This is a genomic window from Streptomyces sp. 796.1 (genome assembly GCF_047525675.1).
In the GTDB taxonomy this organism is placed as follows: domain Bacteria; phylum Actinomycetota; class Actinomycetes; order Streptomycetales; family Streptomycetaceae; genus Streptomyces.
In genome coordinates this window covers 122278-179755 of the sequence record NZ_JBLIWA010000006.1, presented here as the reverse complement: position 1 = coordinate 179755, position 57478 = coordinate 122278, and the positions used below count along the sequence as shown (strand labels likewise).

Here is a 57478-nt window from a genome sequence, read left to right as displayed (position 1 = left end):
CCCCCAACCGGCAGCCGCGGAACGCGGCGGGACGGGATCACCCTTCCCCGTCCCTCTGGTGCGGCTCTCGATCTACCGAGTGGCTGCCAGGTTCTCGTGCCACCAGTGGTCCCGACCCGCAACCCAGCGGATCGGAAGCCCCAGCCGGTGCACCACCAGCACAGCTTCTACCTCGGAACATCCCGCCAGCGCCCGGTCGAGCGCAGTCTTCAACCCGTACGCCCGCCCGCCCCGCAGCACCCCATCTACGGTCACGAGCACACGTGCACCGGACTCCCTGATCCGCTCGCGCAGTGCCCCCACTGGTTCCCCCATGGGCAGCGAGACACGGGACGCGTCGAGACGGCCGCAGGCGAGCGTGGTGACCACCGACTCCGGCACCAGCGGCAACATGACCGCCACCTGGTCGCCGGAGCCCACGCCAAGCTTGGTCAGCATGCTTGACGCGCGGGTCGCCTGGTCGAGGAGTTGCGTATGGGTGAACTCCTCGGCCCGCCCCTGTTCGCCGACCCAACGCAGCGCCACCGGCTCACTCGGGCCACCTGATACGGTCCCCGGCGCAGTCGCGGCGACGGAGCGGGTAGCGGCGGCCAGTGCGATGGTGTCAGATACGGCGAACATGAGAAGAGCGTCGCCGACTTGCGTTGACGTCCCATCAACGAACGCTAGACGCGCACGTCAAGCGGGTCGCAGACGTTCGTCACAGCGCGGTCGACACGGAGTTCTGCCCTCCGCCGGGCCGGTACGAAGGGGACTCGCCGCGCCGCCGGAACGCTGCGCTCCGGGTCGGGGCGGCCCCTGCTCGCCCCCGTTCGCCCCGCACGCACCCGCACCCCTCGCCATCGGCGCTGCGGGCGCGGGCACCACCCGGCACCGTACGCGGCAACCGCCCCCGGGCGACCGACCGCTCCGCAAGAGACTGCCACAGCATCGAGTCCCGACCACGCTCAACACGGCGCATCCGCAAGACCGTTGGACCGCAGCACGGCCAAGGGAGCGCGCTCCGCCTACGCGGACGGGTACGGCTCCCGCGTACCCGCGGCCCACCGATCGACGCGTGATACGCATGGCCCCATGGCTGACGCAGACGAGGCAACCGGACAAAAGGGCCGCTATGCGCTGGCCCCGGCCCCGCGGCCCGGCCCGCGGAACGCCCTGACGGACGTGGCGGGCCTGCGCGTCGGGCACGCACAGCGGTGCGGATCGGGCTGGCTGACCGGCACCACCGTGGTGCTCGCGCCCGAGGGTGGCGCAGTGGCCGCGGTCGACGTACGGGGCGGCGGCCCCGGCACGCGGGAAACCGATGCGCTCGACCCGCGGAACCTGGTGCAGCGCGTCGAGGCCGTCGTACTGACCGGCGGCAGCGCCTTCGGCCTGGACGCGGCCTCCGGGGTGCTGGCGTGGCTCGAAGACCAGGGCCGCGGCTTCCGGGTCGGGCCCGACCCGCGTCAGGTCGTACCGGTCGTCCCGGCCGCCGCCCTGTTCGACCTGGGGCGCGGCGGCGACTGGCGGGCCAGGCCGGACGCGGCGCTCGGCAGGGAGGCAGCCGCTGTCGCGGCCGACGACGGGGCCGGTGGCGCGGCGCGCGGCAACGTTGGGGCCGGCGCGGGAGCCGTCGCCGGCGGGGTGAAGGGCGGCGTGGGCACCGCGAGCAGCGTGCTCCCCTCGGGCATCACGGTCGCCGCCCTCGCCATCGTCAACGCAGCCGGCTCCACGATCGACCCGCACACCGGCCGCCTGTACGGCACGCTCTACGGCCGGCCGTACGAGGACCATCACCGACCGTACGAGGAACACCAGGTACGAGCGGAGCAGCAGGAGCGACACGGGCCGCAAGGGCCGCGGGATACGGGCGCGGGTGTGGGTTCGGCTGTGGGCGTGGGTGTGGGTGTGGGTTCGGGGGAGGCAGGGTCGGGTGGAGTGGGATCAGGCAGCCGGCAGGGCGCGAGTCATGAGCAGGGCCGGGCGGTGGAGGCAGGAGGAGAGGAGGCAGGGAGGGAGCGCGCGGAGAGAGGGAGGTTCTACGAGCCGGTGTCGCCGGGCCGGCACGACGAGGCGCAGCGGCGACTACGGCTCGCACGGGAGGAGTCCGAACGACGCCAGGCGACCTCCGTAGCCCCGCCGCTCAACACGACGCTGGCCATCGTCGCCACGGACGCCGACCTGACCCGCGCCCAGGCCCAGAAGCTGGCGGGCACCGCCCACGACGGGTTGGCCCGTGCCATACGACCGGTCCACCTGCTCTCTGACGGGGACACCGTCTTCGCGCTGGCCACCGGCGGACACTCGCTGGACGCAGCCGCCGCGCCAGCCACGGCGGGCCTGCCGAACACGGCGGCCTTCGGGGTGCACCGGGCAGCGGGAGCGCTCAACGAGGTACTGGCAGCCGGCGCCGACGTCCTCATGCAGGCAGTGGTGGACGCGATGCTCTCCGCCGAGAGCATCGACGGGCCCGGCGGCGTCTTCCCGTCATACCGGGAGCTGTACGAGCCCGGCAGGCAGACGGAGCGCTGAGACGGAGCCGGCAGGCGGCAGGCGGCAGGCGGCAGGCGGCAGGCGGCAGGCGGCAGGCGGCAGGGCCAGCGGATTTGGTTGGGCGGCTGCCCGCAGACGCCAGGGACGGGACTGGGCTGGGGCGGTGCCGGGACCGGGGTCACGCCGGGCCGGGGTCACGCCGGCTGGGGCCGGAGGAGAGTTCGGGGTGGGGTGGGGCGGGGTGGGTGGGGGGGGAGGGGATGGGGGGGAGGGGAGGAGGGAGGGGGAGCCCCCCAGAGAGCAAGCTCCACCCCACCCCACCCAACAAACCCCAAGCCCGCCAAGGCCCCCAAGCCCCCCAACCCCAAAACCCCCGCCCCCGCCCCCGCCCCCGCCCCCGCGGCAAGAAACCGCGGATAGCAGGGGTTCGGGTGGCGTCAGGCGGCGGCGTCGAAGCCCGTGTCGCGGGCCATCTTCTTCAGTTCCAGCAGGGCGTGCTTCTCGATCTGCCGAATCCGTTCCCGGGTGAGGCCGTGCTGCTTGCCGACCTCGGTCAGGGTGCGTTCGCGGCCGTCTTCCATGCCGTACCGCGCCTTGATGATCGAGGCAGTGCGCTCGTCCAGGCGCCCGATCAGGTCGTCGAGGCCCTCACGGCGCAGCATCACCAGGACGGACTGCTCGGGGGACTCCGCCGAGGTGTCCTCCAGCAGGTCGCCGAACTGGGTCTCGCCCTCGTCGTCGACGGACATGTTGAGGCTGACCGGATCGCGGGCCCAGTCGAGTACGTCCGAGACGCGCTCCGGCGTGGAGCCGAGCTCGGCAGCGATCTCGGTGTGCTCCGGGTCGCGGCCGTTCTCCCGGTTGAACTCGCGCTGCACCCGACGGATGCGGCCGAGCTCCTCCACCAGGTGGACGGGGAGCCGAATGGTGCGCGACTGATCGGCGATGGAGCGCGTGATGGCCTGACGTATCCACCAGGTCGCATACGTGGAGAACTTGAAGCCCTTGGCGTAGTCGAACTTCTCCACCGCGCGGACCAGGCCCGCGTTGCCCTCCTGGATCAGGTCGAGGAGGGGCAGGCCGCTGCGCGGATAGCGGCGCGCCACCGCCACCACCAGGCGCAGGTTGGAACGGATGAAGACGTCCTTCGCCCGGAGCCCTTCGGCGGCCAGCGCCTCCAGCTCCTCGCGGGTCGCGCCCGCCGCTGCGGCTTCTTCCACTTCACCGTCGAGGATCTGCTGGGCGTACACACCCGCCTCGATGGTCTGCGATAGCTCGACTTCCTTGGCCGCGTCGAGCAACGGCGTACGTGCGATTTCGTCGAGGTACATGCCGACCAGGTCGCGGTCGGCGATCTCCCCGCCTACGGCGCGAACACTGCTTGCCCTGCCAGTGGCGGTACTACCGGTAGCACCGGAATCACCAGCCTGACGACGGGCGACGGCACGGGTTGCCATGCGTGCTCCCTTGCGATGAGTCGGTCGCGGGATCGTGCTGGTCGAGGTAGTGGGCATTGGACCCTGCAAGTACCCCGTCCGATGGAAACAACGAGTGGAAACCGGACAGAATTCCCCTGCGGTCCCGCTATTTTCGTGATCATGCAGTACCCTGTCCCGCCGCAAGGGAGGCCACATGTCAGTGGATCATCGGGAAGCGCAGGTCACGGCGGGTACTGAAGGCGCCGTCGACGCTGGTACGAACCATCGTCACCGCGGCCCCCGTGAGACGGCCGTCACGTCACTCGTCGGGTGCTCCAACCTCGAACGACGTCGTCCGAGGCTGTGTTCCCACCCTGTAGACGACATGAGCCCGCTTCTGGTTGCTCGGCCCGCCGCCGGTCGCCCCGTCGCGGGCCCCGACGGCGGCTCCGGGCCCGAGCCTGCGCCCCGCGGCCCGGCCGGACCACGCCCCGCCGGCCCACCCCGCCCCTCCGGCCCCGGCCGCCACGAGTCATAACCCAGCCACCACTGCGGGTATCACCAGCACCACACCACCACAGGTGACCCGTCCCGCCCCATCAAAACTCCACTCCACCCCACTCCCGTAAGCGGCCCCCCTCCGCCCACCGCGGCCCACGTCCATGTACACGAGTACGAGTACGAGTACGCCGACAGGCGGCGTCGAGGAAGGCTCCCGCCTCTCTGTATCGGGAGAGGGGACGGTTCCCGCCGCAGCCACACGTCCGTGACGGGCCCGCCCAGATTTCGCCACGGGATATCGCGTCCGGCGATGCGGGACATCCCAGGAGCTGGGCTTGACCTTGACGCCTACGTCAAGGCCGACGATCGGCGCATGGCTTTCGACTCGCGCGAGGTTCGCCTCGACACCCACGTTCCCCTCGGCCAGCCGCTCACGCACGGCCTCTTTCAACAGACCCGGTCCCTGATCAGCGGACCAGTGGTCGTGCGCAACCGATGGATGTCCCTGACCGCCGCCATGCGCACCCTCATCAGCGGTACCGCGGCGCCCATGCCCGCCTACCAGGTGGGCGAGGTCATGCACGGACCTGCGGTGGGAGAGGTGGTGGCCTCCACCGATCCCGAGCTGGCTCCCGGCACCTGGGTACGGCACAGCCGCGGCTGGCGTGAATACGCCGTCGTCGACACCTACGAGAAGATCGATCCGGTCTCCTCCGCCGAGGAGGCGATGCGCCACCTGGGACAGGGCTTGACCACCTACGTGGGCCTGCGGGCCGCGGCCCAGGTACAGCCCGGCGACACGGTCCTGGTGACCGGGGCGACAGGCGCGGTCGGCAGCATTGCCGCTCCGATCGCCCGCCTGCTGGGCGCAGCCCGCGTGGTGGGCAGCACCGGCTCCCCCGGCCGTGCCGCCGGCCTCGGCTACGACGCCGTGTACGACCGGCACACGGGCAGCATGGCCGACGCGGCGCCGGCCGGCGTCGACGCAGTGCTCGACACCGTCGGCGGCCAACAGTTGCGCGAGGCCGTCCAGCTCGCACGGCCCGGGGCAAGGATCGCGCTCTGCGGAGCCCTCGCCCACCAGCTCGGCGGCGACCCGCCCGCCGTGGAACTCGACCTGATGACGCTGATCGGCAAGCGCATCACCCTGCGTGGGTTCACCGCGTCCGACCACCCCCACTTGCACGAGGAGTGGCACCGGCTGGGGCTGCGCGAGCCATTCACGGTCGTCGACGGCCTGGACCGCGCGCCGCAGGCCCTCATCGACCTCCTGGCCGGCCGCTATGCCGGCGGTCTCGTCGTCCGCGTGTGACCATGGCAGGCATGCAGATCGCAGAAGCCGCCCGCGCCGCAGGTACGACGCCTCGGGCACTGCGTTGGTACCAGCAGCACGGGCTGCTGGCGCCGCGGCGGTCCCCGGCGGGGTACCGCGACTACGACGAGAGCGCCGTGCGGCGCGTGCGCCACATCCGGGAGCTGCTCAGCCTCGGCTTCACTCTCGCCGACGTACAGGCCTTCGTCGATGTCCTGGACCGTGAGATCCCCGCCGACTTCACCCAGCCCGGCAGCCCGGTCTGCCACCTCGCACTGGAAAAGGCGCGCGCCCGGCTGGCCGCCCTCGACGAGCGCATTGCTGCCGCTACGCACATCCGCGACCGGCTAGCAGAGCGACTCAAAGACTGATCTGCCGGTGGGCGAGGAGCGATTACAGGAGCCTATGAGCCCACCGCGCCCGCGTCAACGAAGGCCACATCACCGACGTCAAACTACAGAAACACCTGATGGCCGGCCGCGCAGACGTCTCACTCCTCCGCCACCGCGTCGTTCTGATCGCCCACCTACGCCGCCGCTACGTGGAGCTGTAGTCCGTGTCACCGAAGTGATCTCCGCCTACGGAATTCTTGCCAGAGCCGTACACGTACACGTACACACATACCCCCAGGTCAGCGCCCCACCCACCACCAAGCACCGGGTGACGCTCCGCTGATCGAGTTGCCGAGTGCTGCGGGCGGGTGTGCCGTGGAAGGTGCGCCCCGGCTCTCGATCGGGGGTGGCGAGGGAAGAGGGACCCGTCATGACGCAGACCCACACGCATCCGCAGCCCCGTTCGCACGGCCCCCGGCACGCGCGCCCGCGCAAGCCGGGTGCGACCGCGCGGTACGTCGAGCACCACACCTACGCCTGGTCGGTTCCGCTCGTACTGGGGCTGGTCTTCGGCGCGTACGTAGGCTTCCTGGAACACGACGGCGGCTCGTCCCCCGGCAAGTCCACGATCGTCGGGCTGATCGGGATGGCCGTCTGCATCGGCGTCTGCTTCCTCATCGGCCGCGCGCAGAGTTCGATGATCACCGAGGCGAAGGCGCTCGCGTACGGGGCGGCCTTCGGTTGCGCCTTCGGCTTCCTGTACGCGCTCAGCGGCGCCACGGTCTTCAAGTCGGCCATGATGGGCCTGCTCCTCGGCGTGATCATGGGCGTCTGCGCGCTGTACGTGTTCCGTACGCGGTTGCAGTCGCGTTGACGCGGCGCAGCCGGTACGAACCGGCGGAACCTGCCGATCCGGAAGACCCAAAGGGACCCGGCAGATCCGGACAGCTCGGACAGTACGAATAGCCCAGACGGCCCCACCTGCCCGACGCCCCCCGGCCGGCCCGGAAAGCACGGCAGCGCGAGGCCGAGGACTTCGGGCGTCGGTCTCGCGGACCAGTCCCATGGACCGGCGGAAGTCGGTCCTCGCGACCGTTCCGAGCGGGCCCGCAGCTCCCTAGCGTCGGCATATGGACGACACGAGCGGCACCCTCGACGAAGCCCTTGAGCGCCTCCACAGCACTGGCCCTGAGCGGGCGGGCTGGCTGTCCAACCATGCACCGATGGCGGTCGAAGCCCTGGTCAAGCACGGTCAGGCGGCCACCGTACACGGCTGGCTCGACTACTACCGGAGCAAGCTGGAAGACCGACCGCAACCGGTCTCCACGATCACCGAAGCCACCTGGCACCAGGCGCTCGGCGACCCGCGACACCTCACCGACTGGGCCGACTTCTTCGGCCGCCAGATGGACGAGCGGCCGTGGCGGGAGGTGCTGGTCGAGTGGTGGCCCCGGCTGCTGCCCGGCCTCCTCGCCTCCGCGACGCACCCGCTGATCCGGGTCGGCCACGCCGTACGCACCCTGCTCGACGACGAACGGGCCGCCGCCCGCGCCCGCCGCCCCGCTGCCCACCCCGGCGCCAGGAGTCCGGCCCCGGCGGCGTTGGTCACGGCCACCCCGCCCACCGCGGGCGGCCCGCGGCTGGCCGAACTCGCCGAGGCCCTCGGCTACTGGGCGGCCCGGTACCAGCCCCTACCCGTCCCGGTCGTCCCCGCCGGCACGGCCGACCCCGAGCACGCGCTCGCCGCGCTCCCACGGCTGACCGACCCGCAGGGCGGCATCCTCGACCGGATCGCCCGGCTCCCCCGCCTTCCCCGCTGGCCGGAAGCGACCGCCGCACTGTACGCACCGGAGGCTCCCGACCTGGCGTACGCGCAGCTCAGCCGGCTGGTCAGGAGCAGTGCCCAACGCTATGCGACGCACGGTCACGGTGACCCGATCATGCTGGTGCACGCGGCCACCGCACCCAATGCCGTTCTCCGTACGCTGCCCGCCCTGCCGCAGGAACTGTGGGCACCCTCGCTCCGCGCGGTGTGGCCGGCGGTGGCCGCGATCATGTCCATCTACCAGCCCGCGGCCCCCGCGCCGGCGGGGCGCGAGACGACGGAGCGGGCCGCCTCGATGACCCCGGAAGAGGTCTTCGCGCACGCGGCGGCACACGGCGACGAGCATGTGATCAAGTTCGCGGACACCGTGCTGGACGTCGTCTCCGGCGTCGTGACGGATGGCGTCGTGACAGATGGCCTCGTGACAGATGGCGTCGTGACGGACGACGTCACGGAGAACACCACGGGCGCGATCGCACGTACGGCGCACGGTGCGGTTGCGGGCGCAGCCGCGGGTACGGGTACGGGTACGCGCGCGGATACGGGTGGGGGTACGCGCATGGCTAGGGGTGCGGATAGCCGTAGGGGCGCAGGTGCGCACCCGGAGCCGAGTGACGATCAGGCCCTGGTCGCGGCGCTGCGGGCGCAATCCTTGATCGAGTCGCCGCTGTAGGGCGCCGACGGGCCCGGCGGGCCTCCCCTCTCGGGCCGCGCACCGCCGGATACGGACACCGCGCACCGCCGTATCGGGCACCCCGGGCCCGCACGACGCCTTTCGGACAGCTTTGACGAGCACATGCCGCACCGGTCGCGGCGCTTTTCAGCCCGTTGCGCAACCGAGCGCCACGCCCCAAGTGGTCCCCAAGCGATAGCCATCGGTCGTTTGACGCCATGCCATGTTAAGTAAACGAACGATCTCGGACAGGTTGAGCCCCCGGAGAGCCCTGCCCGTACGTGCAGAGATGATCAAAAAGCCCTGCGCGGCCAGTGGATTGGTGGACCATGCAACTGAGCCGACCCGGCGCCCCACCGCACGTCGATGGGCGTCGGGCCGCCCCCTGCGCGCGCACCCGCGGGGGAAGACCGGCGTGACTCCCCGTAAGGAAAACGGGGGGTTCGTCACGCCAGGGGAATGGCTGCATCTCGCACTTGTTTAAACTTCAAGAAGAGCTTTCCGAGTGAAACAGTGGATGTCATGACGAGTGGACCCCAGTCCGAGCCGCGCTGGCTCACCGATGAGGAGCAGCAGACCTGGCAGGCGTACATGCACGCCTCCACGCTTCTTGAGGACCATCTCGACCGCCAGTTGCAGCGCGATGCCGGCATGCCGCACACCTACTACGTACTCCTGGTGCTCCTGGAGCGCGCGCCGCGTCGGCAGATGCGCATGACCGAACTGGCGCGGAGCGCGAAGATCACCCGGTCCCGACTCTCGCACGCCGTGTCCCGACTGGAGAAGCACGGCTGGGTGCAGCGCGAGGACTGCGCGTCGGACAAGCGCGGTCAGAACGCGGTGCTTACCGACGAGGGGTACAAGGTGCTGAGCCAATCCGCACCCGGTCACGTCGACGCGGTCCGCAACGCCATCTTCGATCGGCTCTCGGACGAGCAGGTGCGCCAACTCGGCGAGATCTGCCGCGTCATCGCCAACGGCCTCCAGCCGGAGCGCGGCGGCGCCGACCTCCCCTGGCAGCGCTGACCCTTCCCGACGGCTCCGCCCCCCCAGCGGCGCTGCCATCGACGGCAGCGCCGGCTCGCTGGTCGTACGGGCTAGCGCAGGCAGCACCAGCCCCGCGCCGGCGGTACGGGCTTCCGCCGGCCGCTCGCTCCGCGTACCCCGAACACGGCGGGCGGCGCCCGCCCCCGCACTCGGAGATCCCCCGTACGGAGACCCCACGCACGGGGCCCCCGCCATCGGACGCTGTCGCCATGCGCGTCCAACGGCGGGGGCCCCTCGCTAGCTGCCGCTACGTATCGAACTACGTACCGAACGCGGCAGCAGGCCAGTCCTCCCGTACTCCCCGCGGCGCACCGGGCGCCGCGGGGACTCGTCCGAGGTCAGTGCGCCATCACCGGCACCGGAACGTCGTCTTCCGAGCCGTCCCCGGAGGACGCGGCGGCCGGGCCGCTCTGCGGGCCGGTGTTGATCAGCGTGAAGGCGATCGCCGAGGCCACCACGAGGATGACCACGGCCCAGGTGATCGCGGTCGTGTACCCCTCGACCAGGGCCGTCATCTTCAGCCCCGCGGACGGGCCCTCGCTCTTCACGTGGTCCTTGAAGTACTCCGTGGTGGCGCTGGCCGCGATCGTGTTGAGCAGCGCGGTGCCGATGGCGCCGCCGACCTGCTGCGAGGTGTTGACCATCGCGGAGGCGACACCCGCGTCACGCGGCTGCACGCCGTGCGTCGACAGGCTCATGGCCGGCATGAACGCGGTGCCCATGCCCAGGCCGAGCAGCAGCAGCGCCGGCAGGATCAGCCCGGCGTACGAGCTCTCGGTGTCGAGCTGGGTCAGCAGCAGCATGCCGATCGCGGCGACCAGGAAGCCGGGGCCCATGAGCAGCCGCGGCGGGACCCGGGTCATCAGACGCGCGCCGATCTGGGTCGAACCGGTGATCATCGTGGCGATCATCGGCAGGAACGCGAGGCCGGTGGTGACCGGGCTGAAGTCCTTCACGACCTGGAGGTAGTAGGTCAGGAAGAGGAACAGGCCGAACATGCCGATGACCGCGAGGCCCAGCGACATGTACACGCCGGCGCGGTTGCGGTCGGTGAGGACGCGCAGCGGCAGCAGCGGGTTCTTGACCTTGCCCTCGACGACCACGAAGGCGGCGAGCAGCACCGCGGCGGCGATGAAGAGGCCGATGGTGGCGCCCGCGGTCCAGCCGTCCTCCTCGGCCCGGGTGAAGCCGTACACCAGCGAGACCAGACCGGTGGTGGCCAGGATGACGCCGGGTATGTCGAGCTTGGAGGGGTTACGGCTGTCGCTGGGCTCGCTGATCACCATGATCGCGCCGGCGACGGCGACGACGGCGAACGGGATGTTCACGTAGAACGTCCAGCGCCAGTCCATGTACTCGGTGAGCACACCACCCAGGATCAGACCGACGGCGCCACCACCACCGGCGATCGCACCGAAGACGCCGAACGCCTTGGCGCGCTCCTTCGGGTCGGTGAAGGTGACCGCGAGCAGCGACAGCGCGGCGGGCGCGAGCAGCGCGCCGAAGACGCCCTGGAGGGCGCGGGCGCCGAGCAGCATGCCGGTGTTGACCGCGGCGCCGCCGATCGCGGAGGCGGCGGCGAAGCCGAGCAGCCCGATGATGAACGTCTGGCGGCGTCCCCACAGGTCAGCGAGGCGACCGCCGAAGAGCAGGAGTCCACCGAAGGCGAGGGCGTAGGCCGTGATGACCCACTGCTTGTTGCCCTCGGATATGTGGAGCGACTCCTGTGCCGAGGGGAGTGCGATGTTCACGATGGTCGCGTCGAGCACGACCATGAGTTGCGCGAGGGCGATGAAGAGCAGCGCTTTCCAGCGCCTGGGGTCAGCTTGCTTGGCCATTTCTGGCATGAGGGGGCCTACCTAGCGAGACGGGAGTGAAAGTGCAGGACTCGGCGGGCCGGTGACGCGGGAGGCATGCAGGGGCCCGAGGGTGACAGGGGGCGCCGACGATGACGGTCGGCGGCGCGAGTGCGGATCGGCGACGCGATCCGGGGCTCAGGTCGTGGGGCGCAGGTCCTCCAAGGTTGCGGCCGTTCCGGGGAGTTCCGAACGGGCCGGTGTGGCCAGCCCGTCCAGGAACAGTTGGAGATGCCGGTGAACGAAGCGGTCGAAGTCCATACAGACGCTTCCGCACCCGGAATCGTGCGCCCGAGGCGATGACCCCAGGCCGGGCAGCGGTCGAGTGAGCTGGGTGACCGCGACCATCAGGTCACCGACGGCTATGTCGGTACGCAGTTGACCGCTCTCCCGCGCGTCGCTCATGACTGCCTCGATGCTTGCGTTGAGGCGATCACGTGCGGCCATCAGGTCAGGGTGTCCCCTGTCCGGACTGTGCGATATGAGCGGGCACAGCGCGCCGATCCGCTCGTCAGCCGCCTGGTGCACGAAGCGCCGAAGGGCCTGGAAGGCATCCGACTCCTGCGCCCTGGCCTCGTCCGCCCGATCCGCTATGCGGTCCATGACGGAGAGGGCGACGTGGTGAACCAGCTCACTACGATCCGCGAAGTGCCGATAGAGCGTGGCATTTCCTACCCCAGCCCGTCGAGCGATTTCATCGAGCGGGACCTCGGCCCCGTGCTCGACGAACATCTCGCGCGCCGCCGCGACGATCCGCTCCCGGTTGCGCAGCGCGTCCGCGCGCAGCCGGGGCTGCGAGACCTTCGCCGGGCTGGTGGCGGTCACATCCACTCTCCAATCTCACCTGCCGGGGCCGTGGCCCCGGCTCGCTCACCTGCCGTGTTCGGCAGCGTTGACGTGCTGTTCCTTCGCCGCCGGCGCACGGTCCCGCCCGTCGTGACGGGTCTGGCTGTGACGTCTGCGGCTGCCGACGACTTCCGCGGTTTCCGGGCGATCCGTCGCACGATGCGGTATCGGCGCGCCGCACGTCCCCCGTGCTGCGCCGCCGCCCCGTCTCGCTCCACTTCCCCACCCCGGAGCGATTCCCCTGACCTAGGTCTCGGGTCCTCGTTCCGGGGACCTAGTCCCCGTTTCTGAAGTCACCCGGTTAAACGGGGAGCCCCTCCCCGGATATTTCGCGAACCAATGTGAACTGGAACACACTCTCGAAGGGTGGGGCCGGCAGCCCCGGGGAACGGCCCCCGCGACGCCCTCCCCCCGCTCCCCCGCCCTCCATCTCCGCAGGTCAGAGGCGCCGCACTGATCGCATACGGGCCTACCCGGCCGCCCGCGGCGTGCATCGCTACGAACCCGAGGGGCCATCCGTGCCCCGCCGGCTGTGCCTCCGCAAAGCGGTTCCGCCCGCCCGGGCCGCTTCCACAACCGGCCGAGCGCCTTCCGGTCGCGCGGCACGGCGCCCGGGGCCTCCGCCATTCCGCCACGGGCCCGCTGGACGGTTCCGCCTCACCCACCGACCGCCCCAGCAGCCCCACTCACCCCGCAGCAGCGCCCCGGGCCGCCCCCAGAAGACCCCGTAAGCCCCCCGCAAGCCTCACCGACCAGGCACCCCAACCCCACCCGCCACATAGCGCACCCGTAACCCCAACCCACGCCCAAGCCAACCCACGTACCACCCACCCGTGCATCACCCACCCCGCACATCACACCCCTGCACGCAGCCGCTTCCCACCCTTCCGCCCCGTTCCCCCACCTCCCGCGCTTCCCGCCACGCCCGCACTCCGCGCACCACAGCACCCAACCGGCGCACCGATTACGCGCGGACGGGCGCACTCGGCGCGCGTAGCGCCCCTGCGCTCGGGAGGGTGGGTCGCACAGCGCAGCCATCAGCACCCGCCCCGGCTGCCTCGGCCACGAAGGCGGGACCGGCATGCGACACCGCGACCCCGGCGACAACGCCGCCCGCGAACCCGACGGGCCCCCCTACGACGCAGACGAACACACAACACCCCCGGCGCCGCCCCGTACCAGCCGTGCAACGCCCTCGGCCCGCCCCCTGCGCGCCCCCGAGAGCCATCCCCCTATACCCCCTAAATCCGCCACCTCCCGAATATCCCCACCCCCTTCCCCCCACGCCTCACCACCCCCCAAGCCCCCAGCAACCCGCCACTCACCCGCCCCGGCGCCACCCGCCTCGGCAACGGGTCGTCACGGCCGCGCCATCGCCGGCCACGAGCGAATACGCGCAGGTCGTACGCCCCGTGTCGTCCTGCTGGCCGCCGCGGCGGTCGCCGCGCTGATGCCGGCGGCCCCCACCGCTCCGGAGGTCACGACCGCGACTCCGCCAGGCCGCCCCCCGCTCCCCACCGAGTGGGAAACCACCGAGCCGGGCCCCACGGACGACCAGTCGCAGTCGCACCAGACCCACGCCGACGACGGGACGGCCACCCGGCGCGACGAGGCCGCGGGCAGGTCCGCAGACGAAGCCGACGGCACGGCGGACCGCCCCGACTCCGACCCAGCCCAGACCGGCCGAACCGGACGCCCCCCCGCACCGCCCCACGCCCATGACGCCGAAGACACAAAAGACGCCGGAACCACCCAGACCACCGGTGACACCGAGACCACCCGGGGCGCAGCCGACCTCCCCTGCGCCCTCCCCACCCACGGCGGCGCCCAACTGGCCGAGGGCATACCGACCGAGGGCAACTACAGCCGCAGCACCGGCACGGTGCGCGCGCTCACCCTCATGATCGACTTCCCGGGCACCCCGGGCGAGGGGACCGCACGGCAACGTTTCGCGGAGTTCTTCCCACAAACCTCACAGTGGTTCGCGCGCAGTTCGTACGGGCGCCTCGACTACCGCCCGGACACGCCGATCCGCCGCTGGCTGCGCATGCCGCACCCCTTCGCCTCGTACGGGATCGAGCGCGGCAGCCCGTACGAGCCCGGCTACCGGCGGCTGCTGGACGACCTGGTGGCCGCGGCCGACGAGCGGGTGGACTTCAGCCGGTACGACTTGGTCAACGTGCTGGTCACGCCGAACGCCGGGCCACCGGCCGCGCAGACCGTGCTGTCGGTGACCTTCGCGGGCAACGACAGTGCCCCGCGCGCCGACGGCGTACGCCTGGCCAATGTCTCGTTCGTCTACAGCCGTCAGGACGACGGCACGGGCACCCTGCACGAGACCGGGTACCGGGTGCTCCCGCACGAGAACAACCACTCCTTCGGCCTTCCCGACCTCTACACCGCAGCCGGCGCGCAACACGCGGGCCACTGGGATCTGATGTCCGAGGACTGGGGCGCCAACAACGATGTCATCGGCTGGCACAAGTGGAAACTGGGCTGGTTGAGTGCGCGGCAAGTCGCCTGCGCCACCAAGAGCCCCCGTGCAACCGCCCGCCCGGGAACTTCCCGACACACCCTCAGCCCCCTCGCCCGCCCCGGCGGCACCAAGGTGGTCTTCCTCCCCGTGTCACCCCGTGGCGGGTACGCCATGGAGGCCCGTACGCGGGAGGGCAACGACGCAGCCGTCTGCCAACCCGGCGTCCTCATCTACTGGGTGGACGTCCACAAGGAGTCGGGGCAAGGTCCCGTAACGGTCATGGACGCCCGGCGCGCAGCCCCCCTCCCCCGCCCCGGCGCCCCCACGCGCCCATCCGCCCCCACCACACGAACCACGACCGGCAACACGCCGGCCAACCGCCTGAGCCGTCTCGCCCCGTACCGCAGCGGCCTCCGCCCGTGGAGCGCGCCGATCAGCGAACCCCAGAGCTGTCCCCAACTGCCCAACGTCCACGCGGACCTCAGCGACGCGACGTTCACCCCCGGCCAGACGTTTCACGACAACCGACACGGCGTACGCGTGAGCATCGCCGTCACCGGTCACACCCGAAACGGCGACTACACCATCAAAATCACCCGCCGCGGCAGCTCAAACTGACCCCACCCGACGCACCCCTACGGAATTCCGCACCCCACAGGGCCCGGAGCCGGCCGGTTCACGGGGCTCGCCAGTGCTGTCGACCGAGGCTGATCAGACGCAGTTGGCTACGGGCCGTCGCGGCGATCCGAGCCTCCGCGGCCTCCGCCGCACGCACCGCTTCCGCCGTCGCCACCTCCCGCGCGGGACCGCCGGCCGCCCCGCCGCCGTCGGCGGCATCGTCCGACGCTACGGCCGTACGGTCCTGATGCGCAGGGTCTGGGTGCGCAGGGTCTGGGTGCGCAGGGACCTGATGCGTACGGCCCGGGTGCGTGAGATCCGCAGCCGGGCCATCCGGAGCGGTACGGTCCGGAGCCGCCTCCAGGAACGCGGCGGCGGTCATCACCATGTGATCCACGTACAGCTCCGCCAACATCCGCACGTCCTCGGCGCTCCACCCCTCCGCCTCCAACGGCACGGCGAACGCGGCGGCCACCTCGTCCACGAAGCGCCCCAACTGCGCGGCGATGGCCTCCCGCACGGGGCGTACGCCGCCGTGTCGTTCACGGGCGATGAACCTCACGTGCGCCGGATGCGCACGGACGTGGCGGGCCACCGCGTCGACGGTGCCCTCGATCCGTTCCTCGTCGCCGTCCTGTTCGGCGAGTACGTCCCGGATCATCCCGTGCAGACTGCCCAGCGCCTCCTCGACCAGCGCCACCCCCAGATCGGCCATGTCCCGAAAGTGCCGGTAGAACGCGGCGGGCGCCACTCCCACCACACGGGTCACCTCGCGCAGGCCGAGGCTGCTCAGGCTCTGCTCCGCGAGCAGCCGCAGCCCCGCGTCCAGGAGCGCCTGCCGGGTCTTCTGCTTCTGGGCCTGCCTGACCCCGACCGTGTGACTCATGTCATTCAGTAAACAACCGTTCTCCGACTTTGGCCACCGTAGACTGAACTGAGTGAACAGTCGTCACCCCAACTGTTCACCGAAAACCCGTGCACCCGCCGTACGCCACCACCCCACACGCCGTCCGATCGCTCCTCACCGAGAAAGGACCGCCATGCTCTTCCTCGTCGCTGTCTTCCTCCTGATGAGCCTCCTGATCGGAGCCGCGGCCCATACGTCGCTGCCGGTCTTCCTCATCGCGGCCACGGTCATTGCCAGTTGGCTCCTCGTCTTCACCCTCCGCGAGCGCCGGGCGCGCACCAGGCACTGACCCACCCCCACAGCGAAAGGAGCCGCCATGAGCGCCCTCACCGCCCCGCATCACACCACCGCGCCCCCAAAGTCCCCCACCGCCCCTCCCGCCACCGGAACCAGCGCCGTCCACCACCCGACCGGCCCCCGCGACGCCGACGGCATGGCCGTGGCCTCCTTCGTACTCGGCCTCATCGGCCTCCTGCTCTTCAACCTCGTCTTCGGCCCCTGCGCCATAGCCCTGGCCACCCTCGCCCTCCTCCGCAACACCCAACGCAAGGGCCGCGCCCTCCTCGGCCTCACCCTGGGCGTGGCCGACCTGGCCGTCCTCATCACCCTCGTCACCACGAACAACACGGTGACGTGGCACTTCGGCGGCTAACCCCACCCCAGCCCCCACCCAACCCCGGCCCACCCCACCCGAACACACCCCCATCCGCTACCCTGTCCTGGGCCGCCCTCAACGACGGCCCAGTCCCCCAGGAACCCAAGCGGTCCCACCACGACCGCCACCCACCCGAGGGACACGCCCCGCCTCCGTAGCTCAGGGGATAGAGCACCGCTCTCCTAAAGCGGGTGTCGCAGGTTCGAATCCTGCCGGGGGCACAGAGAAAGACCTGGTCAGAGGCCCTTTCGTCCGGCGGACGGGAGGGCCTTCTTGCTGCGGTGCAGATCCGGTGCAGGGCGAGCCTGCGGTATTGGCCTGGCAGGCGATCGGTCACCGCCGCTGCGCAACCTGTGGGCGCAGCGGTGCCGTTGCCAACAAACAGCAACCAGCAAACGCGCAACCGCGGGGCGGTAGGGGCAGCGGGTGCCTGCCAGTGCTCAGGCCCCGGCCTCCGGTCGCTTCGTAGGGTCGGTGCCGGGGGGCGGTGGGGGTGGTGGCTCGTCGTGTTGTCGGGCCAGCCCTGCCTGCACGGCGCCCGCCAGTACCCGGACGGCGACGCCGACGAGCAGCAGGCCACCCGCCATCTGCACCATCGTGAGCGCCCGCGCGGCCTCGGAGCGTGCCGAGATGTCGCCGTAGCCGACCGTGGTGAATGTGGTCAGGGTGAAGTACAGCGCGTCCGTCCTGGTCAGCGGCTCGCTGAAGGAGTCGGGCGCGGAGCGGGCCAGCAGGTAGTAGGAGGCGGCGAAGAGGACCAGGAAGAGCAGCAGCGTGGCGGTCAGCCCCTCGATGGCGCGCAGCCGCGGATGGGGGGAACGTGCGATGGTCCGTACCTCCCAGCAGAACACGAGCACCACCGCGAGCAGGCCGCACACCAGCAGCACGCCCGTGCCCGCCGTGCGCCGGTCGTCCATGGGGAGCAGGTAGTAGCCGGTGACGAGACCGACGGCGACGCACCAGGCACGCACGACGGCGACCCGGACGACGCGGCGGGGTGGGCGGGAACGGTCGCCGGGCAGGGCCGGGTCGGAGGGGGCCCGGCCGCTGCCGCCTGAGGTCGTACCGCTCATCTCGCCCCTTCGTCCCGTCCCGTCCGGTCCCCGCGGCCCGATCGTTCCCGCATCCCGGTCCGCTGCCCAGGCGGCGAGCCGGGTGCACTCCTGACGGGTGAACCGACCTGATGGGTGAAACGGCCCCTACCCGGCGACCCGGCGCACGCCCAGTGGCGCGGCCCGGCGCACGCCCGGCGGCCCGGCCCGTAGCGCCAACCGGCCTCGGGAGCGGGCGGGGCGGGCGGTGGGAGCGCCGTACCGAGTACGTACGGGCGAGACGCCGCGCCCGGGCGGCATCACCGCCGCCCGGCTCGGCGCCAAGGGGCGCCCCCCGCGTCAGTCGACGACGCCGAGGTCCTCCCGCACTTCACCGCCGGGCCGGGGCATCGGCGGACCCTTGCGGCCCGCCCTATCCGGCCCGCCCGTCGATCAGCACCGCCACCCCGTCCAGCACGGAGCCGAGGCCGAGTTCGAAGAGGCGGCTCAGGTCCAGGTCGTAGCCGGTGGTGCCGATGGAATCCATGACGCGGTTGAAGGTGGGGTAGTCGCCGGAGTCGGTGAGGGCGGCCAGGGCGGGTTCCTGGTGGTCGAGCCACTGGTCGTCGGAGAGGCCGGTGGCGCTCGCGGCCTGGGCCTCGCGTTCCAACTGGACGGCGATGCCCTGCACATGGCTGTAGAGCAGCACGTTCAGGTCGATCATCGTCGTGGGGGGCAGGCCCTGGCCGTCCAGGGCCGCCAGCATCCACTCCGAGTAGACCATCAGGTGCGGCAGCAGGAGGGGACGGGTGAGCGGGCCGATCTGGGCCAGCCAGGGGTGCTTCTGGTGCAGGGCCCACAGGGAGCGGGCCCCGAGCTCCAGTCGGGTCCGCCAGTGGGTGGGGGCAGGTTGGGGCAGGCGCAGTTCGCCAAAGGCCGCGTCGGCCATCAGCAACACCAACTCGTCCTTGCTGTGCACGTGCCGGTAGGGCGACATGGTGGCGGCGTTCAGCCGGGCCGCGATGCTGCGCATGGAGACCGCCGCCAAACCCTCGCCGTCCGCGACCTCGATGGCGGTGCGCACGATGCGTTCACGCGTCAGTTCGCGCGTCAGTTCGCGGGCTGGTGCGTGTGGCGGTTCGCGCCTCGGTTCGTGTGCCGGTTCGCGCTCCGGGGCGGGCGTGGGGTGCGTACGGGGCGCTGCGCCGCGCCTGCGCGCCCCGACCGGCCCCTGCACTCCGCCCGATCCGCGCGTCTCGCCCGATCCCCGCATCTCGACCGGACCTTGCGCGTTGGCCGGCCCCGGCGCCCCGGCCGGACCCCGCACCACAGGCCCCCGCACCCCGGCCGGACCCCGCGCCTCCACCGGCCCGCGGGCCCCAGCCGAGCCACGCGCCGCAGCTCTCCCGTGCCCCTCGGTCGACCCGGCCGCCGCCCCGCCCCCCTCAACCACCACGGTCCCCACCCGCGGCTCCGCCCGTACCAGACCTTCCTGGCGCAGGGCCGTGAGCGCCTTTGCGGCCGTGGCCAGGGCTACGCCCCACTCCCGGGCGACCTGGCGGGTCGAGGGGACCCGGTCGCCCGGTGCGAGTTCGCCCTCGGTGATGCGGCGCCTGATCTCGGCGGCCACCCGCTGATACGGCGGAATTTTCGCGGCACTCATACACGCCCCTCCCTCTGTACTAGCACAGAGGCTACCAGCGGAGACCCCAAACATCACCCTCAGCACCTAGTACAGAGACCCAGTGCAGCCTGGAAAATAGGGGCTTTGCAGTGTGCTGCGTACGCCGTACATTTCAGTGCGTACACCGTACGAAACCGTCGTACGAACCCCTGCGGAGGGACCGCCATGAAGGGCACTGAGGGCATGAACGCCACACGGACCGTGTTGATCTCCGGGGCCAGCGCCGCCGGGCTCGCCGCCGCGCACTGGCTGCGGCGGCGGGGCTATGCGCCGACGGTCGTCGAGCGGGCGCCCGGGTTGCGGCCCGGTGGGCACGCGATCGACGTACGGGGCGTCGCGCTCGACGTGCTGGACCGGATGGACCTGCTGGCTCCGGCGCGGGAGTTGCGCACCCGGATGCGCGGCATGACGATGTTCAACGCGGCGGGCGAGGAGCTGTGGCACTCGTACGAGGAGGCGTTCAGCAGCGGGCGGCTCGACAGCGCGGACATCGAGGTGTTGCGGGAGGACCTGAACCGGCTGCTGTACGAGCGGACGCGGGGCGAGGTGGAGTTCCTCTTCGGGGATTCACTGGTGGCCGTCGATGAGGGGCCGCACGGGGTGACCGCGCGTTTCGAGCGGGCCGCCGACCGGAGGTTCGACCTGGTGGTGGGGGCCGACGGGCTGCATTCGAAGGTGCGGCAGTTGGCCTTCGGGCCGGAGCGGGAGTTCCTGCGGCCGACCGGCGCGCACGTGGCCGTCTTCAGTACGGACAACTTCCTGCACCTGGAGGACTGGCAGCAGTGGCTCCAGGACGAGACCGGCAGCTACTGCGTCTACCCGGTGCGCGGCAACACCGAGTTGCGGGCCACGCTCGGCTTCGTCGGCGGTCCTGTCGACTGTGACCACCACGCCGTCGAGCAGCAGAAGGCGCTGGTCACCGCCCAGATGTCGCATCTGGGCGGGGACACCCCGCGGCTGCTGCGGGCGATGTGGTCCGCGCCCGACTTCTACTTCGACTCCATGGCCCAGGTGCACATGGACCGCTGGTCGACGGGTCGGATCGTGCTCATCGGCGACGCCGGCTACTGCCCGTCGCCGCTCAGCGGGCAGGGCACCAGCCTGGCGCTGGTCGGCGCGTACGTACTGGCCGACGAGCTCGGCAAGGCGGCCGGCGACCACCGCACCGCCTTCGCCGCCTACGAACGGCGCATGCGCCCGTACGTCGCGCTCAACCAGGCCCTGGCCACGGAGAACGCGGGCGGGATGGCCAGCGAGGAGTCCATCACGCGCGCGAAGAACGCCCTGGTGCTGGATGAGGGCGCGGGTGGGGGTGCGGACGGGGACCCGGGTGAGTACGCGGGTGGGCCTGCCGGCGGGCGGGCGGCCGATCCCGCGCACGCGCACGCGAGGTCGGCCGCGCCGGTAGTCGCCTGAGCCACCCGCAGCAGCGCGCCCCGGGCCACCCGCGCCGGCGCCCGCCCGGGCCGAGCCGCCGTCCGCACCGCGGCCCGCGCCGACGTCGGCCCCCGCTGCACCGCCGCCGCGCCCTACCGCACCGCCGTCGGGCCCGAGCGCGCTACGCCGCCGCAGCCGCCACCAGTTGCGGCACGAAGTCCGCGACGGAGCGCGGCTGCCTGCCCAGCACCCGCTGGACGCCGTCGCCGGTGCGGGCCACCCCGTCGCGGTGGTAGTTGCGGTAGAGGCCGGCCAGGCCGTCGATCACGTACGGGTCGACGCCGGCCGCCGCCAGGCCCGCCCGCCAGGCGTCGTCCATCGGGACGTCGACGTACTCCACCGCGGTGCCGAAGGCGGTCCCGAAGTGGTCGGCGAGTTCGGCGAGGGTCAGCGGCTGCGGGCCGGTGACCTCGATGGAGCCGCCGACGGGCGTCTCCGCGAGGAGTTCGGCGACGGCGACTTCGGCGATGTCCCGCACGTCCACGTACGCGCGCGCACCCGGGCCGGCCGGGTCCGCCAGCGTGCCGGCGGCTATCGCGGGCGCGGCGGGCAGGAAGTTCTGGAAGAACCGGTCCGGTTCCAGGATCGTCAGCTCCGGCACGTCGGCCTGGCGCAGCCGCTCCACGATCGCCGCGTGGGTCCGGGTGACGTTGTCCGGCTCCGCGCCTTCGGTGGTGAAGTCGATCGCCCCGAGCTTGACGATGCGGCGCACGCCGGCCGCGACCGCGGCCTGACCAAGGTTGGTCTCGGCGGTCAACTGGTCGGCGGCGAAGGGGTGCGCGAGGAAGAGCCGGTCCACGCCGTCGAGCGCGGTCCTGACGTCGTCCTCGCGGGTGGCGTCGCCCCGTACGACCTCGCCCGCCACCTCGCCGAGCGCTCTGACGCTCGACTCGGAACGGACGAGGAAGCGCACGTCGGCGCGGGCCCGCAGGGCATCGGTCACATACCGGCCGACCCCGCCGTTGGGTGTGGTGACCAAGATGGTCATCGGTCCTCCCCAGAACCTCTGCATGTGGGTGCCGTCCGGCCAACGCCCGCCGGACGGCCGGTATTCCACCGCGATCCCCGCCCGCTACGGTGCGCCTGCCGCGCCCGGGGCGCGCGCCGCGGTGGCCCGTAACACGCCGCGGTGGGCCCGACTTAAGGCGCCGGGAGCGCCGCGGCGGTGCGGTGGTACGAGCGGTCGCGACAGCCGTGCGACGGGGGAAGGGAACGCGCACGCACGCGTGCGTGCACCTGCGGCCACACGTCGGTACCCCCCTCCGCACGCAGCCCGACCGGCCGCCCGCATGCACCACGGTAGGGATCAACTTCCTTTTCCAAACGGCCAGTTCTCGCCGAAACCAGAACCCGGTTCGCCGTGATCTAGTCCGATGACGCCATGGAAGGGTCCGTCGGCCCGCTGACACGATGGGATCTTCGCCTATGAGCCCCGGCGCACCGGCGCGGCGGGGCGACACCTGGGAGGACGTCATGCAGGTTGGGCAGCCCAGCCTCACCGCTCGCGGCGCCGCCGCCTTGCGCGCCGCGCACCAAGAGCTGGACGGCGGGCGGGTGTTCACCGACCCGTACGCGGTGGCGATCTTGGGCGGGGACGGTGACGACCCGGTCTTCGCGGCGGCGTTCGAGCCGGCCCGCGCGGCCGTGCGGTTCGCCGTCGCCGCCCGCTCCCGCTACGCCGAGGACGCGCTCGCCGTCGCGGTGCGGCAGCGGGCGGTACGGCAGGTCGTCGTGCTCGGCGCCGGCCTCGACACCTTCGCGTACCGCAATCCGCACGCGGCCGACGGGGTGCGGGTGTTCGAGGTCGACTATCCCGCCACGCACGAGTGGAAGCGGCAGCGGCTGCTGGCCGCCGACATCGCCGTGCCCGCCTCGCTCACCTTCGCACCGGTCGACTTCGAGGGAGCCGGGCTCGCCGACGGGCTCGCGGCGGCCGGTTTTGACGCGGGGCGGCCGGCGTTCTTCATGTGTCTCGGGGTGGTGCCGTACCTGACGGACGAGGCGCTCGCGGCCACGTTCGGCTTCATCGCCTCGTTGCCGGCCGGTTCGGAGGTCGTCTTCGACTACGGCGAGCCGGCGAGTTCGCTCCCGCCCGAGCAGCGCGCCCTGCACGAGCAGCGGGCGGAGTGGGCGGCCAGGCACGGCGAGCCCTTCCGCAGCGCCTTCGCCCCGGCCGACCTCGCCGCGCGGCTGCGCGCCTGGGGCTTCGCGGAGACCGAGAACACCCCGTACGCCGCCCTGGCCGACCGGTACGGCACGGAGCTGCCCGACGGTGCGCAGGACGCGGGCGCACACGTCATGCGGGCGCGCGTGTAGCTCCGCGGGGAGCGGCGCGCCAGCCGGCTGCTGCGGGGCGCGCCGGGGGACGCCTCGGGCGCGCGCACGCGGGCGGAGCTTGAGGTGCGGCTGTGCGGCTGACCGTGGGTACGGGCAGGCGTACGGCCGCGCCGCGTGGCGGGCGCGCCGCGCGGCGGGGTCCTTCGGGTACGGGGCGACCTTCAGGCCCGGCGGCCCTTCGAGCCCGGAAGTCCTTCGGGCAAGGAGGTCCGCGGGCCGGGTAGCCGCGGCGAGCGGTGGCGTACGTACGCGTACGCGCGCGAGGCACGGCGGGGCACGGCTGGGGCGGGGCGGAGCGCGGCAGGGCTCGGACGGCCCGGGGCGCAGAGCACAGGGCACGGAGCACGGAGCACAGCAAGGCTCGGGCGGCACGGGACGAGTTGGCGCCGGACGGGCGTGGGAAGGGTTGGACCATGCGAACCGTTCGAACCGCGCGACCGGTGCGGCCGTTACGACCGGCGCGACCATCCGCGCGGCCGGCGCCCTCGGCGGAACCGGCCCCCTCGGTGGAACCGGCATCGTCGACGGAACCGGCCCCATCGGCGCGTCCCGCGCGCCGCACGCCCGCGGGGCGCCTGCTGCGGGCGGCGCGCGCCCTGCGCAGCACCCGCTCCGTGCGCTCCGTGCGGGCCTTCGCCACGGCGGTGACGGCCTCCGTGCTGCTGCTCACCGCCTGCGCCGGTGGCGGCGAGCGGGGCGAGTGGGGCGGTGGCGGGCCGGCCGGGCCGCAGGCACCGACCGGGGAGCGCCGCGACCGTGCCGCGCCGCCGCCCGGCGGGTCGCCGGGGGCCGGCCGGAGCGGGGCGGAGCCGCGGGCCAAGGCGTCGGAGACGTTCTCCAACCCGGTGGTCAAGGACCTGTGGCAGCCCTCGCGGATGGCGGGCGCCACGGCCGCCGGCACGGACGTCGGCGCCGCGCCCGGCGGCTCCGACCCGGCGCCGGAACCGGTCACCGCGAGGCAGGTGCCGCGCCCGTACCACCGCGCGATGGCGCCGGTCGGCAAGGTGTTCTTCGACCGCCCCGAGGGGCCGACGGTCTGCTCCGGGACCGTGGTGCGCGACCCGGCCCGGCCCGGCAGGTCCAACCTGGTGTGGACGGCGGGCCACTGCGTGCACTCCGGGGCGCGCGGCAACTGGATGCGCAACATCGTCTTCGTACCGGCCTACAACGACCGAGGCCGCGCGGCAGGACGGGTCGGCGCGGCCCCGCCGCAGGACGTGAGCCCGTACGGCGTGTGGTGGGCCGACTGGTCGCAGACCTCGGCCGGCTGGCTGCGGCACGGCGGGGCGCACGGGGACGCGGCGGGCTCCGCGTACGACTTCGCGGTGTTGCACGTACGGCCCGAGGGCGGCGGGGGCGCCTCGCTTGAGGAGACGGTGGGCGCGGCGGTCCCTGTGTGGTTCGGGGCGCCGCCGGCCGACCGGATCAGCGGCGTCAGCGTGTACGGCTATCCGGCGGCCGACCCCTACGACGGGGCGCGGATGTTCCGCTGCACGGGGCCGCCGGGCCGGTACGCACCGGCCCGGCGCGCGCCCGGCCTGTACCGGGTCGGCTGCACCATGACCGGCGGCGCGTCCGGCGGCGGCTGGTTCGTGGACCGCGACGGCGCCACCGTCCTCGTCTCCAACAGCGCGATCGCCTCCACCCGCCACACCTGGCTGGCGGGCCCCCGGCTGGGCCGCGCCGCGTGGGAGGTCTTCGACGCGGTCAGCCGACGACCGAGCGGGCGGTGAAGGGCTCGCGCGTCTGCGCCTGAACGGGGCGGCCGGAGGCCGGGCGGCCGAGAGGTGAAGGCTGGGGTCCGGGCCACCTCCCCGGGCAGCCCGCGGAGCCACCCGGCCACCGCGCCCCAGAACCGAGGGCGCCACCGGGCCCCCTCTCCCCGGAACCGACGGGTCCACGGGCCGCCTCCCCGACAAGCCCACGGAGCCCACGGCGCCCCACCCCCGTGACCCGGAGGTGGTCGGCCGGCGGCGCTGGGGGCGGCCAGAACCGCCTCACCAGGGCGTTCGTAGGCACTGTCCACAGCCGGTCGGGGGGCCTGTGGATAACCTCCGGGGGTGCCGCTTCCCCTCGTAGAATGCACGAATGACTCCCCCTCCCCTCGATGACGACCTCGGCGACGCCTTCGCGGCGCCCGGAGCGTCCGACGTGCCCGCCGCCGATGCGACCGGCGGGGCCGGCGACCCAGCAGGGACCGACGCCCCGGGGGCCGGCCCCGCGGCGGGCGGCGCCGGCGGGCGGGCCGGTTCGCGGGCCGCCGAGGTGCTGCGCCGGATCTTCGGCTACGACGCGTTCCGCGGTCAGCAGGAGGAGATCATCGAGCACGTCGTCGCCGGTGGCGACGGGCTCGTGCTGATGCCGACCGGCGGCGGCAAGTCGCTGTGCTACCAGATCCCCGCGCTCGTCCGCCCGGGCGTGGGCGTGGTCATCTCCCCGCTGATCGCCCTCATGCAGGACCAGGTGGACGCGCTGCGCGCGCTCGGCGTACGGGCCGGATTCCTCAACTCCACCCAGGACTTCGAGGAACGGCAGGTCGTGGAGGCGTCGTTCATCGCCGGCGAGATCGACCTGCTCTACCTCGCGCCGGAGCGGCTGCGCACGGAGTCCACGCTGCGGCTGCTCGAACGGGGCACGATCTCGCTGTTCGCCATCGACGAGGCGCACTGCGTCGCCCAGTGGGGCCACGACTTCCGCCCGGACTACCTGGCTCTCTCCACCCTGCACGAGCGCTGGCCGACGGTGCCGCGGATCGCGCTCACGGCGACGGCGACCGAGGCCACGCACGAGGAGATCGCGGTACGGCTCAACCTCAAGGACGCCCGGCACTTCGTCGCCAGCTTCGACCGCCCGAACATCCAGTACCGGATCGCGCCGAAGAACGAGCCGCGGAAGCAACTCCTGCACCTGCTGCGCAACGAGCACCCGGGCGACGCCGGCATCGTCTACTGCCTGTCGCGTGGTTCGGTCGAGAAGACCGCCGAGTTCCTGGTGCGCAGCGGCATCGACGCGCTGCCGTACCACGCGGGGCTCGACCCGCAGGTGCGCGCGGCCAACCAGGCCAGGTTCCTGCGCGAGGACGGCGTGGTGATGGTCGCGACCATCGCGTTCGGAATGGGCATCGACAAGCCCGACGTGCGGTTCGTCGCCCACCTCGACCTGCCCAAGTCCGTCGAGGGCTACTACCAGGAGACCGGGCGCGCGGGCCGCGACGGGCTGCCGTCCACGGCCTGGCTCGCGTACGGGTACCAGGACGTCGTCCAGCAGCGGAAGATGATCGAGGGCTCCGAGGGCGACCTCGCGCACCGGCGGCGGCTCGGCGCGCACCTGGACGCGATGCTCGCCCTGTGCGAGACGGTCGAGTGCCGCCGGGTGCGCCTCCTCGCGTACTTCGGCGAGGAGTCGAAGCCCTGCGGCAACTGCGACACCTGTCTGTCCCCGCCCGACTCCTGGGACGGCACGGTCGCCGCCCAGAAGCTGCTGTCCACGGTGGTGCGGCTGGACCGCGAGCGGCGGCAGAAGTTCGGCGTCGGGCAGATCGTGGACATCCTGCTCGGCAAGAAGACCGCCAAGGTCATCCAGCACGACCACGACACCCTGTCGGTCTTCGGCATCGGTACGGAGCTGCGCGAGGCCGAATGGCGGGGCGTGGCACGGCAGTTGCTGGCCCAGGAGCTGCTGACGGTGGAGGGCGAGTACAGCACGCTGGTGCTCACCGAGCTCAGCGGTCAGGTCCTCGGCGGCCAGCGCAAGGTGCCGCTGCGGCGCGACCCGGAGCCGGCCAAGCGGGCCACCAGGTCCGAGCCGAAGGGCGGCGGGTCGCGCCGGGCCCCGGCCGTCGACCTGCCGGAGTCCGCGGTCCCGGTCTTCGAGCGACTGCGGGCCTGGCGCGGCGCGACCGCCAAGGAGCTGGGCGTGCCCGCGTACGTGATCTTCCACGACGCCACCCTGCGCGAGATCGCCACGCTCGCCCCCAGCACGCTCGCCGAACTCGGCACGGTCACCGGCGTCGGCGAGAACAAGCTCGCCAAGCACGGGCAGCCGGTCCTGGACGTGCTGGCGGAGCTGCGCGGCGAGGGCGTGCTGGCCGCCGACGGCGGACCGGGCGTCGGTGCGGAGGCGGGCGCGGCGGGCGCTGTGGGGACGGCCGCCGGGCCACGCGCGGACGAGGCCGCGGGCCCGCGTGCCGGGGCCGGCGACCGGGCGGCGTCCGGACCGCGGGGTTCCGGTACGGCGCGCGGGACGGGCCGCACGGGCGGTCAGGCCGGCGGCCGGGCAGGCGGACAGTCGGGCGGTCAGGCGCCCGGCCGGCCGGGCGGCCGGGCCACCGACCCGGGCGACTACGACTGGTCGGCCGAGGAACCGGAGCCGGAGCCGCCGTTCTGGGACGAGGACATGTAGGGGGCGAGGACGTGTAGGGGCGGGCGTACGACGCGTAGGGGGTGCGGGGGCGCGTACGGGATCGTGGGGCGCGCCCCGAGGGCCCGGGAGGTCGGGGGTGCCGTACGCGGCAGGGCCCGGACTCGCAGTGCGGGTCCGAGCCCTGTCGGGGAGCGACCACGGCACGTCGGGCGCGACCCTGCCCGGGCCGCCCGCCGCCGGCCCGGGCTTGGGCCGGGACGGAGCGGGGCGGGTGTCGGGCGGGGCCGGGCCCGGGCGGCCAGCCGGGTCAGGCCAGCAGTTCGGCCTGGAGCGTGATGTTCTTGACGCCGGCCAGGGCCTGGCTGACCGGGCAGTTCGCCTTGGCGTCCGCCGCCGCGGCCTGGAAGTCCTCCTCGGACAGGCCGGGGACGCGGGCCTTGACGGTCAGCACGATGCCCGTGATGCCCTCGCCGGGCTGGAAGGTGACGTCGGCCTGGGTGTCCACCGACTCCACGGTGAATCCCTTGCCGGCGAGGCCGTGCGAGAAGGCCATGGAGTAGCAGGAGGAGTGCGCAGCCGCGATGAGCTCCTCCGGGCTGGTCTTGCCGTTCGGCGCCTCGGAGCGGGCCGGCCAGCTCACGTCGTACGTACCGATCTTGGAGGAGTCCAGGGCGACGGTGCCCTTGCCCTCCAGCAGGTTGCCTTCCCAGTGCGTCTTGGCGGTGCGCGTCGTTGCCATGCGGGTGCTCCCGGATCTCGGCGTAAAAGCGGTGTGCGCCGCCTAGCTTAGGGGCGCGGCATGAGCGGCGGCCGTCGCTCGTCCGGCGAACGGGCAACGCGTGGCGTACGGGCGACGGCGGCCCCGCCGCGTGCGGGCAACGCCTTGGCGCGGCCCACCTCCGGCCCCGGCGCGTACGGGCTACGCGTGGCGTCAGCGGCAACGCGTGCGGCCCCGCCGCGTACGGGCGGGGCCGTACGCCCCGCGGGCCCGCGGCCCGCAGGGCACCGCTCGCCCCACAGCCCTCGCCCCTCAACGCCCACGGCCCTCCCTCTCCTCAACGCCCACGGCCCTCGCCCCGCACGCTCCCTCAACTCCAACCCGCACCTCCTTGACCCTTACGTCGCGTCACGGCGCAGGCTTGTGCCAGACAGGAGGGGCAATTCATGAGCGGTTCGACGGGCGGTTCCATGAGCGGTTCGACCGGTGGTTCCACGGGATATTCCGTGGGGCAGGTCGCCGGATTCGCCGGGGTGACGGTGCGTACGCTGCGGTACTACGACACGGCGGGGGTGCTGTCGCCGAGCGGGCGCAGCCCGGCCGGGTACCGGCGCTACAGCGACGCCGACCTGGCCCGGCTGCAACAGGTCCTCTTCTACCGCGAACTCGGCTTCCCGCTGGGCGAGATCGCCGCCCTCCTCCGGGACCCCGGGGCCAGCGTGCTCGACGCGCTCCGCGCCCGGCACCGCGAACTGTCCGCGCAGGTGGCCAAGTTGCAGCGGATGGTGGAGGTCGCCGAGCACGCCATGGAGGTGCAGCGCACCGGCGTCGAGCTCACGCCGCAGGAGCGCTTCGAGGTGTTCGGGGACGTCGCCTTCGACCTGAGTTACGCGACGGAGGCGCATCTGAAGTGGGGGGACAGGGCGGGGTACCAGCAGGCGATGGCCAGGGCCGCCGCGCACGGCAAGGAGGACTGGCGGCGGCTCATGGCGGAGGCGGCCGAGTGGCGGGGGCGGCTGCTGGCCGCGTTCGACGCCGGCGCCGCCGCCGACGACCCGCCCGTGCTGGCGCTCGCCGAGGAGCACCGACAGCACGTCGGCCGCTGGTTCACGCCCTGCCCGCCCGAGATGCACCTGCGCATCGCCGACGACTACCTGGCCGACGCCCGTGCCTTCGCCCTGGTCGTACCGGTCGCCGAGCAGCGGCCCGGGCTCGCCGCGTACCTGCACGCGGCGGTGCACGCCAACGCGCGGCAGCAGAGACAACAGGAGCAGCAGGGGCAGCAGAGGCAACAAGGGGAGCAGGGGGAGGGTGTCGACCGGTGAAGATCCTCATCACGGCCGCCGGCTCGTACGGCGACGTCGTGCCCTACCTCGCGGTCGGCGCCCGGCTCAGCGCCGCGGGACACGAGGTCGCGCTCGCCACGCACGCCCCGTACGCATCGGCAGCGGCCGAGCACGGCCTCGGCTTCCACCCGCTGGCCGCCGACCCGCGCCGTACCGGAGCGCCTGCTTCCAACCCGCCCGGTCGCGCCCTGAGTGACACCTCCGATCACGGCCCCGGCGACGCCCCGGGCCACCCGCTCGACCCCGCCGAGGGGGCCACCCCGCGCAAGGCCGAAACGACCGACAGGGCCGACGGGACCGACGGGACCAGCACAGCCAGCACGGCCGGTAAGGCCGGCAAGGCCGAGTTGCTGCGGGTCGCGGCCGACTTCGTACGCCAACTCGCGCCAGGGTTGGTCGACGCGGCGCGGCCGGGCGCCGACCTGCTGCTGTTCTCCACCAGCACCGCACCGCTCGGCTGGCACGTCGCCGAGGCGCTCGGCGCCCCCAGCATGGGCCTCTACCTCCAGCCGGTGGCCCCCACCGGGGACTTCCCGCCGGCCGTCGGCCCCACCAGGTCGCTGGGCCGCTGGGGCAACCGGGCCGCCGGGCGGCTCGCGCTGCGCGTCGTGGACCGCATCCACGCGGACGCGGTCCGCGAACTGCGGCGGGGGCTGGCCCTGCCGGCGGCGACCGCCCGCGCGGTGCGCCGGGAACGGGAGGCGGCCGGCTGGCCGGTGCTGTACGGGTTCAGCCCGGCGCTGGTGCCCCGGCCGGCGGATTGGCGGCCGGGCCAGGACGTGGTCGGCACCTGGTGGCCGCCGCTGCCGGCCGACGCCGCACTCCCCGCCCGCCTCGCCGACTTCCTCCAAGCCGGCCCGCCCCCGGTGTTCGTCGGCTTCGGCAGCATGGGCGGCGGCGCGGGCGAGCGGCTGAGCGAGGTGGCCCTGCGGGCGCTGCGGGCCGCGGGCGTACGCGGCGTGGTGCAGGCGGGTTGGGCGGGTCTTGCGGCGCACGGCGACGACGTGCTGACCATCGGCGAGGTGCCGCACGCGCTGCTCTTCCCGCGCATGGCTGCGGTGGTGCACCACGCGGGCGCGGGCACGACGGCCGCAGCGGCCCGGGCCGGCGTCCCCAGCGTGCCGGTCCCGGTCCTGGCCGACCAGCCGTTCTGGGCCGCCCGGCTGGCGGCCCACGGCGCGGCGACGCCCCCGCTGCCGTTCGCGGACCTGACCGCCGACCGGCTGGCGGCGGCGATCACCCGGGCCCTCACCGACCCCGGCCTGGCCACCGGCGCGGGCCGGCTCGCGGCGGCGATGGCGGCCGAGGACGGCACCGGCGCGGTGGTGCGGGCGGTCGCCGCGCTCGCTACGGGGCGCAGGACGGTGCAGTGACCGGGGCGGTCACGGCCGCCGCCCGGCACGGCGCGGGCGGCGCGGGGCGACGCACGGCGGGCGCCCGGGCGGCCCGGCGCGTTCCGGAGCGCGCGACACGGCACGCCCCGCAGCGCGCTACTCCATCATGTCGTCGGGGCACGGCGTGCCGCGCGGCAGTTGGTAGGGGGCCGCGACGTAGTACGTACCGGCGTACGGCGCGTGCAGCACCGTCCACTCGTCCTCCGGCTGGCCGTCCTTCGCCGGCACGACCCGCTTGGTCAGACAGCCGTTGAGGTTGACCGGCACGCCGCCCTCGATGTCGGACTTGGGGGGCTTGATGCTCTTGCCCTTGGCGTCCACCAGGCCCAGCCACGGCGAGTACGGCACCCGGATGAGGACCGGGCCGGCCTTCTTGACCGTGATGGTGAGCTGGTCGGGCTCGGCGCTGACCAGCTTGCCCGGCGGCTCGGCGACCGGGGTGGGGTCCTCCACCTCGTACAGCTTCCAACTCGCGTTGGACCACATCAGGCGCAGGTACGGCAGGCCGTCGCGGACCAGCTCCGCCTCCTGCTCGCCCGCGTTGTCCACCTTGCCCGCGGGCAGCACGACGTAGTGCACGGCCCAGCGCGAGAGCCAGGTGCGGTAGCTGTGCGGGGTGATCGAGCCGTCGTAGAAGAGCGGGTTGCGCTCCAGGTCGGCCTGCCGGTTCCAGCCGCGGGCCAGGTTGACGTAGCGCAGCAGGGCGGAGGATTCGCGGTGGCTCTTGGCCGGTACGACCTCGACCCGGCCCTGTTTGGCGTCGATCTTCTCGAACTGGTCGAGCAGCGGCGCCAGCTCCCTGGCCCAGGCGGCGGACGGCCTCGTGTTGATGATGTCGTCGATGGACTTGAAGCCCTGCCAGACCGTCACCGCGACCACCGCGGTCGCCAGCGCCACCCACTTGCGCCCGCTGCGCAGCAGGTCGGCGCGGGACGGCAGGCGGTACTCGGGCAGGGCGGCCAGCAGCACCACGCCGCCGAAGAGCATGCCGAGCCGGGTGATGTTGCTGCCGATCTGCGAGGGGATCAGCCAGGCGAGGAACACGCCGAGCGCGTACAGACCGCCGACGAAGCGCACCGTGCGCCACTGCGGCGGGCAGAAGACCACGGCCCCCACGCCGCACAGGAACGGCAGTATCGCCGACCACAGGCTCATCGGCTGCTCGCCGGAGAACGGGAACAGCCACGAGGACAGCGCCACCACGATGGTCGGCGTGACGCCCAGCGCGTACGCGGCCCAGCGCCGCTTGGTCAGCCACAGCGCCGCCGCCACGATGCCCACGAACAGGCCGGCCACCGGGCTGCCCATGGTGGAGAGCGCGGCGAGCAGGGCCGCCAGCAGCCACCGCAACACCCGGTGCAGCGCCCGGGTGGAGCGCCAGCGGGTGGGCCAGGCGAAGATCACCGCGAGCGCGGCGAGCCCGAACATCGTGCCGAGCCCGAACGTCACCCGGCCCGACACGGCGTTGCAGACCAGCGCGAAGGTCGCGTACAGCGCGGGCCACAGCGGCTTGCGCACGGCGCGGCTGCGCACCAGGAGCAGCGCGACCAGGCCGGCGGAGATGGTGCCCGCGATCACCATGGTGGTGCGGACGCCCAGGACGGCCATCAGGTACGGCGAGACCACGCTGTACGAGACCGGGTGCATGCCGCCGTACCAGGCGAGGTTGTACGCCGAGCCCGGGTGCTGGAGCGCGAACTCGGCCCAGGCGTCCTGTGCGGCCATGTCGCCGCCGCCGTTGGCCACCGCGAACACCCACACCAGGTGCAGCAGGCCGGCGACGATCAGCGCGGCCGGGATCGGATGGCACAGCGCGCGGGTCATTCGGCGAAGCATGGCCGGCCGCTCCCGGGTGTCAGCCGAGCCGCCGTCGTCCTCCCCCGGCCCTCGCTGCCCGGGTACGCGTATCCGTCCCGTGGTACGCGCGTCACCCGCGGCGTCCGCCTCGTCCTGCTCGGCGCGCGCCTGATCAACGGTGGTCACTGCGGCTCTCCCCGTCTTCCCCGAGGGTCATCCCCATCTTCAACGCTCTCCGGGTCGGTCTGCCACCCGGATCTCGCGCGCTGGTTCGCGATGGGGCACATGTGGCAGGGGCCCGACGGGCCTGGGCGACGCTAGCACGCCCCGGCCCCACCAACCGGCTCAGTCACCGTCGTGACCTCGGCATTCGCCAACTCTTCACCACTGGCCCGGCCCCGGGGTCACGGGGTCGGCACCGCCCGGACACAGCCCGCACACGACCGGCACCCGGCGCGCTCGACGGCGCGGGCAACCCGCCCCGCGTGCGCCACGGGCGCGGCCCCGGCGTGCTGCCGGAGCCGCGCCCGCCGCCCGTCACCACCCGCCACCCGCCACCCGTGGCTCGTGGCCCCCGGCCCGTGCGGGGCCGGGGCCCGAGTCGGGCGGTACGGAACGGTTGGTGCGGATCGGATGTTGCGAGTCAGGTCGTACGGATCAAGTGGGGCGGATCAGGTGATGCGGACCAGCTTGGAGCCGAAGGACGGCTCGGCGAGGTCGCTCTGGAGCGTGACCGGGACCTTGACCTGGCCGGGGCCGCTGCCCACGGTCAGGGTGCCGACCTCGGTGCCCGCGTCCGCCGTGTGCGGCAGCTTCTCGCCGTTGTCCGTGAGCTTCAGGTCCACGGTGAGCCCGGGCCAGCCGACGGCCGTCACGTCCTTGGCCGCGACCACCTTCGTCGTACCGCCGAGGCCGTCGTCCACCTCGCCGACCACGTCGCCCTTCTTGACGACCTTGCGCGCCTGGAGCGTCTTCTGGGCGTCCAGGATGAGCGCCTTGCTGGCGTCCAGCGCAGCGGTCAGGATCGAGTTGTCGCTCGCGGCCGGCGGCTGCGAGAGCACCGCGCCGATGATCAACTGCGTGGTGCCGCCGATCTCCTTCTCGGCCGCGAACACCAGGTTGCCGCCCGCCTTGGTGGTGGTGCCGGTCTTGATGCCGACCACGCCGTTGAACGGGACGAGACGGTTCCAGTTGCCGTGCTCGTCGCCCCGGCTGTCCGTGTACTTCGGCATCCTGACGACCTCGCGGAAGACCGGGTCGTCCATCGCCTTCTTGGCCAGTTTCACCTGGTCGGTGGCGGTGCTGACGGTGGTGGCGTTGAGGCCGCTGGGGTCGGTGTAGGTGGTGTTGGCCATGCCCAGGCTCTTGGCCGCCTCGTTCATCTTCTGCACGAACGCCTGCTCCGAACCGGCGTCCCAGCGGGCCAGCAGGCGGGCGATGTTGTTCGCGGAGGCGATCATGATGCCCTCGATGGCCTCGCGCTGCGTGATCTCCGCGCCCTCCTCGACCTTGACCACGGACTCGCCGTCCGCGTCCTTGCCGGCGTCCGCCGCGGCCTTGGCATCGATCTTGATCTTGGGCCCGTCGCTGCCGGACTTCATCGGGTGGTCGCGCATGATCACGTACGCGGTCATCACCTTCGCCACGCTCGCGATCGGCGCGGGCTTCTGCTCACCGAACGTGCCGAGGCTGCCGAGCCCCTCCACGTCGATGACCGCCTGTCCCTTGGCCGGCCAGGGCATCGACGGCTTGGCGCCGTCGAAGGTGAAGCTGTCGCTCGCCGTCAGCTTGAGCTCCGGCGTCGGCAGCGGGCGGAACGACTGGGCCACGCAGAACACGATGGCGAGGATCAGGACCAGCGGCGTCCAGATCTTCACCCGGCGCAGCACCGTACGGGTCAGCGTCTGCGGGGGCGGGGGCGTGTTGGTGAGCTGCGCCAACAGGTCGAGCGGCGCCGACGGGCCCTCCTTGACCGTCGGCTCCATGCCCGGCTTCGCTCCCGCCGCCGCGGAGGCGGGCAGTACGGGCTGCTGCTTGGTGCGCTCGGTCTCGGGGACGGCGCCGGACTCCGCCGGGGCCGCGCCCTCGGCCCGGGCACCGGCCGCAGCGGACCGCGCCGACCGCTCGTCGTCGGCCGACCGCAGCGGTACGAACTGACTGGTCCGCTCGCCGCTCCCGCTCCTGGCGGGAGCGCCGGTGGCCGCGCCCTTGCTCTTGCCCTTGCCGCTGCCGCTGCTCTCGTCCTCGTCGGACGCCCGGTCGTCGGTGGCCGCGTCGCCGCCGGTACGCGGGGTGTCCGACGGGCGCAGCGCCTTGAACGCGGTCGTCGGACGGTCAGCGGTGACCCCGCCGGCGGCGGGGCTCGCCTTCGAGCCGGCGGCTGCGTCGGCGTCCGTGTCCGTGTCCTGATCAGCGGCTGCGGCTGCGGTCGTGCGTGCCGCCGGGCCCTTGCCCTTGGCGCCCGCGCCCCTGGCCGGCAGGTCCCTCGGGCTGAGGACGCCGAGCACCGAGGTGGGGCTGTCGACGGTGGCACGAGCCTTGGCGTCGTCGCCGGCGCCGGTCCCGTCGGTGTCGTCGGTCCCGGCGTCGGCGTCCGTGTCGGCACCGGCCTGGGGCTCGGACCGGTCGCGACCGCCGGACGCGCCCGCGCCCGCGCGCTTGTCGGTCGCGCGCAACGTGCCGAACACGGCCGTGGCCCGGTCGGCCGACGTACCGGCCGGCCCCGCCGACGAGCCCTCGCCGGAGTCCCCGGCAGAGTCGGCAGAGTCGGCAGCAGAGCCCGTACCGGCAGCGGAAGCGGAACCCGAAGCGGAATCGCCGTCAGCGTCGCTGTCGGTGGAGGTGCCGGAGGCGGTGCCCGCGCCGGATGTGGTGCCGGTGCCCGCGCCGGACGCGGCTGCGCTCTTGGACGGGGCCGCCGCGCCCTTCGCGCCCTTCGCACCCGCGGCTGCGTCGTCCGCCGTGCCGCCAGGTGCGCCGTCTGACGTGCCGCCTGGTGCGTCGTCCCCCGCAGCCGCCGCGTCCGCGCGTTCGGCGGCGGCGCGGGCCGCCCGGGCCGCGTTCGCGCCTGAGGCGACGCTCGCCGCGCGCGCGGCTGCCCGCTCGGCCGCGCTCCGGCCCGCCCGGGTGCCCTCGGTGGCACCGTCGGACGTGTCATCGGCACCCTTGTCGGCACCCTTCGGGGCGCCTTCGCCGGTACGGGCCGCCGACGGCTCCGGGTCCGCCTGGCCGCCCTTGGCGACCCAGGCGGCGACCGCGGCGCGCAGCCGCGCATCGCGAGCCGGGCCACCATCGGCACCGGTCTCAGCGCCGTCGCTCCGGTCACCGCTGCCGTCGGCATCGCTGTCGCTGTCGACAGCAGAACCAGAACCAGAAGCGGAACCGGAAGCAGCCGCGCCGGCGCCGGATTCGGCAGCCGCGGAGCCGGAGTCGACAGCGTCGGAGGCCGCGGCCCCCGCATCGTCCCCGGCGTCAGCCGCACCGTCGTCGTCGCCGGCACCGCGCCCCGCACCCGAACCGGTCGGGCCCGCACCGTCATCGGCACCGCGGGCGCCGGGGCGCGACGGCAGCGGCCCGGTGCGCAGCACGGCCGTCGCCCGGTCCCCCTGCCCGGAGTCGGCGCCCGACGTCAGCCCGGCCTCCCTGCCCTGCCCGTCCCGCCCGGCCTCGCCGGTCTCCGCGGCCTCGCCGGTCTTCCCGGTCTCCTCGGTCTTGCCGGTTTCCGCCTTGCCGGATTCCGCGGCGCCGCCCTTGCCCGCGCCGTCCCTGGTGTCGCCGCCCACGCGTCCCGTCCCTGCGTCCTCGTCCGCATCGACGCCACCTCGGCCGGTGGCCGTGCGCCGCACCGCGGTGAAGATCGCGGTGGCCTGATCGCCGGACTCGTCGCGGCCGGAGTGCTCCCGCCGTTCGGATTCCGGTTCCGTTTCTGTCCGGCGTGCCGCGTTCCCCGCGGAACGCCCTGTCGCGCCGGAGGAGCCGTCCTGCGCGCCGTTCGCCCCGGCGCGGCGCCCATCCCCGCCTGCGCGCCCCGGAGCGCCCTGGGAGGGCCTGGAGGCGCCGCCAGCCGCCTCCGCACGGCCGGCCGCACCCGGCGCCCTGGTGGCCTCCCGTGCGGCGCCCTCCCGCGCGGGAGAGGAGCCGGCTGCTCCCTCCGCTTCGCGTCGGTCGGTGAACCGCGGGTCACGTTCTCCCCTGATGGTCTCCCCCGATGACTTTCGCTGCACTGACCTGTCGGGGGACTCGCCCGCCACCGATGCCTCCTCGAAATACGTTGCGCAGAACGCGGCGCTGCCCGAGCAACCGCACCCGCCGCCCAACCCTCTAACCAGTGTCCTGTGTCGCAGCGGGGCGCCCTCACGGCCACTCCACCAAGGGGCGTCGCCCACCTGCTAGACGAGAACGACATACCTACCGGTTCCCGTCCGAAGCACCCACGCACTCTCGACAGACCAATGTGAGAGGGGTCACCCTGTCATTCATCCACGCGGGGAGGCATGGATGGGCAGGAGCCGCAGAACAATTCCCGAGGAGCTTCTGCTGCTCGCTTTGGACCCGACCACGGGCACCACGGCGCAGCCGCAGTCGCTAGACCTCGGACTTGCCGGGGCGCAGCTAGTAGAGCTGGCGCTGGCAGGACGGATAGCCCCAGATGGGGATCGTATCGCCGTGGTGCTGCCACGGCCGACCGGAGATCCAACCCTGGACTCCGCTCTGGAACTGCTGCGCCGACGCGGCAGCCCGGTGCGGGCCGTCCACTGGATCGGCGGGCCCCGACTGGGGTTGCGCCAGACGTATCTCACGCACCTGGAGCGGTGCGGCATGGTGCATGCCGTGGCGGGTCAGATGTGTGGGGTACTGCCGACGACGCGCTACCAAGCGACGGAGACGGCCATCAGCCGGGAGATCAGGGCCCGGCTCGATAACGCGATCCGCACCGGCGTACCGCCGGACCCGCGGACCGCGGCGCTCGCCGCGCTGGCCCATGCGGTCGGACTCGGCAAGCACCTCTACCCGGGGAACGAGGGGCGTTCATCGCGCTCCCGGCTCCGGGACCTGATCAGGCACGACCCGATGGGCGGGCTCGTGGCACACGCCGTGATGGACGTCCAGAACGGTGTTGCCGCACAGCCACGACGCGCACCGGCGGGCGGGCGGCAGACAGCCACCGCCCGGCAGGCGGAGACCGCGACCAGCGTTCCGGCGCAGGCGGCACCCGCCCGCGGGAACATGGCACGGGTCGGCGCCCGCTGACGACGGCCTGACGTCGAGCGCGACGAAAAACCGTTTCGTCGATGCGCCACGCCGGACAGGACGCTGTCCGACCAGCGCCATCGCCAACGCGCAGCCGGTCGGCCCACCCCCTGGGTGGGCCGGCCGGCATCGACGCCTCCACACCCGGGCGCACCCCACGGTGTCACCGAACCCCTCAGGGACGCGCCCTCACAGACCAGCACGCCCCGTCACACCCAGCACGACGCGTACGTCACGTACGGGGCGACACCTCTCGTACGGGCCAGGACGACGCGTACGGGCCAGCACGGCCAGCACGCCCCGTACGCCCCGTACCGCCAGCGCAACCGGTGCGACCGGCCGCGGCCGTGACGGCCGGCGTTGCCGTGGCAACCGGGGCTGTCGTGACGACCGGCGCGGCAGTACGAGTCGGCGCCACGGGCGCCACCCGCCGCGCAAGCAGCGAGCGACAGCAACACCTGAAGAAAACACCCGCTGAAGACAACACCCGGCAGCAACCCAGCAACACCCCCGAGCAACCAGCACCAACCCAGTTCCACCCGGCGACACCCGAGCAACACCCAGTACCGCTCAGCCGGCCCGCGCCTCGGGTCCGGGTCGGCTGGCCCCACCGCGCCGCAGTCCGCCGCACTCCAAGGACCGGTTCGGGAGCCGCCAGGAGCGCGCGGGGTGGCAACAGACCGTTCCAGGACGGCCGACCGCCACCCCGCGCGTGGCGTCTGTGGGGCCCACAACCGCACGGCCCGCGCCCGGCCGACCCGTGCCCGCACGCCCCGGAATCATCGCCGACCGTGGCCACATCAAGACCCTCTGTGTGCGTTTTCCAGCGCCGCCCCGATCAGTGATGGCAGGCTGCTGAACGGCTGTGGTCCCCACACGCAAGGGGACGGTCCCAGCAGCGGACAGCTAACGGAACCCGGAGGTGCACCAACCATGACATCCAACGTGGGCCCCACGGTCAGACGACGTCGGTTGGGCCAGGAACTGCGCAGGCTCCGCCAGGAGAAGGGGATGACGGCGGAGGAGGTGGCCGAGGAGCTGATGGTCTCGCAGTCGAAGATCAGTCGACTGGAGAACGGCCGCCGCAGCATCAGTCAGCGCGATGTGCGCGACCTGTGTCGCGCGTACCGGGTCGAGGACAAGCGCCTGGTCGAGTCGCTGATGCAAATGGCCAAGGACTCGCGCCAACAGGGCTGGTGGAACGCCTTCGGCGACGTCCCGTACAGCGTCTACATCGGCTTCGAGAACGACGCCGCCTCGCTGCGGGTCTTCGAGTCGCAGGTGGTGCCGGGGTTGCTCCAGACCCCCGAGTACGCCGAGGCCGTGATCGGCGGGGCGATCCCGGAGGGCACCCCCGAGCAGTTGGCCCAGCGCGTCCAGGTGCGGCTGCGCCGGCAGGAACGGATCTCCGACCCGTTCAGCCCGCTGCGCCTGTGGGCCGTGGTGGACGAGTCGGCCCTGCGGCGCCTGGTGGGCAACCCCCGGGTGATGGCCGAGCAGTTGGAGTACCTGATCAGGATGAGCCACGAGCCGCACGTGACCGTGCAGGCCCTGCCGTTCTACCTGGGCTCGCACCCCGGCATGAGCGGACAGTTCTCCATTCTGGAATTCTCCGACGAATCCGACACCAGCGTGGTCTACCTGGAGGGCGTCACCAGCGACCTGTATCTGGAGAAACTCTCCGACGTGCAGAGCTACAGCATGATGTATGAGCACCTACGGGCCCAGGCACTCAATGTGGACCAAACCCGAGAATTCATTGCGGAAGTAGCCAGGGAACATGCGCGAAACCATCAGTCCGCGAACTGAAACCGGTGGGCCGCACCCCGTATACCCGGCCCGGGAATCGCCGTTTCCGGTCGCATCGCGAGATGGTTCCGGGGCGGCCGAAGCGGGCGGAAGCATCCCGTACCGATACTGAACTACCTTGCTTCACCGATGAGTTGAGCGGAACCGGAGCGACGCGTCCGGCTACGCGGGGGCGGGAGGCTACACCGTCCCGCCCGGCCCGCGGAAGGGCGTACTGGAATATGCCATCCAGTCGAGTGAACGCCCCATTCCCCCGGCATTAGGGGCGAGTAGCGTCGATGCGTCGCCCGGTTGGCGGCAAGACCATCCGGCAAAACACATCGGAGAAAACATGGCTATTCGACGTGGTGAAACACGCGCCTGGCAGAAGTCGACGCACTCCGGCGGCAACGGCGCCTGTGTGGAAGTGGCTTCGCCGGAGACCGAGGTCATCGCGGTGCGCGACTCGAAGGACCCGAGCGGGCCCGCGCTCAGCTTCTCGCCGCAGGCATGGACCAGCTTTATCGAGGACGTCAACGACGGTTCGTTCAAGCGGGCCTGACACTCCTTCTGCCAGCACCACCGGTGTCGCCCCGCGGCACCAGCGAGCAAGCACCGGCAGCGTCCCGGCCCCGCGGAGCGGCCGGAGTGCGCTGACCACAGGAGCCGCCCCGGCTGATCGCACTCCCCAGCGACCTACCGGACCGAGATCCCCACGCGCCACCGACCTGTCGAGTGAGCCGCAATCCAGCGCCGCCGGGATCTCTCGCACGACCGAGTTCACCGCAATGACCTCGGAGTTCACCCGCACCGCAGCACCCGCGCCGGCCCAGCCGACGCAGTGGTACGAGCCCTCTCGACCGGCCGCCGTCCCTGCCGAGGGGGCTCGCTGCTGCCCGCGCTCCACCGCTCCGTTCCTCCACGCCGCTCCCGCCCGGCCGGCTCGTGCCCGCCGGCCCCGGCCCGCGTCGTCGCACGTCAGCCGCCCCGCGCCCGGCTCCGGGCCGCGGTCGGACGAGGATGGTTGGCAGGGCCACCCACTCCGTAGACTGCGCTCGGGAGACAAGGAGCAGTCCATGCGCGCCAACGCACCTCAACTCGCCACCCGGGTCGGCTCGATCGCCGGCTCGCCCGTACGCGAGATCCTGCGACTCACCGCCCGCCCGGAGGTCATCTCGTTCGCGGGCGGCCTGCCAGCGCCGGAACTCTTCGACGCCGAGGGCATCGCCGCCGCCTTCCGACAGGTGCTGGAGGAGGAGCCGCAGCGCGCCCTCCAGTACTCCACCACCGAGGGCGACCCGGCGCTGCGCGCGGCGGCGGCCTCCCGGCTGACCGCCCGCGGGCTGCCGACCGAGGCGGACGAACTGCTGGTCACCACCGGTTCGCAGCAGGCGCTGACGCTCGTCACCAGCGCCCTCGTCGACCCCGGTGACGTGGTGCTCGTCGAAGAGCCCTGCTACCTGGCGGCGTTGCAGTGCTTCGGGCTGGCCGGGGCGCGGATCGTGTCCGTGCCGGGCGATGACGAAGGGTTGGACCCGGCCGCGCTGGAGGCGGCCGTCGAACGGGAGCGGCCCAAGCTGCTCTATGCCGTGCCCACCTTCCAAAACCCCACCGGACGCACCCTGTCCGCCGCGCGCCGGCGCGCGGTCGCCGAGGTGGCCGCCCGGCGCGGGCTCTGGGTGATCGAGGACGACCCGTACGGCGAACTGCGCTTCGCCGGCGAACCCGTGCCGTGGGTCTCCGCGTTCGCGGCCGAGGCGGGCGCCGCCGACCGCACCGCGCTGATCAGCAGCTACTCCAAGATCATGGCGCCCGGGCTGCGCCTTGGGTGGTTGCGGGCACCCGCCGGTCTGTTGCGCGCCTGCACGGTGGCCAAGCAGGCGGCCGACCTGCACACCCCGACCGTCACCCAACTCGCCGCCGCGCGCTACCTCGCCGACAACGATCTGGACGCCCATCTCGACCGGGTCCGCGGCGCCTACCGCGACCGCAGGGACGCCCTGTTGGCCGGCCTCGGCGACGCACTGCCGATCGGTTCGAGCTGGAACCAGCCGCAGGGTGGCATGTTCGTCTGGGCCAAGCTGCCCGCCGGTTGGGACACCACCGAGGCCCTGCGCGAGGTGGTCACCCACGACGTGGCGTACGTGCCGGGCGCCCCCTTCTACGCCGCCGACCCCGACCCGACCACCCTCCGGCTGTCCTTCGTCACCCACACCCCGGACGAGATAGCCGACGGCCTGGAACGCCTGGCGAAGGCGCTGCGCTAGCGGGCCACCTGGGCGACTGCCGCGGCGATCGCCGGGCCGGCTGCCGGGACGACCGCCGGGGCTCTCGGACCGGCGGCCGTCGCGGTGGGGTGCGGGTTACGGGGTGCGGGGCGTGGGTGGTGGGATGGCTGTCGTACGGGTCGGCTCGGGCCTGGCCGCGCGGCGTACGGCTCGGTGCGTACGCATCGGCTCGACCCGGCGGCGTACGCACGGCCTGGCGCGGCGGGCGTACCGCTCAGCGCGTACGGATCGGGGCGGCGTACCGGCCCGGCGCGGGCGCGGCGGGCTTGGGGGCGGGGCGGCCGTCAGCCGCGGGGGTAGCGGGCGAGCCAGGAGGCGGCCGAACGGGCCGGGCTGTGCAGGGCCGGTCCCTGCGTCATCTCCATCGCGAAGTCGTCGGCGAGTTCCAGGATCGTGCCCCGGCCCTCCACCTCGGCAAGCCAGGCGGGCGGCAGGGCGGTCTCTCCGTGCAGCACGCCCAACAGGTTGCCGCAGATGGAGCCGGTCGAGTCGCTGTCGCCGCCGTGGTTGACGGCGAGCAGCAGGCCGTGCCGGATGTCCTCGGCGACCAGTGCGCAGTACACGCCCATGGCCAGCGCCTCCTCCCCCGTCCACCCCTCACCGAGCGACTCGACCCGCTCGGCCGTCGGCAGCCCCTGCCGTACGGCGCCGAGCGCGTGCTTGAGCGCGTCGGTGGTCTCCTCGTGTCCGGGCCGGGTGGCCAGCATGGCGAGCGAGCGCTGCACGGCGCCGTCCAGCGCCTCACCGCGCGCCAGCCCGTGCACGATCAGCGCGAACGCGCCCGCGGACAGATAACCGGTGGGGTGACCGTGGCTCTGGGCCGCGCACTCGATGGCGAGCTGGAAGACCAGTTGCGGCTCCCAGCCCACGAGCAGCCCGAACGGCGCGGAGCGCATCACCGCGCCGCACCCCTTGGAGTCCGGGTTCTTCGGTGCGTCCAGGGTGCCCATCGGACCGTCGGCCAGCCCTGACAGGCAGGCCCTGCCGGGCGCGCGCTGGGCGTACAGCCACTCCTCGCGGGCCAGCCAGCCGTCGTTGTGGTTGCGCTCGTCGGGGCCCCAGTCGTGCTGGGTGGCGTACCAGCGGCGGTGTGCCGCATACACGTCGGTGGGCGGGTGCCAGGCCCCGGTGTCCCGTCTGACCTGGGCGCGGATCAGGCCGTCCACGGTGAACAGGGTCATCTGGGTGTCGTCGGTGATGCTGCCGCGCCGGCCGTAGGCGGGGACGAAGTCGGTGACGCCTTCCGGCCCGTGCGCGGACCGGATGGCGGCCAGCGAGTCGAACTCGATCCCGGCGCCGAGGGCGTCCCCGATCGCACCGCCGAGCAGACAACCGCGCACCCGACTGCGGAAGTCCTGCTGCTCGGCGCGGCCCCACATCGCGGACGCTGCACGGGCAGATGCGGTCACGACCTTGCCCCTTTCGGTAGGTTTCTATAGGTCTTTGCGCAACACCCAAACTGGTTCAGCACTGTAATGGACTGTGAATGATCGCTTCCGGCCCGTCGCCGAATGTGAACCACATCATCGCGAGGCCCGGCTCGGAGCCCCACGTTCCCCTCCCGCCCCGGTGAACCCGACGGCCCGGGTCCAACCCTGACCGAGCCGCTCCCACCCCGGCCCGCCTCCGGCCGACTCGGTCCGCCTCCGGCCGACTCGGTCCAACCCTGGCCGATCTGCCGGCTCCGGCCGCCCCGGAGCCGCTGCGCGCCACCCGGGACCCAGCCGACTCGCCCGCTGACCCACCCCACGACGGCCCGCCCCGGCCCCGCCCGGGCGCCCCAATCCCCGGCCCTGCCCCTGCCGCTGCTCCCATCGAACCACCCGCCCGCCGGGTGGCCCACCGCGTGCGGCGCGCCCCGCACCGCCCCGTACCGGGCCCTACCCCGTCATTCCGGTCGCCGCCCGAGGGGCGGACGGTGGAGACCGCTCCGCCGCGCCGGGCCCCATAGCATCGGCGCACAGGGCGCGCGGCCAGGAACTTCGCGCCACGAGGGAACACGCACCGCACGGGGGAGAGTCCATGAAGGCGGGTGGCTTGGCGGTCATCTTGGTGTTAGTCGCATCCGTGCTGGCGGGTTGCGGCGAGGACGGGCGCGCGGATCGACCGGACGGGGCGCACGGCAGGACCAAGCCGCCCGGGAAGGCGGACGAGCCCACCGGCGGCGCGTCCCGCAAGCCGGCCAACGGCGACTGGTGGCGGCCCCGCCCGGGCGCGGCGGCCGACTGGGACTGGCAGATCAGCGAGCCGTACGACCTGTCGGCGGCGCGCCAGATGTACGACCTCGACCTGTTCGACCTCGCCCCCGCCGGGTCCGAGCTGCGCTACCGGGACGGCGAGGTGATCCCCGTACCGGCCGGCGCACTCGCCGGGAAGATCACCACCCTGCACGCCCGCACGCCGCGTCCGATCGTCATCTGTTACGTCGACACCGGGGCGTACGAGGACTACCGGCCCGACGCGCACCGCTTCCCCGGCCATCGCAGCGCAGCCGAGGGCGGGCCGCCGAACCGGCCGGAGCGGCCCGCGGCGGGCTCCGTGATCGGCTGGGACACCGGCTGGGAGGGCGAGCGGTGGCTGGACATCCGGCGCTCCCAGCGGCACCGGTTCGCCGAGGCCGTGTGGGCCAGGTTCGACCTCGCCCGGCGGATGGGGTGCGACGGCGTGGAGCCCGACCAGAACAATCCGGTCGACAACGACCCCGGGTTCCCGATCACCCTGGACGACCAGCTCTCCTGGTACCGCGAGGTGGCCGAGCAGGCCCATGCGCGCGGCCTGTCCGTGGGCCTGAAGAACGGCCACGACCAGCCGGGTTCGGCCGCCAAGCTGGTCGACGCCTTCGACTGGGCGCTGCCCGAGGAGTGCGCGCAGTTCGACGAGTGCGACGAGCTGCTGCCCTTCATCGAGCGGGGCAAGGCCGTCTTCGCGGTGGACTACAAGGGGTCGGTCAAGCCCGGCCCGGCCTGCCGCCAGCACAGCAGCCGCCGCTTCGACGGCCTCATCAAGGACGAACCCCCCACCGGCGCCCACCGGGTGGCCTGCCGGCCGTGAGCGGAGGGGCGGCAGGCCATCCGGACGGGGCTGGCGGTCGTGCGCCGACGGCGGGACGGTCGTGAGCTGACGGTTGGGGCTGGCGGATCGGGCTGGCGGGGCCGGCCCCGCCAGGGTCGGCCCACCAGGGCCGGCCCCGCCTGCTCACCCGTGCCCCCGCCTCAACTGCGGATGCGCTCCACCGGAATCCACAGCTCCGCGTCGGCCTCGGTCGCATCGGCCGACAGCCTGGTGCGCAGGATCTCCGGGCCGGGGCGACTCTGGTACGGGTTGGCAGGGAACCACTGCGTGAACACGTCCCGCCACAGGTACTGGAGGGCCTGCGGGAACGCGCCCGAGCTCGCGAACACCGCCCACGTCCCCGCCGGCACCTCCAGCGCGTCGAGGTCGTCCGGGGCCGCGGCGCTGGTGGCCACACCGTGGTAGTAGTCCAGTTCGGTGCCCTCGGCCCGGCTGGGGTCCAGGTTGACGCTGACCCCCAGCACGCCCGCAGGCTCCTGGTCCGCGAGGGCGCTGAACCGGTCCAGCTCCTCCGGCGCGATGCCCCGGATGAAGTCGGCGATGGCCGGGTTCATCCCCTCGTGGACGAGCGGCACCCGCGCCCGCTTGCCCACGATGCGGAACGCCTCCTTCTGCACGACCCGGTACTCCATGCTGCTACTCCCTTCGACGACGAGGCGGAAGGAGATCCGCGGCTGGGAGCGCAGGGCCGCGCCCTCGCGCCGGGCGGTGCCGGGGCCGACCCCGTGCACGGCCCGGAAGGCCCGCGCGAACGCCTCGCCCGAGCCGTACCCGTACCGGATCGCGATCTCCAGCAGCGTGCGCTCGCCGGCCAGTACCTCGGCGCCGGCGACCGTGAGCCGTCTGCGCCGCACGTACTCCGACAGCGAGAGCCCCGCCAGCGCGGAGAACAGCCGGCGGAAGTGGTACTCCGACATCACCGCGATCCGCGCCAGCTCGGCCACGTCGACCGGCTGGTCGAGGTGCGACTCAAGGTGTTCCAAGGCCTGGTTGAGCCGCTCCAGCACCGCGGGGGCCTCCCTCTGATCGCCTCGTTCGGCCGCTCTTGGCCGCTCGTAACTCTGACCCCAGCCACGCTAGGGAGCGGCCACCGGGCCGGACCCGACATCTGCTGCCCGATCCGGTCGGGTCGGTCTGGCGGCCTGCCGCAACCCGCCGGCGCGCCCCCGAGCCGCTACACCGCCTCGTCGCCCAGCACCGGCAGCAGCCGCGGCAGGTGCCCGTCCGAGGCGAGGGCCGCCGCCTGCCGCTCGGCCGGCACCTCGCCGTACGTCGTCGTCCGCGCGCGAGCCGGCCGGCCGGCGGCCTCGGCTATGGCGACCAGGTCGCGGATCGAGCGGTACGAGCCGTAACCGGAGCCGGCCATCCGGGAGATGGTCTCCTCCATCAGCGTGCCGCCCAGGTCGTTCGCGCCCGAGCGCAGCATCTCCGCCGCGCCCTCGGCGCCGAGCTTGACCCAGCTCGTCTGGATGTTGGTGATGTGCGGGTGCAGCAGCAGCCGGGCCATCGCCGTGACCGCCCGGTTGTCGCGCGTGGTGGGGCCGGGGCGGGCGATGCCGGCGAGGTAGACGGGGGCGTTGGTGTGGATGAACGGCAGCGTCACGAACTCCGTGAAGCCCGGCACGCCCTTCTCCTGCGCCGCCCGCTGCACGTCCACGAGCGTGCGGAAGTGGCCGAGCCAGTGCCGCGGCTGGTCGACGTGCCCGTACATCATCGTGGACGAGGTGCGCAGGCCCAGCTCGTGCGCCGTGGAGATGACCTCGATCCAGGTGGCGGTGGGCAGCTTGCCCTTGGTGAGGATCCAGCGCACCTCGTCGTCGAGGATCTCGGCCGCCGTGCCGGGCAGCGAGTCGAGCCCCGCCTCGCGGGCCGCGGTCAGCCACTCGCGGATGGACAGACCCGTGCGGCTGGCGCCGTTGACGACCTCCATCGGCGAGAAGGCATGCACGTGCATACCGGGCACCCGCTCCTTCACCGCGCGCGCGATGTCGAAGTACGCGCTGCCCGGCAGGTCCGGATGGATGCCGCCCTGCATGCACACCTCCACCGCGCCCACCTCCCACGCCTGCTCGGCCCGGTCGGCGACCTGGTCGAGGGAGAGGGTGTACGCGTCGGCGTCGGTGCGCCGCTGCGCGAAGGCACAGAAACGGCAGCCGGTGTAGCAGACGTTGGTGAAGTTGATGTTGCGCGTGACGATGTACGTGACGTCGTCGCCGACGACCGAGCGGCGCAGGTCGTCCGCGACCCGGCAGAGCGCGTCCAGGGCCGGCCCGTCCGCGTGCAGCAGGGCCAGCGCCTCGTCGTCGGTGAGCCGGGTCGGGTCGTCGGCGGCCACCGCGAGCGCGGCCCGCACGTCGGCGTCGATCCGCGAGGGCACCATGCCGGGCGCCGCGGCCTCGCGCAGCGCCTCCCAGTCGCCGTAGACGTGGTCGAAGTCCTCCCGCCGGTCGGCGGTGCGGCCCTCGGTGTCGATGGTGTGGTGCAGGTCGGTGCGGCCGGTGCCGGCGGTGGGCAGCGCGAAGCCCTCGTCGGGCTCCTGCCACGGCAGGCCGCGCGGCATCGCCTCCGCGCGGGCGAGGCCGGTCTCGGCGTCGGCGAGCGCCCTGACGTGCGGCATCAACCGCGGGTCGAGCCAGGGCTCGCCGCGCTGCACGAACTCCGGGTAGACGGCGAGGCGTTCGCGCAACTCGAAGCCGGCAGTGGCGCTGTGCGCGGCGAGCGCGTCGATCTGCGGCCAGGGCCGCTCGGGGTTGACGTGGTCGGGGGTGAGCGGCGAGACGCCGCCCCAGTCGGAGATGCCCGCGCCGATCAGCCGCGCGTACGCGCCCGCGACGGTCGGCTGCGTGACGTCGCCGTCGACCAGGTTGGGCGGCGCCTGGAGGCAGACGGAGGGGCCGAGGAGGTGGCGGGCGACGGCGACGGTGGCGACCAGGTCATCGAGTTCCGCGTCCGGCGCGGCCCGCATCGCGGTGTCCGGCTTGGCGCGGAAGTTCTGGATGATCAGCTCTTGGATGCCGTGGTAGGCGCGCGCGATGCGGCGCAGCGCGAACAGCGAGTCGGCGCGCTCCTCGTACGTCTCGCCGATGCCGATCAGCAGCCCGCTGGTGAACGGCACGGAGCTGCGGCCCGCGTCCTCCAACACCCGCAGCCGCACGGCCGGTTCCTTGTCGGGCGAGCCGTAGTGCGGCTGGCCGGGCTCGCTCCACAGCCGCTCGGAGGTGGTCTCCAGCATCATCCCCATCGAGGGGGCGACCGGCTTGAGCCGCTGGAAGTCCGTCCACGACATCACCCCGGGGTTGAGGTGCGGCAGCAGCCCGGTCTCCTCCAGGATGCGGATCGCCATCGCGCGCACGTAGGAGATCGTGTCGTCGTACCCCTCGGCCTCCAGCCAGGCGCGCGCCTCGGGCCAGCGGTCCTCCGGCTTGTCGCCGAGGGTGATGAGCGCTTCCTTGCAGCCCAGTTCGGCACCGCGGCGGGCGATGGCCAGCACCTCGTCCGGCGACATGTACATCCCGTGGCCGGCGCGGCGCAGCTTGCCGGGGACGGTGGCGAACGTGCAGTAGTGGCACTTGTCCCGGCAGAGCCGGGTGAGGGGGATGAAGACGCTGCGGGAGTACGTGATGACGCCCGGGCGGCCGGCGGCGGCCAGGCCCGCGTCCCGCACCCGCGCGGCCGACGCGCACAGGTCATCGAGGTCGGCGCCGCGCGCCTGGAGCAGCACCGCGGCCTCCGCGACATCCAGCGCCACCCCGTCCCGCGCCCGACGCAGGGCGCGGCGCATGGCGTTGGCGGTGGGGGGCGGCCCGGCGGGGGCGGGGGTCGGCGCGGCGGGGGCGGGGGACGGCGCGGCGGGGGCGGCAGCGGGTGCAGTGGCTGCGGAGGGGGCGGTGGCCGGTGGGGCCGCCGCGGTGCTCGCCGTGGGGTCCGTGGCCGCCTGCTGCCGGGGCAGCGCGTCGCCCGTCAACTCGGCCGCCGCCCCGGCGGACGGCGTTCCGCCCAGGTCAACGGTGGTCTGCTCGGTCGCGGTCTGCTCCGACTGCCGAGCCTGCCGCGACCGCTGCGGCTGTCGATCGGGGCCGGTTCCCTCTGCGCTCGTCGTCATTCCTTGAGGATACGAGCGGCCTCTGACAGTGGCGTCGAAGATCGCTGCGTGCTACGTCACAGGTGCCGGTCCGACCCCGCTCGCGGCCCGCGCCCCGTACCGCGCGCTCGGTACGGGGCGGCCACGGCTACAGGTACTGCGCGTACGCGTCGAGCGCCCGCAGCACCGTGCTCTCGTCGCCGGTCGGGGTCTGGAGCACCACCTCGGTGATGCCGAGGTCGGCGAAGTGAGCGAGCTTGCCGGGCGTCGGCGCCACCGCGTACGGGACGACATCGGGCGCGCCCGCGCGGCCCGCGTCCGTCCAGGCACGGCGCAGCACGGGCAACGACTCGGTCAGGCCGCTCCCGCCGAGCGGCAGCCAGCCGTCGGCCTGCGTGGCGATGTGCGCGAACAGCTTCGGGCCCGCCCCGCCGCCGAGCAGGGTGCGCGGGCCGGTCAGCGGCGCGCCCGCGCGCGGGCGTGGCGGCAGCAGCGGCTTGGGGTGCGCGTGGCTGGCCGGCACGAAGCCGAACTCGCCGTCGTAACCGGTTGGTTCGGCCGCCCACAGGGCCTGCATCAGGGCCAGTCGGTCGCGTACGAGCTCGCGCCTGGTCGACCACTGGACGCCGTGGCTCGCGGCCTCCTCGACGTGCCAGCCGTAGCCGACGCCGAGCGTGAACCGGCCGCCGGAGAGGAAGTCGAGGGTGGCGACCTGCTTGGCCAGGTCGATCGGGTCGTGCTGGGCGACCAGGGCGATGCCGGTGCCGAGGCCGAGCCGTTCGGTGACGGCGGCGGCCTGGCCGAGCGCGACGAACGGGTCGAGCGAGCGCCCGTACTGGCGCGGCGGCGGCCCCCCGCCGGGGAGCCGGCTGGCGCCGTCCACCGGGATGTGGGTGTGTTCGGGGAGGTAGAGGCCGGCGAAACCGCGCTCTTCCAGCGCGCGGGCCAACCGGACGGGGCTTACGGTCTCGTCGGTGAGAAAGCTGGTGATGGCGACACGCATTGCCGGTTCGTACCTCCGCGTGGGCTGAGCTGCTGTGCGTATGTTCTCTCACCGTCACCCGGGTTATCCACAGCCCTTTCCGCCTCTGTCACAGACGCGTACAACGGTTGTCACACGGCCGGTCACGGCCCGGGACGCCACCGCTCCCGGACGCCGCGACCGCTGGTCACGGCTGCCGTCCGGCGGCCGTGGGCACGGGCTGAGTACGGGCCGGGGAGCGGGCCGGGAGCGGCCGGGCAAGACGGTCCCGGGGGCCGAGGCCGATGGTGTGGACGGCGGCGCGGCGCCCACGCAATCGGCCACCCGAACGGGTGAAAACGGGTGGCTCGGGTCACGGCGGGGTTGTGTACGGGCCCTGCCGCGGCCGGGCCCCGTAGGACGAGCGGGCCCACCGGGCCCACGGGACGGGCACGGCGTGTACGGGCGGCAAGCCGCCCGGGGACGGCGACCCAGCAAGACCGCAAGAACAGCAGGGACAGCAGGGACAGCGAAGACGAGGGGGACCGCAATGGACCGTCGGGCACTACTGAAGATGTCGGCCGCCACGGGCGCGGCGGGCGCGCTGACGCTGGGCACCGTGACGTTCGCGCACGCGGCCGACGGGCGCGGCGAAGAGACCCGCAAGGTCACCGGCGAACTACCGCCAGGCTCCCCCGACTTCGTCTACCTTCCGTTGGAAATCCCGCACGGCGTCCGCGAAATACACGTCGCGTACGGGTACGACCGGCCCAGCGTGCCCCCCGGCACCCAGGGGAACGCGTGCGACATCGGCATCTTCGACGAGCGCGGCACCGAACTCGGCGGACGCGGCTTCCGCGGCTGGTCCGGCGGGTTCCGCACGGAGTTCACGATCAGCGCGGAACAGGCCACCCCGGGCTATCTGCCGGGCCCGGTCGGCGCCGGCACCTGGCACGTCGTGCTCGGCCCGTACACGGTGGCACCGGCCGGGCTGCACTACGAGGTGACGATCACCCTGCGGTACGGGGCGCGCGGGCGCACCCCGCGGCCGGAGTACCCGCCACAGCGCGCCAAGGGGCGGGGCCGCGCCTGGTACCGGGGCGACAGCCACCTGCACACGGTCCACTCGGACGGCAGGCGCACCCCGGCCGAAGTGGCCGCAGCCGCCCGCGAAGCCGGGCTCGACTTCATCACCACCACCGAGCACAACACCAGCTCGGGACATGCCGCCTGGGCCGGGCTGTGGGGCGATGACCTGCTGGTGCTGGCCGGCGAAGAGGTCACAACGCGCAACGGCCACGTGCTCGCGATCGGCGTGGACCCGGGCACGTTCATCGACTGGCGGTACCGGGCGCGGGACAACGCGTTCGGCCGGTTCGCCCGCAAGATCCGGCAGGCCGACGGCCTGGTCGTGCCGGCCCACCCGCACGCCACCTGCATCGGCTGCAACTGGAAGTTCGGCTTCAACGAGGCGGACGCCGTAGAGGTGTGGAACGGCCCGTTCACGCCCGACGACGAGGTGTCGATCGCCGAGTGGGACAACACGCTGGTCGCCGCGGTCCGCGGCGGCAAGCCGTGGCTGCCGGCCCTGGGGAACAGCGACGCCCACCGCGACGGCCAGACGGTGGGGCTGCCCCAGACGGTCGTCCTCGCCGAGGACCTGTCCCGCCCCGCGATCCTCGCCGGCATCAGGGCCGGCCACAGTTGGATAGCGGAGTCCGCGGCGATCGACCTGACCTTCACCGCGCTCGACGGCCGCGGCCGACACGCGGGCATCGGCGGCCGGCTGGCCGCGGCACGCAACGAGCAGGTCACCGCCCGCCTGGAGATATCCGGCGCCCCGGCGGGCGGTACCGTGCGCTTCCTCACCGACCAGGGCCAACTCTTCGCCACGGCCACGCCCACCGGCGGCTCCGGCGTGATCGAGTGGCGCACCACCCCCTCGTACGCGGCCTACGTCAGGGCCGAGATCCGACACGCCCCACCGGCCGACGGCCCCACGGACGTCCCCGGCCCGATGGCCGCCATGACCAACCCGATCTTCCTGGGGGCGCGGGGCGAGGGGTGAGGTAGGGAGGGGTGGGTTGGGGTGGGGAGCGGTGGGGTGGGTTGGTTGGGGTGGGGAGTGGGGTGAGCGTGCCCGGGTGGGGCGGCTGTTGAGGCGGGGGTGGGGTGGGCTGGGGTTGGGTTGGGTTGGTTGGGGTGGGCTGGGGTGGGGCGAGGGTGGGAGGGGAGGGGGAGGGGGAGGGGGAGCCCCCCAGATCCCCAGCCCCCTCACTCCTCGGCCTCACTCCTCCACCACCAGCGCCCCCGTCGTCCGTGTCAGGGTCTCGCCGCGGAAGAAGGCCGGGTTGCGGTGGTGCATGACGGTCATCAGCAGGGCGCCCAGGGCGAGTAGTCCCACCCCGATGGCGAAGACGCTGCCGACGCCGAAGAGGGAGCTTCCGCTTCCGTATGCCGGGTCGCTCATGTCGTACAGCGTCTTGCCGAAGACGGCGGCGAGCAGCACGCCGCCGACGGCCGGCGCGATGCCCTTGAACAGCAGGGCGCGGGCGTTGCCGCGCAGTTCGTGGCGGAAGTACCAGGTGCAGGCGAAGGCGGTGAGCGAGTAGTAGAAGCAGATCATGAGGCCGAGCGCGTAGATCGTGTCGATGAGGACGTTCTCGCTGACCAGGCTCATCACGGCGTAGAAGAGGCCGGTGGCCACGCCCGCGGCGACGGTCGCCAGGGTGGGGGTGCGGTGGAGCGGGTGGACCCGGGCCAGGGCGGCCGGCAGCGCCTGGTACGTGCTCATCGCCAGGACGGTGCGGGCCACCGGGATGAACGTGGTCTGGAGGCTGGCCGCGGCCGAGGCCAGCACGGCGACGAACAGCAGCACGCCGAGGCCCGGGCCGAGGACGGGGTCGGCGAGGGCGGCGAAGACGTTGTCCGCGGTGTCCGGGTTGCCGAGCCCGGTGCCGCGGTCGCCGACACCGGCGAACATCTGCGCGGCGACGGCGGTCAGCAGGTACGAGCCGACGAGTACGACCATCGCCAGCAGTGCCGCCCTGCCCGGTGTGCGGTCGCTGCCTGAGGTTTCCTCGTTGACGGTCAGGCAGGCGTCCCAGCCCCAGAACATGAAGATGGAGAGCGAGAGCCCCGCGGTGAAGGTGGCGAAGGACGGCACCGCGAACGGGTTCAGCCAGCTCCACGAGAAGCCGATCGACCCGGCCACGTCACCGCTGCGCGCCTTGCCGATGGCCAGGGCCACGAACAGCACGAGCACCACCAGTTGCAGTCCGACCAGCGCGTACTGCACGCCCTTGGTCGCGGTCATGCCGCGGTAGCTGACGGCGGTGGCGAGGGCGATGAAGACGAGACAGGTGAGGACGTGTACGGCCGTGTTGTCGTCCAGGTCGGCGACGGCCGGGCTGCCGGTCACCTCGCCGAGCAGCAGGTACCAGAAGGAGGTGGCGACGCCGGCGAGGTTGGAGAGCACGATGATCGTGGCGATCACCAGCCCCCAACCGCACATCCAGCCGACCCGGGGCCCGAACGCCTTGACCGTCCAGGTGAAGGAGGTGCCGCAGTCCGGGACGGAGCGGTTGAGCTCCCGGTAGGCGAAGGCGACGAGCAGCATCGGTAGGAATCCGGCCAGGAAGACGGCGGGCATCTGGAGCCCGACCTCGCCGACGGTGGGGCCGAGGGTGGACGTCAGGCAGTAGACCGGGGCCACGGTCGACACCCCGATGACGGCATTGCCCAACAGGCCGACGGAACCACCGCCAAGGCCCTTGCCCCGCACCCCCGGCGACCGGCCGCCGACCGCATCGGGCTCGGTGCGGGGCGCGCCAGCCGCACCCGTACCGGCCGGCGCCCCACCGGCCCCACCCGCACGCGCCCCGCCATCCCCGGCCGTGTCCCCACCGGCCGCTCCCGTGGCCCCGCTCACGCGGCCAGTCCCGGGAACGGCGGCAGCGGCGACAGGCACGGCGGGGCTGGCGGGGGCGACGCGGTTGCCGGAGGCGGCAGGGCCGTCGGGGACGGCAGGGCCGTCGGGGACGGCAGGGCCGTCGGGGACGGCGCGGCTACCGGAGGCGGCGCGGCTGCCAGGAGCCGCGGGGCTGCCGGGAGCCGCGGGGCTATCGGAAGCGGCGCGGCTGCCGGGAGCCGCAATTCCCCCGCGTGCCGAACCGTGGCGAGCCGGTGACGGCTCGCTCGCCGCCACGCTCCGTACCGTGTCTCCGGCCTGGGGCCGGGGGCCTTTCTCAACCATGAACAGGACGTTAAGTCGTGCTGTTTCCGTAGCAGGAAGATCAATTCCCGAAGGGAAGACCTTAGTTGAGCAGCCACTCAGCCCTCACCACCAGCGAAAATACGGCGTGCGACCAGCAGAGCCTGACGATCCAAGACGATGCGCGACTTCTCCCCTACTACGGGAAACGCACCTCCGCCCCGTTTATCCGTATTCCAAAATTTCCCACCACCGACCGCCCGGACACCCACCCGCCCGCCGACACCCAACCCCACACCGCACGCCCCCCACGCCCCCACGACCCACACACCCCCACTCCCCCGCCCCCAGAACACCCCACGACACGCCCATGGCCCATTTCCACCTCGCCGCGGCCGACTGCGCACCCGAACCGCCCCAACCCCACCAGACGGCACCAGACCGGGCCGAGGAGGCCCCTATGGATCGCTACTAGCAGCTACTGACCGCTACAAAGGGTCGCGGCAGCATCAACTGCACCATCAAGAACAGTCGTCACAACAGGAGAGGCCGTCCGACCGTGCGCATCGAGCCATGGTCGGGTGTCAGGGGCAGCAGTCCCCGACTATTCCGCTCTGACGGACGGCCAAAGAAGGCAAACTGACTGGCGCTGCGCTGGTCTATGCCTGGGGAGGGAAGACATGGCGGGTGAAGGTCGGTCGCGGGAGGGAGAGGGCGGGACACCGCGTACGGAGCAGGAGGGGGCGTCGGTCGGTACCGGCGATTCCGTACGGGCCGAACGCCCGCACGGGGTTGCGGAACGTTCGCCCGAAGCTGCCGGATCGTCCGCTGGCAACCCCTCTGAGCTGCGGTTCTGTGTACTGGGTCCGGTACGGGTGTGCCGTCGGGGCGTGACGCTCGACGTGGGGTCACCGCAGCGACGCGCACTGCTCGCCGCGCTGTTGCTGCGCCGCGGACGTACGGCGACGGCCCCGGAGTTGATCGACGACCTGTGGGGTGCGCAGCCGCCGGATGCCGCGGTGGCCGCGCTGCGCAACCATGCGTCGCGGCTGCGCAAGTCGTTCGGGGCGGATGCGGAGGTGCTGGTCAGCGAGTCGGGCGGCTATGCGATGCAGGTGCCGGCCGGGGCGCTCGACCTGGGGCAGGCCGAGGAGTTGCGCACCCAGGCCGACCTGGCACGGACCAGCGGCGACCTGCCGCGCGCCAAGGCCCTGTTCCAGCAGGCCCTGGAGCTGTGGCACGGCGAGACGCTGGCCGGGGTGCCGGGGCCGTACGCCACCGCGCAGCGCCGGCGGCTTGAGGAGTGGCGCATCGGCCTGCTGGAGAGCCGGCTCGAACTGGACCTGACGACGGGCCATCCGGCGGACTGTGTCGCCGAGTTGACCTCGCTCACGGCCACCCATCCGCTGCGCGAGCGGCTGCGCGAACTGTTGATGCTGGCGCTGTACCGCAGCGGGCGGCAGGCCGAGGCGCTCGCCGTGTACGCGGACACCAGGCGGCTGCTCGCCGATGAGTTGGGCGTCGACCCGCGCTCGGAGTTGTCCACGTTGCAGCAGCAGATCCTCAAGGGTGATCCGGCACTGAACCCGCCGGCCCGGTCCAGCGCCGGGACCGCGCGCAGCCCGGTGGTGCGGCCGGCCCAATTGCCGGCGGCCGTCGCGGACTTCACCGGGCGCACCCGGCTGGTGGCGGAGCTTGCGGGACATCTGGGTTCGGCCGCGGCGCCGGCGACCGCGGTCGCTGCCGTGGCGGGGATAGGCGGCGTGGGCAAGACCACGCTGGCGGTGCACGTGGCGCACACCGCCCGGCACCTCTTCCCCGACGGCCAGCTCTACGTCGACCTCCAGGGCGCCGGCCCCGGGGCTGCCGAGCCCGAGGTGGTGCTCGGCTCGTTCCTGCGCGCCCTCGGCGTGCCGTACGAGGCGATTCCGGACGGGGTGGAGGAGCGCGCGGCGCTGTACCGGAGCACGCTGGCCGGCCGCCGGGTCCTCGCGCTGCTGGACAATGCGCGGGACGCGGGGCAGGTCAGGGCGTTGTTGCCGGGCGCGGAGGGGTGTGCGGCGCTGGTGACCAGCCGTACCCAGATCACGCTGGACGGTGCGTTGTTGGTCAATTTGGACGTCACGACGCCGGCGGAGTCGCTCACGCTGTTCACCCGGATCGTGGGGCACCGGCGGGTGGGCGGTGAGCACCAGGCAGCCGCGTCGGTGGTGGCCGCCTGTGGGCATCTGCCGCTGGCCATTCGGATCGCCGCCGCCCGGTTGGCCACCCGGCGGCACTGGACCGTGGCGACGCTGGCCGGGAAACTCGCCGACGAGCGGCACCGGCTGGACGAGTTGCGGGTGGGCGACCTGGCCGTGACCGCGTGTTTCGAGCTCGGGTACGCCCAACTGGACGCGGCGCAGGCGCGCGCGTTCTGCCTGCTCGGGCTGCCGGACGCGCCGGACATCTCGCTGCCGGCCGCCGCCGCCCTGCTGGACCTGGCGGCGCCCGAGGCGGAGGACGTCATCGAATCGCTGGTCGACGCCTCCCTGCTGGAGACCCCGACGCCGGGCCGCTACCGCTTCCACGACCTGGTCCGCCTCTACGCGCGCGCCCGCGCCGAATCCGACCACCCACCGGCCGCCCGGGAAGCGGCGCTCTCCCGGCTGCTCGACTTCTATCTGGCGACGGCGATGGGGGTGTACGCGCTGAGTCGGCCGGGGGACCGGGTGGTGGATCACCTGGAGCCCACGCACCGCGAAGGGCTGTCGTTCGACACCCGGGAGGACGCCCTGG

37 protein-coding genes, 1 tRNA gene and 1 pseudogene (1 of these 39 cut by a window edge) are annotated in these 57478 nt (G+C 73.1%); 23 read left to right on the top strand and 16 right to left on the bottom strand.

Annotated features, from left to right (window positions below):
* Window positions 1-72: 72 nt before the first annotated feature.
* Window positions 73-621, bottom strand: a complete 549-nt coding sequence (locus tag ACMA1D_RS06600; RefSeq protein WP_414722925.1) for an AMP-binding protein — start codon at window positions 619-621, stop codon at window positions 73-75.
* Window positions 622-1074: 453 nt separating this feature from the next.
* Here ACMA1D_RS06600 and ACMA1D_RS06595 point away from each other — a divergent pair, with 453 nt between their 5' ends.
* Window positions 1075-2514, top strand: coding sequence for a P1 family peptidase (locus ACMA1D_RS06595; protein ID WP_414722924.1), 1440 nt, complete (start codon window positions 1075-1077; stop codon window positions 2512-2514).
* A 398-nt stretch (window positions 2515-2912) separates the two neighbouring features.
* Here the strand turns inward: ACMA1D_RS06595 and ACMA1D_RS06590 are convergent, their stop codons facing one another.
* Window positions 2913-3932 carry an RNA polymerase sigma factor RpoD/SigA gene (locus ACMA1D_RS06590; RefSeq protein ID WP_414722923.1) on the bottom strand — a complete coding sequence of 340 codons (1020 nt, stop codon included), beginning with the start codon at window positions 3930-3932 and terminating at the stop codon, window positions 2913-2915.
* Between the two features lie 835 nt (window positions 3933-4767).
* On the opposite strand from ACMA1D_RS06590, the gene ACMA1D_RS06585 reads away from it, so the two are divergent.
* The 5 genes from ACMA1D_RS06585 (at window position 4768) to ACMA1D_RS06565 (ending at window position 9562) form a co-directional block, all read left to right on the top strand.
* Window positions 4768-5706, top strand: a complete 939-nt coding sequence (locus ACMA1D_RS06585; RefSeq protein WP_414722922.1) for a zinc-binding dehydrogenase — start codon at window positions 4768-4770, stop codon at window positions 5704-5706.
* Window positions 5707-5717: 11 nt separating this feature from the next.
* Window positions 5718-6077, top strand: coding sequence for a MerR family transcriptional regulator (locus ACMA1D_RS06580; RefSeq protein ID WP_414722921.1), 360 nt, complete (start codon window positions 5718-5720; stop codon window positions 6075-6077).
* A 391-nt stretch (window positions 6078-6468) separates the two neighbouring features.
* Window positions 6469-6912 (top strand): hypothetical protein, encoded by a 444-nt coding sequence (locus tag ACMA1D_RS06575; protein WP_414722920.1) that lies wholly within the window; start codon window positions 6469-6471, stop codon window positions 6910-6912.
* Between the two features lie 256 nt (window positions 6913-7168).
* A complete protein-coding gene (locus ACMA1D_RS06570; protein ID WP_414722919.1) occupies window positions 7169-8536 on the top strand; it encodes a questin oxidase family protein in 1368 nt (455 codons plus the stop codon).
* 522 nt (window positions 8537-9058) lie between these two features.
* Window positions 9059-9562, top strand: a complete 504-nt coding sequence (locus tag ACMA1D_RS06565) for a MarR family winged helix-turn-helix transcriptional regulator (RefSeq protein WP_414722918.1) — start codon at window positions 9059-9061, stop codon at window positions 9560-9562.
* A 359-nt stretch (window positions 9563-9921) separates the two neighbouring features.
* Here ACMA1D_RS06565 and ACMA1D_RS06560 read toward each other — a convergent pair whose 3' ends face one another.
* Both ACMA1D_RS06560 and ACMA1D_RS06555 read right to left on the bottom strand, forming a co-directional pair.
* Window positions 9922-11430 (bottom strand): MFS transporter, encoded by a 1509-nt coding sequence (locus tag ACMA1D_RS06560; RefSeq protein ID WP_414722917.1) that lies wholly within the window; start codon window positions 11428-11430, stop codon window positions 9922-9924.
* A 147-nt stretch (window positions 11431-11577) separates the two neighbouring features.
* Window positions 11578-12264, bottom strand: a complete 687-nt coding sequence (locus ACMA1D_RS06555; RefSeq protein WP_414722916.1) for a TetR/AcrR family transcriptional regulator — start codon at window positions 12262-12264, stop codon at window positions 11578-11580.
* A 1471-nt stretch (window positions 12265-13735) separates the two neighbouring features.
* On the opposite strand from ACMA1D_RS06555, the gene ACMA1D_RS06550 reads away from it, so the two are divergent.
* Window positions 13736-15379 (top strand): M6 family metalloprotease domain-containing protein, encoded by a 1644-nt coding sequence (locus ACMA1D_RS06550; RefSeq protein ID WP_414722915.1) that lies wholly within the window; start codon window positions 13736-13738, stop codon window positions 15377-15379.
* 346 nt (window positions 15380-15725) lie between these two features.
* Here ACMA1D_RS06550 and ACMA1D_RS06545 read toward each other — a convergent pair.
* Window positions 15726-16265 (bottom strand): annotated as a pseudogene (locus tag ACMA1D_RS06545) (TetR family transcriptional regulator); the annotation flags it as partial.
* A gap of 154 nt (window positions 16266-16419) precedes the next feature.
* Between ACMA1D_RS06545 and ACMA1D_RS06540 the strand changes: the two are divergent.
* The 3 genes from ACMA1D_RS06540 (at window position 16420) to ACMA1D_RS06530 (ending at window position 17162) form a co-directional block, all read left to right on the top strand.
* The gene (locus ACMA1D_RS06540; protein WP_414722914.1) at window positions 16420-16575 is read left to right on the top strand and encodes a hypothetical protein; all 156 of its coding nucleotides are present in this window, start codon (window positions 16420-16422) and stop codon (window positions 16573-16575) included.
* A 27-nt stretch (window positions 16576-16602) separates the two neighbouring features.
* Window positions 16603-16938, top strand: coding sequence for a DUF4190 domain-containing protein (locus ACMA1D_RS06535; protein ID WP_414722913.1), 336 nt, complete (start codon window positions 16603-16605; stop codon window positions 16936-16938).
* Between the two features lie 151 nt (window positions 16939-17089).
* A tRNA-Arg gene (locus ACMA1D_RS06530) sits at window positions 17090-17162 on the top strand.
* 219 nt (window positions 17163-17381) lie between these two features.
* Here the strand turns inward: ACMA1D_RS06530 and ACMA1D_RS06525 are convergent.
* Together ACMA1D_RS06525 and ACMA1D_RS06520 are read right to left on the bottom strand one after the other, a co-directional pair.
* Complete coding sequence (locus tag ACMA1D_RS06525; RefSeq protein ID WP_414722912.1) at window positions 17382-18014, bottom strand: potassium channel family protein; 633 nt, start codon at window positions 18012-18014, stop codon at window positions 17382-17384.
* Between the two features lie 391 nt (window positions 18015-18405).
* Window positions 18406-19635: a GntR family transcriptional regulator gene (locus ACMA1D_RS06520; protein ID WP_414722911.1), complete on the bottom strand. Its 1230-nt coding sequence runs from the start codon at window positions 19633-19635 to the stop codon at window positions 18406-18408.
* Between the two features lie 186 nt (window positions 19636-19821).
* On the opposite strand from ACMA1D_RS06520, the gene ACMA1D_RS06515 reads away from it, so the two are divergent.
* Window positions 19822-21072 (top strand): FAD-dependent monooxygenase, encoded by a 1251-nt coding sequence (locus tag ACMA1D_RS06515; RefSeq protein ID WP_414722910.1) that lies wholly within the window; start codon window positions 19822-19824, stop codon window positions 21070-21072.
* 142 nt (window positions 21073-21214) lie between these two features.
* Here ACMA1D_RS06515 and ACMA1D_RS06510 read toward each other — a convergent pair whose 3' ends face one another.
* Window positions 21215-22081, bottom strand: a complete 867-nt coding sequence (locus ACMA1D_RS06510; protein WP_414722909.1) for an NAD(P)H-binding protein — start codon at window positions 22079-22081, stop codon at window positions 21215-21217.
* A gap of 437 nt (window positions 22082-22518) precedes the next feature.
* Here ACMA1D_RS06510 and ACMA1D_RS06505 point away from each other — a divergent pair, with 437 nt between their 5' ends.
* The 3 genes from ACMA1D_RS06505 (at window position 22519) to recQ (ending at window position 27831) form a co-directional block, all read left to right on the top strand.
* The gene (locus ACMA1D_RS06505; protein WP_414722908.1) at window positions 22519-23409 is read left to right on the top strand and encodes a class I SAM-dependent methyltransferase; all 891 of its coding nucleotides are present in this window, start codon (window positions 22519-22521) and stop codon (window positions 23407-23409) included.
* 635 nt (window positions 23410-24044) lie between these two features.
* A complete protein-coding gene (locus ACMA1D_RS06500; protein ID WP_414722907.1) occupies window positions 24045-25163 on the top strand; it encodes a trypsin-like serine peptidase in 1119 nt (372 codons plus the stop codon).
* Between the two features lie 355 nt (window positions 25164-25518).
* The gene (gene recQ, locus ACMA1D_RS06495) at window positions 25519-27831 is read left to right on the top strand and encodes a DNA helicase RecQ (protein ID WP_414722906.1); all 2313 of its coding nucleotides are present in this window, start codon (window positions 25519-25521) and stop codon (window positions 27829-27831) included.
* A gap of 268 nt (window positions 27832-28099) precedes the next feature.
* Here recQ and ACMA1D_RS06490 read toward each other — a convergent pair whose 3' ends face one another.
* Entirely contained in the window at window positions 28100-28531 is a 432-nt protein-coding gene (locus tag ACMA1D_RS06490) for an OsmC family peroxiredoxin (RefSeq protein WP_349993706.1), read from the bottom strand.
* A 425-nt stretch (window positions 28532-28956) separates the two neighbouring features.
* Between ACMA1D_RS06490 and ACMA1D_RS06485 the strand changes: the two genes are divergently transcribed.
* Together ACMA1D_RS06485 and ACMA1D_RS06480 are read left to right on the top strand one after the other, a co-directional pair.
* A complete protein-coding gene (locus ACMA1D_RS06485; RefSeq protein ID WP_414722905.1) occupies window positions 28957-29835 on the top strand; it encodes a MerR family transcriptional regulator in 879 nt (292 codons plus the stop codon).
* Window positions 29832-31229 (top strand): nucleotide disphospho-sugar-binding domain-containing protein, encoded by a 1398-nt coding sequence (locus ACMA1D_RS06480; RefSeq protein ID WP_414722904.1) that lies wholly within the window; start codon window positions 29832-29834, stop codon window positions 31227-31229. The genes ACMA1D_RS06485 and ACMA1D_RS06480 overlap by 4 nt, the downstream gene beginning before the upstream one ends.
* Before the next feature lie 117 nt (window positions 31230-31346).
* On the opposite strand, the gene ACMA1D_RS06475 is transcribed toward ACMA1D_RS06480, so the two are convergent.
* On the bottom strand, window positions 31347-33233 hold the full coding sequence (locus tag ACMA1D_RS06475; RefSeq protein ID WP_414722903.1) for an MFS transporter: 1887 nt from the start codon (window positions 33231-33233) through the stop codon (window positions 31347-31349).
* 485 nt (window positions 33234-33718) lie between these two features.
* A complete protein-coding gene (locus tag ACMA1D_RS06470; protein WP_414722902.1) occupies window positions 33719-36892 on the bottom strand; it encodes a D-alanyl-D-alanine carboxypeptidase in 3174 nt (1057 codons plus the stop codon).
* Between the two features lie 652 nt (window positions 36893-37544).
* Here ACMA1D_RS06470 and ACMA1D_RS06465 point away from each other — a divergent pair.
* From ACMA1D_RS06465 to ACMA1D_RS06450, 4 genes are all read left to right on the top strand, one after another.
* A complete protein-coding gene (locus tag ACMA1D_RS06465) occupies window positions 37545-38297 on the top strand; it encodes a GOLPH3/VPS74 family protein (protein WP_349991892.1) in 753 nt (250 codons plus the stop codon).
* A 933-nt stretch (window positions 38298-39230) separates the two neighbouring features.
* Window positions 39231-40106 (top strand): helix-turn-helix domain-containing protein, encoded by an 876-nt coding sequence (locus ACMA1D_RS06460; protein ID WP_414722901.1) that lies wholly within the window; start codon window positions 39231-39233, stop codon window positions 40104-40106.
* A 331-nt stretch (window positions 40107-40437) separates the two neighbouring features.
* The gene (locus ACMA1D_RS06455) at window positions 40438-40647 is read left to right on the top strand and encodes a DUF397 domain-containing protein (protein ID WP_349991895.1); all 210 of its coding nucleotides are present in this window, start codon (window positions 40438-40440) and stop codon (window positions 40645-40647) included.
* Between the two features lie 514 nt (window positions 40648-41161).
* Window positions 41162-42352 carry a PLP-dependent aminotransferase family protein gene (locus tag ACMA1D_RS06450; protein WP_414722900.1) on the top strand — a complete coding sequence of 397 codons (1191 nt, stop codon included), beginning with the start codon at window positions 41162-41164 and terminating at the stop codon, window positions 42350-42352.
* Between the two features lie 305 nt (window positions 42353-42657).
* Here ACMA1D_RS06450 and ACMA1D_RS06445 read toward each other — a convergent pair whose 3' ends face one another.
* Window positions 42658-43752, bottom strand: coding sequence for an ADP-ribosylglycohydrolase family protein (locus ACMA1D_RS06445; protein ID WP_414722943.1), 1095 nt, complete (start codon window positions 43750-43752; stop codon window positions 42658-42660).
* A gap of 673 nt (window positions 43753-44425) precedes the next feature.
* On the opposite strand from ACMA1D_RS06445, the gene ACMA1D_RS06440 reads away from it, so the two are divergent.
* On the top strand, window positions 44426-45424 hold the full coding sequence (locus ACMA1D_RS06440; RefSeq protein WP_414722899.1) for an endo alpha-1,4 polygalactosaminidase: 999 nt from the start codon (window positions 44426-44428) through the stop codon (window positions 45422-45424).
* A 161-nt stretch (window positions 45425-45585) separates the two neighbouring features.
* On the opposite strand, the gene ACMA1D_RS06435 is transcribed toward ACMA1D_RS06440, so the two are convergent.
* The 3 genes from ACMA1D_RS06435 to ACMA1D_RS06425 all read right to left on the bottom strand — a co-directional run bounded on the left by ACMA1D_RS06435 (window position 45586) and on the right by ACMA1D_RS06425 (window position 50529).
* Complete coding sequence (locus ACMA1D_RS06435) at window positions 45586-46452, bottom strand: GyrI-like domain-containing protein (protein WP_414722898.1); 867 nt, start codon at window positions 46450-46452, stop codon at window positions 45586-45588.
* 167 nt (window positions 46453-46619) lie between these two features.
* Window positions 46620-49547 (bottom strand): bifunctional FO biosynthesis protein CofGH, encoded by a 2928-nt coding sequence (locus ACMA1D_RS06430; protein ID WP_414722897.1) that lies wholly within the window; start codon window positions 49545-49547, stop codon window positions 46620-46622.
* A 127-nt stretch (window positions 49548-49674) separates the two neighbouring features.
* Window positions 49675-50529 carry a TIGR03619 family F420-dependent LLM class oxidoreductase gene (locus ACMA1D_RS06425; RefSeq protein WP_414722896.1) on the bottom strand — a complete coding sequence of 285 codons (855 nt, stop codon included), beginning with the start codon at window positions 50527-50529 and terminating at the stop codon, window positions 49675-49677.
* 508 nt (window positions 50530-51037) lie between these two features.
* Here ACMA1D_RS06425 and ACMA1D_RS06420 point away from each other — a divergent pair.
* Window positions 51038-52555, top strand: a complete 1518-nt coding sequence (locus tag ACMA1D_RS06420; protein ID WP_414722895.1) for a CehA/McbA family metallohydrolase — start codon at window positions 51038-51040, stop codon at window positions 52553-52555.
* A 219-nt stretch (window positions 52556-52774) separates the two neighbouring features.
* Here the strand turns inward: ACMA1D_RS06420 and ACMA1D_RS06415 are convergent, their stop codons facing one another.
* Window positions 52775-54418, bottom strand: a complete 1644-nt coding sequence (locus ACMA1D_RS06415; protein WP_414722894.1) for an APC family permease — start codon at window positions 54416-54418, stop codon at window positions 52775-52777.
* Between the two features lie 1172 nt (window positions 54419-55590).
* On the opposite strand from ACMA1D_RS06415, the gene ACMA1D_RS06410 reads away from it, so the two are divergent.
* Window positions 55591-57478, top strand: the 5' portion of a protein-coding gene (locus tag ACMA1D_RS06410; protein WP_414722893.1) for a BTAD domain-containing putative transcriptional regulator. 983 nt of this gene lie beyond the right edge of the window; 1888 of the gene's 2871 nt are visible here — the first part of the coding sequence; it begins with the start codon at window positions 55591-55593; its stop codon lies beyond the right edge, outside the window.

Coding starts and splice junctions, on each gene's coding strand:
- ACMA1D_RS06600 (WP_414722925.1), bottom strand. CDS start 621: ATGTTCGCCGTATCTGACACCATCGCACTGGCCGCCGCTACCCGCTCC.
- ACMA1D_RS06595 (WP_414722924.1), top strand. CDS start 1,075: ATGGCTGACGCAGACGAGGCAACCGGACAAAAGGGCCGCTATGCGCTG.
- ACMA1D_RS06590 (WP_414722923.1), bottom strand. CDS start 3,932: ATGGCAACCCGTGCCGTCGCCCGTCGTCAGGCTGGTGATTCCGGTGCT.
- ACMA1D_RS06585 (WP_414722922.1), top strand. CDS start 4,768: ATGGCTTTCGACTCGCGCGAGGTTCGCCTCGACACCCACGTTCCCCTC.
- ACMA1D_RS06580 (WP_414722921.1), top strand. CDS start 5,718: ATGCAGATCGCAGAAGCCGCCCGCGCCGCAGGTACGACGCCTCGGGCA.
- ACMA1D_RS06575 (WP_414722920.1), top strand. CDS start 6,469: ATGACGCAGACCCACACGCATCCGCAGCCCCGTTCGCACGGCCCCCGG.
- ACMA1D_RS06570 (WP_414722919.1), top strand. CDS start 7,169: ATGGACGACACGAGCGGCACCCTCGACGAAGCCCTTGAGCGCCTCCAC.
- ACMA1D_RS06565 (WP_414722918.1), top strand. CDS start 9,059: ATGACGAGTGGACCCCAGTCCGAGCCGCGCTGGCTCACCGATGAGGAG.
- ACMA1D_RS06560 (WP_414722917.1), bottom strand. CDS start 11,430: ATGCCAGAAATGGCCAAGCAAGCTGACCCCAGGCGCTGGAAAGCGCTG.
- ACMA1D_RS06550 (WP_414722915.1), top strand. CDS start 13,736: ATGCCGGCGGCCCCCACCGCTCCGGAGGTCACGACCGCGACTCCGCCA.
- ACMA1D_RS06540 (WP_414722914.1), top strand. CDS start 16,420: ATGCTCTTCCTCGTCGCTGTCTTCCTCCTGATGAGCCTCCTGATCGGA.
- ACMA1D_RS06535 (WP_414722913.1), top strand. CDS start 16,603: ATGAGCGCCCTCACCGCCCCGCATCACACCACCGCGCCCCCAAAGTCC.
- ACMA1D_RS06525 (WP_414722912.1), bottom strand. CDS start 18,014: ATGAGCGGTACGACCTCAGGCGGCAGCGGCCGGGCCCCCTCCGACCCG.
- ACMA1D_RS06520 (WP_414722911.1), bottom strand. CDS start 19,635: ATGAGTGCCGCGAAAATTCCGCCGTATCAGCGGGTGGCCGCCGAGATC.
- ACMA1D_RS06515 (WP_414722910.1), top strand. CDS start 19,822: ATGAAGGGCACTGAGGGCATGAACGCCACACGGACCGTGTTGATCTCC.
- ACMA1D_RS06510 (WP_414722909.1), bottom strand. CDS start 22,081: ATGACCATCTTGGTCACCACACCCAACGGCGGGGTCGGCCGGTATGTG.
- ACMA1D_RS06505 (WP_414722908.1), top strand. CDS start 22,519: ATGAGCCCCGGCGCACCGGCGCGGCGGGGCGACACCTGGGAGGACGTC.
- recQ (WP_414722906.1), top strand. CDS start 25,519: ATGACTCCCCCTCCCCTCGATGACGACCTCGGCGACGCCTTCGCGGCG.
- ACMA1D_RS06490 (WP_349993706.1), bottom strand. CDS start 28,531: ATGGCAACGACGCGCACCGCCAAGACGCACTGGGAAGGCAACCTGCTG.
- ACMA1D_RS06485 (WP_414722905.1), top strand. CDS start 28,957: ATGAGCGGTTCGACGGGCGGTTCCATGAGCGGTTCGACCGGTGGTTCC.
- ACMA1D_RS06465 (WP_349991892.1), top strand. CDS start 37,545: ATGGGCAGGAGCCGCAGAACAATTCCCGAGGAGCTTCTGCTGCTCGCT.
- ACMA1D_RS06460 (WP_414722901.1), top strand. CDS start 39,231: ATGACATCCAACGTGGGCCCCACGGTCAGACGACGTCGGTTGGGCCAG.
- ACMA1D_RS06455 (WP_349991895.1), top strand. CDS start 40,438: ATGGCTATTCGACGTGGTGAAACACGCGCCTGGCAGAAGTCGACGCAC.
- ACMA1D_RS06450 (WP_414722900.1), top strand. CDS start 41,162: ATGCGCGCCAACGCACCTCAACTCGCCACCCGGGTCGGCTCGATCGCC.
- ACMA1D_RS06445 (WP_414722943.1), bottom strand. CDS start 43,752: ATGTGGGGCCGCGCCGAGCAGCAGGACTTCCGCAGTCGGGTGCGCGGT.
- ACMA1D_RS06430 (WP_414722897.1), bottom strand. CDS start 49,547: ATGACGACGAGCGCAGAGGGAACCGGCCCCGATCGACAGCCGCAGCGG.
- ACMA1D_RS06425 (WP_414722896.1), bottom strand. CDS start 50,529: ATGCGTGTCGCCATCACCAGCTTTCTCACCGACGAGACCGTAAGCCCC.
- ACMA1D_RS06420 (WP_414722895.1), top strand. CDS start 51,038: ATGGACCGTCGGGCACTACTGAAGATGTCGGCCGCCACGGGCGCGGCG.